Genomic DNA, 57,671 nt, shown 5'->3' on the forward strand with positions numbered 1-57,671 from the left:
CACTTGGCTAAAAAAACGTTGCATCCGTCGATAGCGAGAGGCAATTTCTGTATCGCTGTCTATATGCACGGCCAACAAGCTCAGATTCATTTGACGCGCATTCAGCAGCGCCAGCAGCATTGATACAAAACAATCCAGACGGGGCTTGCCCCAACCTAAATAGGCTTTTAAACTGTCTCTCAGTCCATCGCTCAGATCCATTTCGCTCTCCTGTGTGGTAACTAGAGAGTAAAACATAGGGGCGATGGACTTTCATCTTTATAGGTAGTCAACTCACTAAATCAATGGGTTAAATGTTTTGTCGTGTACAGAGTTTTGCGGTTTCATGTAATGCGGCTTTAACGCCAGATATCAGCTCTTTCACGCTCAGTGCGGGTGGCTCTCAGACGGTGAAGATCAATGGTGCTGCAGGTGACACCACCAATTGTACCATCACTGAGACTATCGTACCCAACTTCACACCCAGTTGGACCAGCGACGACCGGAGCGGCTCTAGTGGTAATGGTAATGTTGTCACGCTGGAGCGTGCAAGTTTTAGCAATTTAGGCGACCCTGATGATATTGTTAATGTGGGTTTCACCAACACTTATGACAGCGCTACGTTCAATGTCAAACTCGGGCTGATTGCCAGTACGCCTGTTCCTGCTGCTCTAGCTGATTTTCCAGTCAAAGTAGTTTGCCAAAGCGGTACCGGCTTAACGACTACCACGGTCACTCGCTCGACAGGCGGGATAGTAGACGTAGGCAGCTTTAACTACACCGGCGGCAGCAGCATGGATTGTGAAGTTATTCCAGAGCTGACCGCTGCCCAACAAGCCGTGTTTATTGTGAAAAAAGGCGATACAACCAACCTCGATAATGGGCGGATGGTCGGCAATGTCGCGGCGACTCAGACCCAAGACAATGGCGCACAATTACTCGGAACTGATCTTAGCCCTAGAACCTTCTATGTGTTGCTAGAGTATGTACCTACAGGAGTCAATACCTTTAATGTCACTAAACTCGTACCAATACGAGCAGGGGCAGATACCGATGCAGCGCCTTTTGCACTCAGTGTCACCTGTGCTAACGGTAGTATCTATGCATTTGAGTTAAGTCATGGTCAAGTCGGTCAATTCCAGTATCCAAAAAATACTGCAATCGACTGTGCTATCTCTGAAACCTTAGTAGGTACCCAAGTCGGCCTGTATACCATCAAAAAAGGCGATACCTTCGGCCCGAATAATGGACGCATGCTGGATGGAAACTCCAATCTAGCAGCGATCAGTAGCGGTAGCGCCTGTGGTGAAGCCTTCGCCGCTGCGACCTTCTGTGTGAAAAATGTTCCCGGTGTTGATAGTGATGGGGACGGCCTTAGCGATACGGAAGAAGCAGCCTTAGGTACCAATCCGAATAATCCAGATACTGATGGTGATGGCGTCTCCGATAGTGAAGATCCCGATCCTTTGAATGCTCAAGTGGTCCCTGTGTTTGGTCCTTTAGGCTTATTAGCGGTGATTCTTGGTCTATTTTTGTTCGGCAAGCGTCGGAAGATACCTGCCTAAGACTTAAATTTGACCCATAGCTAGGGTTGCCCAAAGCTAGGAAGGCAGTTTACAAAGTATTTTGACTAGAGTACGATTCTGCCCCTACTGGAGAGGTGTCCGAGTGGTTGAAGGAGCACGCCTGGAAAGTGTGTATAGGTTAATAGCTTATCGCGGGTTCGAATCCCGCTCTCTCCGCCAAATTCAACACAAAAACCCCGCCCTTGCGGGGTTTTTTGTTTAGTATTGAGTGAGTTTAACTATAGAAAAACGCTTAATAGCAGAGTTAAACTGTGTAGTACTTATTTTGAATAGTTCCCACTCACTTTTGAAGCCCACGAATAACAGATTATGACTGACACGCCGCGAAAAACCTTAACCCTAAAGCGTAAGCTTCCCCCTGAATCGGTTACCGAATCAGCACCTAGCTCGTTAACCACTACGGGTGTTGAACCTATGACACGTGAAACACGGATCTTAGGTAAACGCATTATCATTCGCCACGAAGAAGTAAAATCGAATAAGCCTTCCTTCAATCACCAAGGTAAATTGGGTTCTACCAAACATAAAACTTCTCAGCCAAAAGATGCCCGACCTAAAGCGAATAAACCAGTAGAACCTAGTCCTTCTGAAACTCAAGCTAAAGCGATGGATCGTTTCTTAGCAGAGCGCTTTGAGGTATGGCTCAGTTATAAACCTTTAGCCTTAGGGGTTGAAGCTGATCTTTATCAGCTGATGGATCAAAACCAACCACCGGCCTCTAAGCGCGTTGTACAACGCTTATTACGCATGCACTGTAATCATGGTAAATATTTACAAGCGGTGATTGATGGTCAGCAGCGCTATACCTTAGTCGGTGAAACCTTAGGCGAAGTGAGTCAGACAGAGCGCGAGCATGCAAATCGCACGCTCAAGGAACATGAAGAGAAAAAAGCCCAACGTTAATGTTAATAGCGGTTGATGAGTTTAGTTTGCTGAGCTGACTAAGCTTCTCTTCAAGCTAAAAAGAATTAAAATAAAAAAGGCCGCATTAAATAATGCAGCCTTTTAAATAAGTGGCTCCCCGAACTGGGCTCGAACCAGTGACCTAATGATTAACAGTCATGTGCTCTACCAACTGAGCTATCGGGGAACAGCCGAGGCGCGTATTCTCACAAAAAACGGGGTTGGGCGTCAAGCACTTTTTTTGCAGCTTGTTTAAAGATTTGTGCATCAGCGTTGGGCTGATGCATCTGCTCACTTAGATAGCGCCGCCATTGCCTTGCTCCTGGTAAACCTTGAAATAAACCTAAAATAGGCCGCCCCATATAACTTACACGTACACCTTGTGCCTCTTGCTGTTCAATATAAATCAAAAAATCCTCTAGCACGGCATAACGATCCACAGCGGTAGGTATACTGCCATAAATTGCTTGGTCTACTTCTGCTAATAGCCACGGATTGTGATAGGCTTCACGCCCCACCATAACGCCATCCACTTGCTGGAGATGCGTTTGGCAAGCACTTAAGGAAGTAATGCCCCCATTGATAATAATTTCCAAATCAGGAAAGGCCTGCTTCATTTGATACACCAACTCATAGCGCAGCGGTGGAAGTTCACGATTCTCTTTTGGGCTTAAGCCTTTCAACCAAGCTTTGCGGGCATGGACAATAAAAGTTTTACAACCCGCTGCGGCCACGGTGCTAATAAAATCATACAAACCACCATAATCGTCTTGATCATCAATCCCAATCCGATGTTTAACGGTGATTGGAATAGCGACCTTGGCCTGCATAGTTGCGACACAATCCGCGATTAATAGCGGTTCAGCCATCAGACAAGCACCAAAAGCGCCTTTTTGGACTCGTTCACTCGGGCAACCCACATTGATATTGACTTCATCGTAGCCAAAATCAGCCGCCATTGTTGCACACGCGGCTAGCTCCTGCGGCTCACTCCCCCCGAGCTGCAAAGCCAAGGGATGCTCTTCTCGATTAAAGCTTAAGTAACGCTGCGCTTGCCCATGCAAAATTGCCCCCGTGGTAATCATTTCGGTATATAAAACAGCCTGCTTAGTCAGCAAACGGTGAAAATAGCGACAATGGCGATCCGTCCAATCCAGCATGGGGGCTACACAAAATAATCTTTTCATTTAAAAACAGTAATTTATAAAAAATAAAACAAAGTCTTAATTCTAACTAACGTCTCACAAACCGCACAACCTGATCAAATAAGACGACGATTTAAAACTCAGATACCACCGTCAAATAGCAGTAAATCGGCGGTTCAGGCTAGTCGCGTTATCTTTATCTGTAATCAGTAATAAAAAAATAAAGGGGCTTCTTATGTGGGATCTGGCGATTAATTTTGTTATTGGGCTAGTCGTTATTGGTATTCCAAGTTATGTGTTTTATCGCGTCGGGATTGATGCTGGCATTGAGCGTGGTGTACGTCGTCAATTATTACGTGAACTGACCCTCAGCGGTATTGTTGAGATGGCAGACACCAAATCACCTCACCGCCAACCGCATTCTCCAGCTTAAACGCTGACCGGCTGACAATAGGGGCAATACCAAGTTGAGCGTTGCCCCTGACGAATTTGCTGGATCAAACTAGCACAGGCAGTACAAACTTGTTGAGTTCGTCCATAAACCTGTAACTCAATTTGAAAATACCCTGTCTGCCCATCCTCACGCACAAAATCGCGTAAAGTTGTTCCGCCTTGCACAATCGCCCGCTCGAGCACGGTTTTGATCGCCACAACCAGCCGTTGTAATTCCGGCAAACTGAGTTGCCCTGCCGCCCGGCGCGGATTAATCCTAGCCATAAATAAGGCTTCATTGGCATAGATATTACCCACACCAACAACGATATGCGCATTCATAATGAATTCTTTGATACTGACTTGTCGTCTTGCGGCACGCGCTAATAAATACTCAGCGGTGAATTCATCCGTCAGAGGTTCAAGCCCTAAATTGGCTAGTAGCGGATGTAACTCACCACAACCGGCCCATAAGACTACCCCAAAGCGCCGTGGATCACGCAAACGCAAGGCTTTAGCATTGGTGAGGACTAAATCAAAATGATCATGTTTGTCGGCCACTAAATCGGCGGCACAAATCCGCAGGCTGCCCGACATCCCTAAATGCAATAAGGCTGTCCCCTGTACAGTTTCTAACAACAAATACTTTCCACGGCGCTGAACAGCTTCAATGACAGCGCCTTGGAGTCGATGAATTTCACTAGATACCGGCCAGCGCAATTTAGGCTGGCGCACAATCAATTGTTGGATACGCTGCCCAAGTAAATGGGGCGCGATTCCTCGGCGGGTAGTTTCAACCTCGGGTAATTCAGGCATCTAAAAATGAAACTTAAGCTTTAAAATCAATGGGTGACTCAGCACGTGTTTGGGCGGCACGAGCCTCCTGTTCAAGCTTTAAGCGTTTTTCACAAGGTTTCTTACAACCACACTGTTTGCCATCTTCACCCATTAAATTAGCAATACCGCCGCAGCTGCCTTTCAAGGTTTCTTTATTAAAAAACCAACTAATCGCTAGGGCTGCAAAGGCCAATAGAAAGACTGCAAAAGCAATTAGAAATACCATCATGCTTAGCCTCCAAAATCATCGAACATAATATTTTCTGGTTCGACACCCAAATTGATCAATAGGTTAGTGACCGAAGAATTCATCATTGGTGGTCCACAGAGGTAATACTCACAATCTTCGGGCGCAGGATGATTTTTCAAGTAGTTTTCATATAAAACATTGTGAATAAAGCCGGTATAGCCCGTCCAATTATCCTCAGGGAGCGGATCAGACAAGCCCATAAACCAAGTAAAATTCGGATTCTCTGCCGCTAGTTGATCAAACTCTTCAACATAAAAAGCTTCACGCAAACTACGCGCCCCATACCAAAAGGTCATTTTGCGTTGGCTTTTGAGACGGCGCAATTGATCATAAATATGTGAGCGCATCGGCGCCATACCCGCACCACCACCGATAAAGACCATTTCTTTGTCCGTGTCTCTAGCAAAGAACTCGCCAAAAGGTCCTGATACGGTGACTTGATCACCCGGCTTCAGATTAAAAATATACGAAGACATTTTTCCTGCTGGCACATTTTTCCCCGGAGGGGGGGAAGCAATCCGCACATTCAGCATAATGATCTCATCTTCCTCAGGATAACTGGCCATCGAATAAGCCCGCATCACTGGCTCAGTCACCTTAGACCGAATATCCCACATCTGATATTTGTCCCAGTCACCTCGGTATTCTTCTGGAATATCAAATTCAGAATACTGAAGCTCATAAGGAGGGCATTCAATTTGAATATACCCACCCGCTTTAAAATGAATACTCTCACCCGGAGGTAGATCTAAAATCAGCTCTTTAATAAAGGTGGCACAATTTTCATTTGAGCGTACTGTACACAGCCATTTTTTAACGCCGAATACCTCATCCGATACTTCGACTTTCATATTCTGTTTAACTGCAACTTGACAAGCTAGACGCTCACAGGCTGCTGCTTCACGGCGGTTAATATGCCCTTCCTCAGTTGGCAATAAAGTACCACCACCTTCAAAAACCTTGACCCGACATTGACCACAAGTCCCACCACCACCACAAGCAGAGGATATAAATAAGCCTTTATCAGCCAGTGCACCTAAAAGCTTACCGCCCGGACTGACTACTAAATCTTTTTCCCCATTGACTAAAATATGCACATCACCTTGCGCCACGAGGCGTTGACGTGCCATTAAAATCACATACACCAAGCCTAGGATCATTAAAATAAACAGGGCTACGCCTAATAAAATAGTAGTCATGCTTATGCTCCTATAATTGGATGCCAGAGAAAGACATAAAGCCGAGCGACATTAGTCCCACCGTGATGAAGATAATACCCAAGCCCTGTAGCCCTTGCGGTACATCACTGTATTTTAAGCGCTCACGGACACCTGCGAGGACAGTGATCGCTAACATCCAACTGAAGCCGCTACCAAAACCGTACACGACACTTTCTGTGAACGTATAATCGCGTTCGACCATAAATAAAGTACCGCCTAAAATTGCACAGTTCACCGTAATCAGGGGCAGGAAAATCCCTAAAGCCTGATGCAAAGCAGGTGCAAATTTATCCATTGCCATTTCCAAGACTTGCACAATCGCCGCAATAATCGCGATATAACTAATTAGCCCCAGAAAACGCAGATCAACTCCTTCAATCAGAGCGTTTTCCTTTAAAAACACATTGAGAATGATATTGTTCACGGGCAGCGTAATGGCTTGCACAATCACCACCGCAATACCCAAGCCGATGGCTGTTTCTATCTTTTTGGAAATCGCAATAAACGTACACATGCCCAAAAAGAAGGTGAGTGCCATGTTTTCAATGAAAACTGATTTAACAAATAAACTCAGTAAACCTTCCATGATTAGTGATACCCCCCTTTGGCAGGCTCATGAATCCTAAACTCAGCGGCTTCCTTTTGTTCTGGTTTTTTAGTTCGTAACACCCAAATTAAAATCCCAATCAGGAAAAATGCACTCGGCGGTAACAACAATAAACCATTAGGCACATACCAGCCCCCATCTTTTAATAGCGGAATCAGCGGATAACCAAATAACGAACCTGCTCCAAACAATTCACGCACAAAGGCCACTGACATCAGAATTAAGCTATAACCTAAGCCATTCCCAATCCCATCAAGGAAGCTAATCCCCGGAGGATTCTGCATAGCAAAAGCTTCCGCCCGCCCCATCACGATGCAGTTAGTAATAATTAAACCCACAAATACCGACAAGCGTTTAGAGGTATCAAAGGCATAAGCACGTAAAATTTGATCTACGACAATGACTAAAGACGCAATAATCGTCATCTGCACAATAATCCGAATACTGCTTGGAGTATGGTTACGCACCGTACTGATGAACATATTTGAGAAGGCCGTCACTAGCGTTAAACTGAGTGACATCAACAAAGCGGTATTCATGGAACTGGTCACAGCTAACGCTGAACAAATGCCTAGAATTTGTAAAGTGATTGGATTATTGTCAAATAAAGGTCCTAGCAGAACCTTACGAGTTTCAGTATTCATGCTCCACCTCCTTGACGTATTTTTTGTAGATAGGGGCCAAAGCCATCAGGACCTACCCAAAAGTGTACTAAGTTATTCACACCATTACTGGTTAAAGTAGCGCCGGATAAGGCATCAATATCATAAACAGCACGGGGATCACTCTCAGCAACCGGGCTTTTGGTTACACGAATCGCGATCTCACCTTGTTCATCAAAAATCTTTTTGCCCACCCATTGTGCTTTCCAATTGGGGTTATCAACTTCCCCACCTAAGCCCGGAGTTTCTGCATGCTCATAAAAGCCTAAACCGACCACTGTATTGGCATCACCTTGTAAGGCTAAAAAACCATACAGAGTCGACCACAAGCCATAGCCAGAAATCGGCAGAATAATTTTTTCTAACTGACCTTGTGCATCTTTCACTAAATACACAGTGGCATACTTAGCACGCCGCCTGATCGAAGCAATATCTTGCTCTTTAGTCAGCACCACATTTTGCTTCGGGTCAACAGCTGCTGCCCGTGCGTCATAGGTCTTAGGGTCAATATCATCAACATACTCACCCGTTTGCAAATCGACAACCTTCGCTTCAACTTGCTGAAAGGCCTCATCGACAGACATACCATCTTTCGCCAAATCCGCAATGGCGACTATATTCCGCTGTTTATCCAGTTGCTTATTTTTGTCTTGGACTGGCTTAAGCAAGACAGCCGCTGACGATACTGCAATTGAACAGATCAAGCATAAAACGAAAGCCACAATAAAGGTTTTTTTCCGACTATCATTCGGTAGGGCTAAAACTTCGCTGATTGCACTCATGCCTTCACCTCCGCAGATCCTAGTTGACGCTTCAGACGGCGCTTAATATTCACTTTCATCACCGCATAATCAATCAACGGAGCAAACATATTGCCAAACAAAATGGCTAACATCATACCTTCAGGGAAGGCTGGATTGACCACACGAATCAGAATCACCATAAAGCCGATCAAGACCCCAAACCACCAACGCCCTGCATTCGTATGCGCGGCTGTGACTGGATCAGTCGCCATAAACATCATCCCGAATGCAAAGCCACCCAACACCAAATGCCACCACCAAGGCATTGCAAACATAGGATTGGTATCGCTGCCAATCGTATTCAGCAAAATCGTGGTCATAATCATGCCGAATAACACACCCGAGACAATTCGCCAGTTCGCAATCCCCGTATACAGTAGAAAAGCACCACCGATGAAAATGGCCAAAGCGGAAGTTTCACCAATCGAACCCGGCTCTAAACCAATGAAGGCATCCCACCAAGTTAAACCACTGTCATAGATCCCTGCCATCCCGCTTGCAGCACCTACTGATAAAGCCGTTGCTCCAGAATAACCATCAACCGCGACCCAAACCAAATCACCGGACATATACGCAGGATAGGCAAAGAATAAAAAAGCACGACCCGCTAGTGCTGGATTGATAAAATTCTTCCCCGTACCCCCGAATACTTCTTTACCGATGATAACCCCGAACAAAATCCCCGCGCCCACCATCCATAACGGAGTGGCCGGTGGCAAGGTCAAGGTATAAAGAATCGAAGTAACAAAAAAGCCCTCATTCACTTCATGCCCACGCACCAAAGCGAAGATCACTTCAGCAATCCCACCTACAATAAAAGTGGTCATATAAATGGGTAAAAAATACAAAAGACCGTGAAAGAAATTGTCAAAGAAGCTATTCGGATCAAAACCAAATAAGCTTTGAATAGAACCGCGCCAACCTTCGGCTTGTTCTAAACCCATCGACTGCAAGGCCAAATTCGCTTGCAAACCGGTGTTATAACAGGCCATAAACATAACCGGAAAAGTCGCCAGCCACACATAACCCATCACCCGCTTTAAATCTAAAGCATCCCGCACATGCGGTGAGCTCGTTGTTCGATTCGGTGGGCTATACAGCAAAGTATCAACCATTTCATAGAGGCTAAAATACTTCTCGTATTTCCCGCCGGGCATAAAATCCGGTTCACGTTGATCCAGCCACCTACGCAAATTTTTTATCATCGCTTATTCCCCTCTTTCCAACATGCGTAAGCAATCGCGTAACGCAGAACCATATTCATACTTGCTATGACAGACAAAAGTGCAAAGGGCTAGATCCTCTTCATCTAACTCTAAAGCACCTAGCTGTTGAGCCATGACGGTATCGCGCACTAATAAAGAACGCAGTAATTGAGTAGCCAAAATATCTAAAGGCATCACGGCTTCGTAATTACCTAAGGGTACCATCGCACGATGACTACCATTTTGCGTGCTGGTCATGGAGAATTGCTGTTTATCTAAACCCGGCTTTAAAAATACTTTCAACATTGAGTATTGAGCTAGCCACGGATTCAACCAATGTAAGAATACCCGCTCTTGCTCCTCAGAAATGGCTGACACTTGTAGGTCATAACGCCCTAAATACGCCTCAGCTTCTTTAGCCGTATGCCCACCAAGCACTGAGCCAGAGATCACACGATACTTGCCTGCGACTAACTCACCACTCACCAAACCATCGGTATTCGCGCCTAAACGAGTCCGAATCAGACGCGGCTTTTTTACCGCCGGCCCCGCCAAAGCAATCACACGCTCAACAAACAAGTGCCCTGTAGTGAATAACTTACCGATCGCAATTACATCTTGGTAATTGATATGCCAAACCGAACGCTGCTCATTGACTGCCTCTAAAAAGTGGATATGTGTACCTGGTAAGCCTGCTGGATGCACACCCGCAAAATCTTTATATATCACATTCGCACTCGTGATTTTTGGGGGGGTATAGCCTGATTCATGGCAGACATAAACAATAGGACTTAAGCGGGCAAGGATCGTTAAGCCCTGCTGAAAAGCTTCTGCATATTCAGCCAAAATAAGTTTAGGATCAGCGGCCAAAGGACGAGTGTCCATCGCCGTGACAAAAATAGCTGCCGGTTTAGCATTAGCTTCTGGTACATAACTATAAGGCCGCGTGCGAAAGCTGATCCATTGCCCAGAATCTTGCAATTTTTGGCGGATGGTAGCTTCATCTAGCTCAGCTAATTTGTCCGGGCTATGTGCACCAAAATCGACAAACGCTTCTTCCGTTGCGACTTGTAAGACGACTGAAATCAAGACACGCTTGTCACCACGATTAATGGCTTTCACAATGCCTGCGCAAGGGGCTGTAAAATTGACACCCTCATGTTTACGGTGTGAAAACAGAATTTGCCCTGCTTTAACTACATCGCCTTCTTTGACTTGCAGTGCAGGTTTTAATTCATGGAAATCACGCCCTAATACGGCGAGAGTAGTCGGCTTTGGATGATCATAGATTTTTTGTTCTGGTTGCCCAGAAATAGGTATATCTAGACCTTTGGTGATTTTCATGTTGACTACCTTATTATTTGCAGTGGTGGTATATAGAGCAGCTTGGATCAGTTTGAGCCAATTTTCAAATCAACAAGCCGCCTACTCAAAGCTTGTCTAACTTCGAGGGTAAACTGCAATTGCTTAGCTAAAACCCTAGATACACCATAGATGCACAGGGTGGGTTGAAAACAGCTGTAAATATTACGTTGTATTCAGGTCACTTACAACGTGAACAACCGCTATTTTGGCGCAGTCTCTAAGCCTGTTTTTGCAGGAAACAACTGAGCCGCTTGCGAGATTGGCAAAACATAAGCGACTTGCTTAGTCACATCCCCAAGCACCAATTCATCCTTTAAATTAAGAATCAGCAGCTCTTTGCGCTCAGTTACACCCTGCTGGGTTGTACTGCTAAGAATCACTTTCTGCAGATCAGGGGTAATAGCTTGAGGATCTAAGGCATCTAAACGGATAGCCTGCGCTGTCTTCCAAGCTGACACCAGCTGTGGCGACTCAGCAAAACCTGCCGGTAATTGTACCGCTGTTAATTGGAAGGTGGCGGGTACTAATTGGAGAGAAATAAAATTAACCCAAGCCTCAGTTAATAAACTATAAATCGTCTCATTGACTAACTGAATCTGCTCACCATTCAGAATATAACGGTAATTAGAGACTGGATTCGTGTCACCCAAGACTAATTCATTGCCATTAAAACTAATCATTCGTTGACGTGGCTCTAGGCCATAACGGGTCAAATCTTTATTTGCGCGGGGATAGCTCGCTTCGACTTTTTCATCCAATAAAGTCACTAACTGGCGCAGCTTAATTGGATTAGCCTCTGCAAGCACAGGCTGAACCAAAGACCATTGCTCACCATCCCGTTTCAACACTAACTGACTCACGCCCCCCTCGTCTTGGCGCTCCACCACAATCGAATTGAGGTCTGCTAACGTCAATGGCAACAACCGAGTCGATTGCGTTTGTTGCGCACGCTGTTGTAATTGCCACCCGACTAAACCAGCCAAGCCCAGAACGATGACCAGCAAAACCAAATTTAAGCCAAAACGGCGCATGGCTACACTTAAACTTGCCATCCGTTATCTGCTCCGCCGTCTAAACCAAATCAACGCCCCCAAACTGATTAAACTCAAAGGCAATACGATCAGGAAGAAACTCGCTAAGATAAAACTACTGGTCTCACTCAGCGTAAATTGGGTATCGGGTGCACGATTGGTTTGAATCGCTAGCAGCTTATCGTCGGCACTGAGCCAGTTAAAAATATGCGTGGCTAACTCTAGATTTACACCTTGACCAATAAAACTATTGATTAAGAAATCACTATCGCCGATGACAACCACTCGCTGTTGCCGTTCCTGTTTGGCGTTAGCAAGTTCAGTGGTCGGTGACTCTTCAGGCTGTTCCAATAAGCGAGTAAGCGTGAATCCAATAGAAATAGGCCCCAACACATCGCCTTTATCCTCCTCATAAGTCACTGCACCATCAATGGTGCCAGATTCTAGCCAACTATTAGGCAGAGTCGTCAATAATTCCTCAGTCTGCCAAACTAAAGACTGCTGATTTTCAACCGGACTTTGCTCTATCATGGTTGAGAATGGAAATAAGCTTTGTGAGCCTGTCAGCTTCTCAGCAATCGGTGAGCGCCCATAATCAACCACGGGTACAACCGCAGGATGACTAACCCCTAATACTGCATGGAGCTGTTCATTAGCATCGAGCACTGTACCTTCACTTACTTTTAAACCCAGCAAATCAGCCAGCGGTTTTAACCCCTTTAAGCCACCGGGGTCTTGTAGCCATAACAGATTCCCACCTTGCTCAAGGTAGTTTTTAATCACCTCCACTTCACCCGTCAATAACTCTTTTTGCGGTGAAGCAATGACTAGAAAGCGGGCATTATCTGGAATTGACTGAGTACGTACCAAATTATGTGGCTGCACCTTAAAACCACTGCGCTCTAGACTTGTTATGAACTGCGACAAGCCATTCGAGGTCTCCGCTAAGGGATCACGCTCACCATGCCCTTCCAAAAACACCACTAACCGTTCTGCACCTCGGCTCATCCGTTGAATGGCATTCGCAATGACTGATTCAGTGGTTTGCTCGATGACTTCACTGCGTTCCCCTAAATGAATCACCATTTGCCCCGCATACTGGATACCATCTTGTTTGGCACGTACTGGCTCAAGATCAGGGTTGACGAACTCCAACTTAATATCGGGCTTAACCCGCTGATACTTAGCGACTAACTTCCGCAATTGCTCCTGCAGCATGGCATCCTCAGGGATATAAGCTACAAAGTTAAGGGGTTGATCGGTCTGCTCTAACAGTCTGCGTGTAGCTTCTGTCAGACTATTACGATTCCCATAGGTCCAATCTGCTTGAAAATGAAACTCACGACTTAAAAAGCCAAGTAAGCCCAAGATAATTAAGAATAAAAGATAAAAAATCGCATTCTGTACACCCAAGATGCGATGCACAGTTTTAGTCATTTTCATGGAGTTACCTTTGCAAACGTTCGTTATCTAATTTACGGATCGTCAGCAGTAAAAAACTGATGATAAACAACAGGTAATACATTAAATCACTGCTATCAAATAAGCCTTCTAAAAAGGATAGAAAATGCCCAAAGTGAGATAAATAAATAAATAACTCACTGCCTGCCCCTTGAGAATTACCCGAAATATAAAGCACCATCAAAAACAATAACAAGCCAAAGGTACTTACAGCGGCAATAATGGGTTGACGAGTTAACGACGAGAGAAATAAACCTGCGGCTGCAAAGGAAGCCAGCAATAAAAATAAACCTAATATCGCTGCTGCTAACTTACCCCAATCTAAATCTGTCCCTAGGGACAAAGACAGCGGCATCAGTGTCAACATAGCGATCATAGTCATGATCAGCAGTAGCAAGCCGACATATTTACCCAACACAATTTGACTGATCGAAATCGGTGCGGTCGTGAGCAAAGCTAAAGTCTGATTCATTCGTTCCTCAGCCAATAAGCGCATGGTCAGCACAGGCATGACCGCCAACATAATCACACCAGCCCACAGATAGAGAGCCGATACGACTAAATCACTTAAACCCGGTGCATTCTCACGCCCCACCATCGCGGGTTGGATTTGCGTCACATACTCATTCAAACCCAATAAAAAGACCCAAGCCAAGATAAATTGCACCACCGCCAAGACACTCCAAGCTAACGGCGAAATGAAGAGGCGACGAAACTCGGTAGAGGCGATAATCCAAATCATCTTCATGCATCACCCCCCTCATCTGCAAAGGCTGGATCATCTTGATACACTAAATCAAAGAACACCTGCTCTAAAGAGGTGATACCCTTGAGTGAATCATTAAACACAGTGCGCCCCCGATTCAAAATTTGCACTCGATCACAGACTGCCTGTACTTCAGGTAAAATATGGGTAGACAGAATGACACTATGCTCTTGACCCAATTCACGAATCAACTTGCGAATCTCACGCATTTGTAAAGGATCTAATCCAACCGTTGGCTCATCTAAAATAACCACAGCGGGGCTGTGTAAAATAGCTTGCGCAATTCCGACTCGCTGCTTGTAGCCTTTGGATAAATGAGCGATCAGGCGATTTTGCACCTCATTTAAACTGCAACGTTCACGGGCTAAACTGATCGCCTGAGTCCGTACTGCACCACCTAGACCATGCAGTTTGGCGCAATACTCCAAATACTCATTCACCGTCAGATCTCGATAAACAGGCGGCTGCTCCGGTAAATACCCCAAATGTCGTTTGGCTTGACGTGGCTCTTCCAATAAATCAATTCCATTAATGTGAATCGAGCCAGTGGTGGGCGCAAGATTACCCGTCAGCATCTGCATCGTCGTCGATTTACCTGCACCATTAGGTCCTAACAAACCTAACACCTCTCCTTTTTGTAATTGTAAATTAAGGTTTTCCACGGCAGGTTGATGATTGTAATCACGTGACAGCCCTTCGGCTGCTAGCAAAATGCTTGATTCCATTAGGCTTAATACTCCTATTTGATGACTCATTCTCGTTAGATACTGACACAAGCCCGTGGCTTATTGGCTACCTAAACCTCAGTTCAAGCCTAGGCCGCATTTGTAAACTAATTACAAAAAAAAGCAATTGACGGGAACAACTGAGAGCCTTAACCTAAAAATAATTAATCTTCTGGTAACTTTTGATCATGCCGCTCACCCAAACCATTGAACGTCAGTGGTATTTACTAACGAGTAAACCCTTTAAAGATGAACTGGCAGAAATTGAACTGAGTAAACAAGGTTACGAAGTTTATCGTCCCTTGGCTCAGCGCCTGCGCAAGCAGCGAGGCAAACTCGTTAAAAAAACCGAATCCTTATTTCCCCGCTATCTGTTTATTGCCTTGAGTGAATTAGCGGATAATTGGGCACCTATTCGCTCCACAAAGGGTGTCAGTCAGTTTGTACGCTTTGGCCTACAGACGGCAATTGTGCCGACCGAACTGGTTCTTAATCTAAAACAGCATGAGCAGGCGCTCAGCGAGCGGGCGATTGATTTAGATCGCTTCCATCAAGGTGATGTAGTCATTCTGACAGAAGGTCCCTTCCGTGGCCTGAATGGAGTTTTCATGAGCTACGATGGGGAAGAGCGAGCCATTATCCTGTTGGAAATCCTCCACAAGCAAACTAAGCTCGCTATTTCTCCAGCCAAGCTGTTGGCAGCTTAGCAAGGTTTCTGTGGTTAAATAGCTACAAAAGTTGATCTTTAATATCCCCATAACCTATACTCTAACTACCTAAAATAAATATTGATGCCCGAAAACTTACAATGACATCCAGAAAATTTCTTTTCTTACAGGGTGTCGCGACTCCTTTTTTTCGAAAATTAGGGGAAGCGATTCAAGAAAATGGATACGAAGTATTTCGGGTCAATTTTTGTGGGGGTGATCGTTGGTTTAGTCCGAGCAAAAACACTTGGCGTTTTAGTGCCACTTTAGAACAACTCCCCGCATGGTTAGAAGAAAAACACCAACAGCATCGTTTTACCGATGTCATATTGTTTGGTGATACTCGTCCTATACATCTACAGGCTCTACCTCTGTTCAAACGCTTAGGCTTAAGCATCCATGTTTACGAAGAAGGCTATTTCCGCCCAGACTGGATCACCTTAGAGCAAAATGGCGTCAATGGTCATTCACGATTGCTCTGTAAAGATCCCGCGTTTTGGCAACAGCAGCCCGTTGAAAAACTAAAAACTGCGCATCCTATTGGCAAAAACTTCCTGCCTAGAGCTTGGCATGATGCCTGCTATCGACTCGCTAATGCCAGTTTCAGCCCTGCCTATCCCCATTATCAAACTCACCGCCCGTTTAAAGCTTATCGTGAATATCTCGGCTGGGCTCAGCGGATGCCGACCAATAAGCTATGGCGTGAGCATTGGGAAAAAACCAAGATTCAGCGGCTGATTGCCTCAAACCGAGCTTATTATTTACTGCCCTTGCAATTAGATTCAGATGCACAAATTCGGGTGCATTCCCCTTTTGTGAGTGTTCAGCAGATGATCGTGACTGTGATGGCATCATTTGCTAAGTTTGCCCCGGCAGATAGTGTACTGGTTATTAAAAATCATCCTTTGGATACTGGGCTGCTCAAACACAGCAAGAAGGTGCGGCAAGTCGCTAAAACCTTAAACATCAGTGAGCGGGTCTTATTTTTAGAAACTGGGCATCTACCCACTTTACTACAACACACCAAAGGCACCGTGCTCGTGAATAGCACAACAGGTACTTCAGCCTTGCATCATGGATCACCGACTATTGCTTTAGGTACTGCACTATTTGATATTCCGGGCTTAACGTTTCAAGAGGGTTTAGATCGGTTTTGGCAAGAAGGCCGTCCTGCCGATCAAGCGCTCTTTAGCCAATTCCGCCAACGTGTCATTCAAGAAACCCAAATTAATGGCGACTTTTATTCGTACAAAGGGATTCAGTTAGCCATTGCAGGTAGTCTAGCGGCCATGCAAATCACCCCACAAACACCTAAAACCGCACCGATACTGACACCGATACCAACCCCTATTGTTGCACCTGCCAAGCTGATTTATGGCGGCAAACTCCCTGAAACCAGTTATCTTTATAAAGAGCGCTAATTCGCTATGACTCGCACCATTCTCATTACAGGCGCTAGTAATGGCTTAGGCGCAGCTCTCGCACGCCATTATGCCGCTCCTGAAACTTATTTAGCTCTGATCGGGCGCGATCAAGCCCGTTTAGCCGAAGTCAGCCAAGCCTGTCAAGCTCAAGGGGCTAAAGTGTATATAGCGAGTATCAGTGTGACCGATAAGCAGGCGCTTAAACAATGGCTGGAGGATTTTGATACTCAATACCCGATTGATCTCGCCATTGCTAATGCGGGGATAACCCATATGTTAAGTCCGCAAGGCGCTGGTGAAAGTATCGACGCGATTGAACAGGTACTTGATACCAATCTTTATGGGCTGATTTATACCCTACACCCCTTAATTGAACGCATGCGTGCACGCCGACGTGGGCAACTAGCAATCGTTAGCTCGTTAGCCGCTTGGCGTGGAATGCCAATCACACCGGCTTATTGTGCGAGTAAAGCAGCGGTAAAAGCGTGGGGAGAAGCCCTGCGTGGCTGGCTAGCAGCGGAAGGCGTTCAGGTGAATGTGATCTGCCCCGGTTTTGTCAAAACGGATTTGAGTGATCAATTTCCTGGTAAACGACCGACGATGATTTCTGCTGAGCAAGCAGCCACTCGGATTGCAAACGGCTTAAAACGTAACCAAGCGGTGATTGCTTTTCCCTTTCCACTCACTTGGGGAATGTGGTTGGTTGCTGTGCTGCCTTTTCCGCTGGCTTCTTATTGCTTGGGGTTATTTGGCTATAATCGGCCACGTACTCCCAAACCAGTTCGCTAATTCACAAGCCATGCTCAGCCTCCTGTTCGCTTATGGACTCACAGGCTTCCTCATACAACAAGCTCAGACTTATGGCCTTGCCACCGAATTAGCACCTGCTAACAGAACACCTACCGTTTGGTTGATTCAAGCGGCCTTAGTGACCCTGATCTTCAGTTTGGTCTTAGTTGTCAGCTATCGCCCCTACTTTGCAGGTCTGATTAGCTTGGCGCTTGCTGCTATTATTTTAGTCGTGAATCAAGCTAAATATAAGGCCTTAGCAGAACCCTTAGTTTTTTCTGATATTTATCTTTATTTACAGGTTTTTACTCATCCAAGATTATTCTTACCTTTTTTAAACTTACCTCTAGTGATTGCAGCTACCGTGATCGGCTTAACACTGTTGGCTACTGCCCTGATTTTAGAGCCTAGCCTCGGCCTGCCCCGCTTTAGTTTTAGTTTGTTCTTAGTCGGCTTAATCCTCGGCTCACTGGCTGTTATCACTCAACAAGCTGCCTTGATTAAGCTAAGCTTTGATCCGCACACTGACATCAAAAACCTCGGGTTATTTAATAGCCTAATCATTTACTACCTACAGGCTAGACAACAGCAGCATTTAAGTCAGCTCAAACAAATCATTCAGACTGAATCACCCTATACAAGAACAACTCAAGAGTCGCTGACTCAACCTAATCTGATTATTATTCAGAGTGAATCTTTTTTTGATCCTCGCCCCCTAAGTACTGCCATTAAGCCTAACTTATTACAATACTTCGATGCTCTTAAACTAAGCGCTTTACAACACGGTAAATTAACTGTACCAGCTTGGGGCGCGAATACTTTACGTACTGAATATGCCTTCTTAAGTGGTATCAATAACCAAAAGCTCCAGTACTATCGCTTTAATCCCTATCAATTTCTACAAACTGACCCCTCACCTAGCCTTGTTAGCTATTTAAAAAACCAAGGTTATCGCTGTGTATGCATACATCCAAATCACTCACTTTTTTTCAAGCGTAACCGCGTATTTCCTTTACTAGGCTTTGATGAATTTATTGATATTCAGGCATTTGATCTTAAGCAAACTGCAGGGCCTTATATCAGTGATCAAGCCGTTGCTATTAAAATCCAAGCTTTATTAAATGCAAAAGATGACTCTCGACCGCTATTTATCTTTGCGATTACAATGGAAAATCACGGCCCTCTACACTTAGAGTCTTATGCAGAACCGGATTTAGCCGAGCTTTATTGCACCCCCCCTCCAAAACAACATCATGATCTAACCGTTTATTTGAAACATTTAAAAAATGCTGATCGTATGTTGGCGGATTTAACGACTTATTTGACCACTCAAGCCAAGGCTTCTGTCTTGTGCTGGTATGGAGATCATGTACCGAGCCTACCAGCGGTCTATCAAGCGCTAAACTATCAGGATGGGCGTAGTCATTATTTAGTGTGGAGCAATCAAGATAATCAAGCCGTTAACACTCTAGTTCAGCAGCACGATTTAAGCATTGAACAATTAGGTACTGAGCTATTAACCTTAGCAGGTGTATGGCCACCATTAAACCCTTAAGTACTCAGCTGAGCTTTAGCAGGTTTAAGTGATTAGGTATAACGAATGAATGCTAGATATTCGCGCCAACGAAAATAACGACGTTGCTGACGAAATTGTTTAGTCGCCAACGGATTAGGCCATGAATCATATCCACCTACCGACGTTTGCGCACGGCCTGCTGTTTCCGCTGTCAACTGTTGAATTTGCCTCACTGCACTCATCGCCCCTAGCTTGAACAATTTTAAATTTAAGCTAAATAATGTATCTCGTGGACGAATACTCAATTTGCTTTGCTCTAAAATTGCTCCATGATCAAATTGCTCGTCTTGTTTATGTACGGTGACACCAGTTTCTCGAACTTGCTTAAGCAAAGCATAAAAAGCCGGATCAACGCCTTTAAAAGCAGGAAGCAAAGAGGGATGAATATTCAAACACCCGTATTGAGGTAGGGCTAAAACCTCCAACTTAAGCAATTGATTAAAATGAGCAGATAAGAGTAAATCAGGTTGCAAAGCCTTTAAAAACTCGATACTCGCAGTCGAATTAATATCCGTGGTTTCAAGCAGCGGTATCTGCTGAGCCATTAATTGCTGCTTGAATCGAGGCTTACCAAATACCCAAGCTAACCCACGATAAAGATACGTAATTGCAAATAAATAGGCAGCATAGCGCAAACCCGATAGTTGAATTTGCCGCAGACTCGCCCGCCACTGACTATCAGATTTATTTAAGATGCGCGTCGAGCTAACCACCCCCACTAAGTCCAGATCTTCAGCTTTCAGTAGCTCTTTAAGTACTAGATCCGAATAAGCACTGGGATAGGTGCAAAAAATAACTCGCCGCGCAGGAGACACTATTGTTTAGCCGCCATGACTTCAGCAAGAGTTTCCACTGTGTATTTAATCTGCTCAGCGGTATGACTGGTGCTAATGAAGAAGCGTAACCGCGCCATGCCTTCTTCTACTGCAGGATAGAAAATCGGTTGTACATTAATCCCACGATCGAACATTCGATTAGCCACTAAACCTGCCCGCGCAGAACTCCCTAAAATAGCGGGAACGACCGCTAAACCCGCGCTATAACCAGTATCAATGTGATGCTTTTGACACAGCTCTAAAAATAAGCGCCCATTAGCTTGTAGCTGCTGCACACGCTCAGGCTCAGCTAGCATCAGCTTCAATGAAGCAGTAGAGGCTGCCGCTAAAGGTGGCGACATGCCCACACTATACAGAAAACCGGGAGCAGATATTCTTAGGTGATGCACTAAGGCTTTTTCCCCAGCAATATAACCACCACAGCCCGATAAGGTCTTGCTGAGGGTTCCCATCCAAATATCTACATCTTTACCCGCGACACCGAAATGCTCGCGAATACCACGCCCCGTCGCGCCCATAATACCCAGAGAATGTGCCTCATCCACCATCAAGAAAGCTTTATGTCGCCGTTTCAGTTCAATAAAGCGCGGTAAATCAGGAAAATCCCCGTCCATGCTATAGATACCTTCCACCACAATCAGCACGCGCTCAAAATCTTTACGCTGTTGGGTCAGAATCTCATCGACGGCTTGCCAATCGTTATGAGGGAAAGGAATACGTTTCGCCCCCGAGAGTTGCGCACCTTGTACCGCACTATTATGAATCAAGGCATCATGCAGAATTAGATCACGTGGGCCAAATAAATAGCCAATGGTCGTCACATTAGTGGCATGCCCACTGACAAAGGCAACACAATCATCCACTTCATACACAGCCGCTAAAGCTTGTTCTAATTCTTGTTGCACCGCCCGCTCACCTGAAACCATCCGACTGGCTGAGGCTGACGTGCCATAGCACTGAATCGCAGCCACCGCCGCTTGATTCACTACCGGATGACCACAGAGGTCTAAATAATTATAGCTGGCAAAATTGATATACTCTTTACCCTCAATGAAGGTCGTCGAGCCGGCAACTTGATCATGGGTTTTGAAGAAAGGGCTATCAATCCCTAATTGCTTACCACCTTGCTCAATCACCCGAATTTGTTGATAACCGGGCATTTGATCAAAACGATAAAAAGCTTCTGGAATTTCATCACGGCGGAATAATTTTTTCTTATTGGGATAGCCTTCTTGAGCGATTTTATCGAGTTTTTTCCGATGTCGCTCTAGCATTTCATTGGCTAGCCGTTCTTTAATCTGATCGCTCAGACCAAATAGATTCCGACCTGTCATGGCTTAACTCCTCGCCTCTTCTGCCGATAATTGGGCAGCTAATTGTGCTAACTCAGCCTCAGTCATCGCTGAGCCATGTTTTTTTACTACTGCTGCTATCGTTTGTTGTTTCAATTCCTGCTCAGTCGGTGCAGCAACCGATGCCTGTGGATCTAACTGTGCGACAATTTTTTCGGCAATTCGACTCACCGTTGCGCCTTCAGTGAGTGCCATCACTGGCAAGCGTACTTTAAAACGCTCCTCAATCGCGAGTACTAATTCCATCCCCATTAAAGAATCCATGCCTAAATCAAATACTGATTTATCCGCTGAGAGTTTATCCGCTGGTAACCGCAAAATATGCCCTACCTCAGCTAATAACAGCTCAGTAATCAGAGCCTGCGTCGCTTCAGGGCTTAAACCTGCAATCATTTCATGAATATCTTTGGCTTGATCCGCATCATCCCCACTGGCGACCGCACGCTGCAATTCACTGAACTTTGCTGAACGAGCATTCGGCATGACTCGCTGTAATACAGCCCAGTCCCAATTTACAACAGCGACCCCAGTTTGTTCGGTCTGCAACAACTGTTCTAACACCGCTAAAGCCTGTTGGGTCGTCAGCGCCGCCCCACCTAAACGAGTTTGAAGAGCATCTTTAACGGCTTCATTACGAGTGAGATAACCCGCATCGGCTATCGGCCCCCAAGCAGCATAAACTGCTGGTAGTCCTTGCTCACGCCGATAGTGTGCTAATGACTCTAAAAACAGATTAGCCGCTACATAATTCGCCTGACCGGGGTTACCTAAATAAGTCGTAACGGATGAATACAACACCAAGAAATCTAAATCCAGTCCTGCAGTTAGCTGATGTAAATTCCATGCACCTAGCATTTTTGGGGCTAAGACTTTACGGAAGCTAGCAGCACTCATATTCCGCACAATCACATCATCCAAAACCATCGCAGCATGAATCACGCCCGCTAAGGGAGGTAACTTAGCTTGAACTTCAGTCAGGACTTTAGCCAAAGCTACTTGATCCGCCACATCACAAGCATAGCTCACACAACGGATACCTTGGGCTTGTAAAGCTAGCAAAGCCGCTTGATCCTCCGCTGGAGCTTGACCACTACGACTCAATAAAATTAAGGTTTTTGCCCCTTTCTCGGCTAACCAAGCCGCTGTCTTTAAGCCAAAACCACTTAAACCACCGGTCACTAAATAGCTCGCTTCTGCTTTTAGTGTTAAGCGAGCGACTATTTGGCTTGGGAAAGTCGGTTTTAATGACTCACTTTCAAAAGATACGATTACTTTACCGATTTGCCGTGACTGCTGCATATACCGGAAAGCGTCTTGAATCCGCTGCGCAGGAAAAACTCGATGGGGTAAAGGACGCAACACACCGGATTGGAACAAGTCCATCATTTCTTGGAACAAACGCCCTGCTAACCGAGGGCGCTCTATCAGTAATTGATCAGCATCAATCCCAAAATAGGCAATATTATTACGGAAAGGGCGCAAGCCAATTTTGCTATTCTCATAAAAATCGCGTTTACCCAACTCGAGAAAACGCCCAAAAGGACGCAAAATGCTAAGATTGCGATTGATGGCCTCACCCGAAATAGAGTTCAGCACAACATCAACCCCTTGCCCTTGACTAAGGCGCAGTACCTCTTCAGCAAATTTTAGGCTGCGTGAATCTAAGACATGATCTGCGCCCATCAAGCGCACAAAATCACGTTTCTCATCCGTACCTGCCGTGGCAAAAACCTCTGCACCGCGATAGCGTGCGTATTGAATCGCTGCCAAACCCACCCCACCTGAAGCGCCATGAATTAAAATGCGCTCACCGGGTTCAAGTTGGGCTAAATGTTGCAGCGCATAATAAACCGTAAAGAAAGTCGTGGGGATGGTCGCTGCTTCCTCATCCGTCCAAATGCTAGGCTTATGCGCTACGGCAGTCGTGCGCGTAATAACACGAGTACTAAAACAGGCTGGAGCAAAACCAATCACTGCATCACCGACTTTAAAATCAGTCACTGCAGACCCTACTCGCGTCACAACCCCAGCTAACTCCATCCCCAAAGAAGCGCCCGCGAATCCATTTTCTACCGCCTCATCCGAGAGTAAGCCCATCGCATACATGACATCACGAAAATTCAAACCTGCTGCTTTAGGCAGGATCTCAATTTCATCCACTGCTAACTGTTGTGCAGGTAATTCACGCCAATATAGATGTTTTAATAACCCAGGTGAGGTGAAATCGAGCGCCAAGGCAGGTAGCGTCGTCTGAGTGGCTGCCTTAAGACTTAAATGAGTTTTATGTAAACGCAGTACTTGGCGCTGAGCAGCAGAGACTAAAACTTCATCCTCGCTCTCAGCATATAAATATTCGTGTAATAAGAGTTTAGCGGCCTCCGTGGGAGAAGGCAGCTGTTGCAAGTCGATCAGTTTAATATTTAAGTCAGGATGTTCATTCATCAACACCCGCCCCAAACCCCATAAAGGTGCTTGGGCTGGCTGAGTTACTTCCATCGCCCCAGCTGTCACTAACCATAACTGCGAGAGGGTAACCGCTGCTTGATCTAACGCTTGTACCAAACTTAAGGTACTCACACAACGCTGCTCTTGCAGAGCCATTAAATCCGCTGCTGTGCTAAAATCTAGCCCCTGTAGCTGAACAATATGATCAACTGCTTGATCTAGATCTAAGGCTACTTCGGTTTGTAGGTCTACCTGTTGACCATAGCCTAATAAACTATCTTGGAGGGCATGAGCTAAATCTGCTGAATAGCCTGATTCATCGGCTAAAATTAACCACTGCTGGTTAGCGACTTTAGGCTTATGCGGCACAGCCTCATGACTAAACTGGGCTGCCACGATGAAACTACCCGCTGCCTGCTCCTGATCCTGAGGCTCGAAATGAATTTGAATCTGCTTAAAGGGTTGCTGGCTCAGTAGTGCTTGCCATTCCTGCACCGTATGCAGACGTGGCACAAAAGCTTGGCCACCGAACTCATCAACAGGCAGCCACCAATCAGGCTGCAAACCTTGCGTTAAATCTAAGAAGCGACTGGTTTGCGCTTGAGCTAATAGCAATAAAGCCTGAGGTTTGGCCAATAATTGTAGACGCGGTAGCCATTGCTCAAGATCGCCCCAATCTGCTAACGCTTGCGCACTGAGAATGAGATCAAACTGACCTTGCTCTACTAAAGCCTGAGCTTGCTCACTGGTGAACTCAGCCGCAATAACTCGTGCTGAGAACTCATTAAAGCCCGCAAACTCATCCTGCGCTTGAGCTACCTTGCCAGCATCTGCATCACAAAAGACATAATCAACCTGCGCACTCGACAAAACGGGTAATAGTAACTCGGTTAAAGCACCACGATCACCCGCTAACTCTAAAATACGCAAACGCTGATGAGCAGGCCAAGTCCGTGCTAACTGCTTAACCATCGCTGCCAGCGCTAAATTACTGGCACGGAAACTCGGCGAACTGGCCAACCAATGCTCATAACTACTACTTTTAGCGGGCTGTAATAGTTCGCTTGGCTCTAACTTACCCTGCAATAGCTCGACTAAATGCTCACCACAACGACCTAATAAGACTAACTCGGGAACATGAGCAGGTGAATCACCCAAAATTGCTAACCAAATATCCTGAGCAGCGGGCAAGTCTGCCTGATCCACTAATTGCCAGTACCCCTGCTCTTGTTCAGCTAGACCATCTTCTTCAAGGATAGCCAATAAACGGCGTAATAAAGGTAGTTGTGCCTCCACGATCCTCTGCGAGGTTTGTAAGTCTTGGATGGAAAGTGGCTCAACCGAATCAGCAAACAGCTTGACCATAGTCTCCCAAGCAAAAGCCGTTGCTAACACTTCAAATAAAGGCGCTATTTGCGTGAAATGCTTTTGGCGCTGCAGATTAGCTTCTTGGCTCGCTAAAGCCTGCTGAGCTACTTGGACTACAGCTTGCAACTCAACCTGAGGTGCTAACTCAAGGCCTGTAACTAAAGGTTGTGGAACTTTGATAAACTCATACAGCTCCGGCTCGGCTTTTTGATGACGCGCAAACTGCACGGCACGGAAGCGGCAATTGATTAGCTCAGCCACTACCGCACCTTGTTCATCCCATAAAATAAAATCAGCCAACACCGAGCGGGGGCTTTGTTTTTTGAGCTTAATCTGTAAATGAGTGATGCGCGCTGCCGACTCAAATAAATTGAGCTTAGCGATTTGAATTGGAATCAGTGCAGCAAACTGCCCTTGTTGAATATCCTGTTGGAAAATATCCACTAAAACTTGGAAGCCAGCATCAAGCAAAGCGGGGTGCAATAAATGCTTAGCAAAACCAGCTTCAATTTTTGCTGGAATCTTTAGCTCAGCAAGAGCGGCTTGACCCTTGACCCAAACTTGCTTAACCCCTTGAAACGCCTCTAAATAGCTTAAACCCACCGCTTCAGCTAATTGATAATGCACTTCAGCACTAATCGCCGCTTGAGTGTTGGGCGGTTGAGCGAGCTGAGCGACCTCAAGCGCATCTTTTAAGACCGATCCGGTCAAACGCCCCACCACATTCACCGTCCAAGGCGTATCACTTAAACGATCACGACTACTGATTGTGAAACTACCATCGGCGGTTTGTAGCCTTAGGCGCACCATCTTGCTAGCACCCTCGTCCAACATAATCGGTGCATGAATCTCAAAATTTTCTAAACTATGGGTGGCTTGCTGTTGCTGCCATTGGGCTGAGGCGGCTAAGGCCATTTCCACATACGCAGCCGCTGGTATAATCACCGCACCATCCACTCGATGATCCGCTAAATAAGGGAGCTTGGCTGTATCGAGCTGATTTTCCCAAGTCGCATCTGCATCTTTGAGGCGATAACCTAATAAAGGATGGCTAAGTTGGCGATTGACAAGATTAGGGCCTTCATTCGTCAAGGGATACCAATAACGCTCACGTTGCCACGGATAAGATAGCAAGGGAATGAAACGACCACCGTCTGGCAATAATTGAGTTAACTCAAGCGGACAACCCGCTAACCATGCCCGATAAGCCGCTTGCTTGGCAGTAACCGCCGTTTCAGCCTGCCGTTGATCACTCGCTAAAATACTACCCTCCACCGATTTAGCGCTCATGCATTCATTGATATAACTACGCAGAATCGGGTGGGGGCCTATTTCTAGGAAAAGTTTGACACCGCTATCTAATAATAGATTCATGCCTGCTTCAAAGGCGACAGGCTGGCGAATATTCTGCCACCAATAGTCGGCTTTTAATTCAGAACCAGCCATGACACGCCCATAAACCGTAGAGACAAATTGAATGCCGGTATCTGCATTCAGTGGCTGCAAACCCTCTAAAGCGCTTAGCAAGTCAGCTTGTGTACTGTCCATCCAATGACTATGGAAGGCATAATCTAAGTCGAGAATACGGAAGAATACCTTATCTTGCTCAAAAACCGCTTTGAGCGTTTCAAGATCAGCGAGACTTGCGGATAAGGTCACTGCATGAGGACTATTCACTCCGGCAATTTCCACGCGAGCCTCCAAGCCTAAAGCCTTTAATTTGGCTTGCATCTTCTCCAAACCGAGACTCGCAGCAGCCATTCTGCCCTGACCACGTGTCTTAGCCTGAGCTTGGCTACGCTCATAAATAACCCGCACCGCTTGTTCTAGGGATAAAGCCCCTGCCGCCCAAGCCGCCGCTACCTCACCAACGCTATGACCCAACGTGGCATGAATCTTGATCCCTTGCGCTTGCAAAACCCGAACTAAGCCAACTTGCAAAGCAAATAATAATGGCTGTGCAATTTCAGTCAGCGATAAGCGTGATTGTTCTGGACTCGCTTGTAACTCGGCAATTAAAGAATAATCGGCATAAGGTTTTAAAAGTTGGTCCAGCTCTTCAATAGCTGCACGGAAAATAGGATCCTGCTCAAATAAGACAGCCCCCATACCCTGCCACTGCGAGCCATTCCCAGAAAAGACTAAAGCTAACGGCGTATTTTTTTCTAATAACCGTCCTTCAGTTAAATGCGCTAAATTCTTTTTCCCCTCAGCATACTGCTGCAGCGTACTGATCGCCTCTGCTCGAGTTTGGGCGGCTAAAACTAGGCCTTGTGGTAAATGCGCACGATGCTTGGCTAAGCTCCACGCGAGATCTTGATACTGAATGCGGTCATCAGACAGCCAAGTCGCATATTGACCCGCCATCGCTTGTAAAGCAGCGGGGCTACGTGCTGAGAGTATTAAAGGGGCTAACGCTGACGAGGTGTTCACACTTACAGCAGGCTTTAATACCGGACGATAGGACTCAATCAAGACATGCGCATTCGCACCCCCAAACCCAAATGAGTTTATCCCAACCAGTTGGCGACCCTCAGTGGGTTTTAAGGGCGTCAACTGAGTGACTACTTTTAAGTTCAAGCCTTCAAAGTCAATTTTAGGATTAAACGTTTCGATATGAATGGAAGGCGGCAAGGCTTGCTTCTCAAGCGTCAACACTGCTTTTAATAAGCCCGCCATCCCTGAAGCCGTTTCTAAATGACCTAGATTACTTTTAGCTGAGCCAATCAATAAGGGATGATCAGGACGACGTGCTTGACCTAAAACCTCACCAATCGCTCGAGTTTCAATCGGATCACCGACCGAAGTCCCTGTACCATGTGCCTCTAGATAAACCAGATCATTAACATCAATATCAGCGGCACTATAAACCTTACGCAGTAACTTACCTTGCTGATTATAGCTAGGTACGGTAATGCCATTAGTTTTCCCATCGGCATTAATACCCGAACTTAAAATCACTGCATGGATTGGGTCACCGTCCGCTTCGGCTTGCGCCAAGGGTTTTAAAAATAAAACCGCAGCCCCTTCAGCACGGACATAGCCATCACCACTCGCATCAAAGGTACGACAGCGTCCTCGTGCTGACAACATCGAGGCCTGCGAAAATCCCACAAATGCAAACGGATGCAACAGCATGTTGACACCACCTGCAATCGCCATACTCGCCTCGCCGCTGCGAATTGCTTGGCAAGCCTGATGAACAGCCACCAACGACGAGGAACAAGCAGTATCAACGGAGACACTCGGACCATGTAAATCAAAAATATAAGAAATACGATTGGATGCAATACTAGCGGTGTTACCCGTCATCGTGTATGCGTCCATCGAGGCAGGATCGTCGACCCGTCGATTCAGATAATCGGTACTGGCAATCCCCACATAAACCGCACAATCCGAACCAGCTAAGTGCTCGGGAATTTGCCCACCATTTTCTAAGGCTTCCCAAGCAAGCTCTAGCAACAAACGTTGCTGAGGATCCATTTGTTCGGCTTCACGCGGTGAAATCCCAAAAAAGGCCGCATCAAAATGCTCAATATCGTCTAAAATACCCGCAGAAAAAGTAACCGTTTTACCCGCTGCTTTGCGGTTAGGGTGCTGAAAAAATTCAGTACCAAAACGTTCATGGCTAATTTCTGTGACAACATCTTGCCCTTGACTTAAAACCTGCCAATAATCATCTAGAGATGCAATGCCACCCGGTAAGCGGCAAGCTACACCTACAATCGCTATTTTTTCATGCATGCAGGTTTGAGAACTCGTCTTTTTATTACTCACAATCGTCACAGTCTAAAAAATCAGGAGGATAAGCCAAGGGCGCATTCTACAGGGTTAATACCTGAACTTGAAAACCCCGTTATAAACATGCACCACTTTCCGTGCTTGGCGGTAGAACCAATTAACTTTATTTTTCTGTTTGCCGCCCTGCTCCTGCAATTGGCGGTGCAATAGTTCAACAGCATACTCAGGCGTGGTGAAAGCCCCTGTTTGCCAATTGAGATAGCGTGGATACAAAATTAAGGTTGCAGCGACTAATTCGTCCAAACTCAACCGTCGATTGCGCCTAGATAACACATGTCGATCCATCGTTAAACCCCACCCCGCATAAAATGGCAAACCATAACAGGCAACTTGCTTACCGCGTAGTAACCCCTCAAACCCGACCAACGAAGTCATGGTATGCACCTCATCGACTGCATCTAAACAATCAGGAATACTTGCATCTTCAAGTACTAAGTCACTGTATTGCTTCAGAAGCGAAGCTTCAACCTTACCTTTACGATTACCACTGACTACATCAGGATGTGGTTTATAAATCACATAAGCATCCGGTCGAGCTACACGCACCGCTTTTAACAAAGCAGCATTATCTGCAATGTCTAAGCAGCCTTTACGAATCGAAACATCATCCTCAACTTGACCTGGCACTAAGATAATCAGCTGACCTTGGTTTGCCTTAATTGCATCCGCTACCGACTCTATGCCCAGATTGTACTTACTGAGTCGATTTTGCAACAGTCTGTTGCGCAAAACGGACGCACGTTTGAGCAATTTAGGTGAAAAATCACTGTTTTGTAGGTAATACTCTAAATCACTCGGCTGCTGAGGATCATAATAGATACCGCGCTGATCGACCACTAAGGATAAAGGCGGATTATAATCAGACCCTAAACCCACTGAACGAATAAAGCCATCCTCTACTCGCCAAATCGGCACTTGTGTCGCTGCTGCGAGGCTAGTGACCTCAGTCGCTGCCCTTTCCCCCCAAACTGCTAAACGTGATGCCTGATTAAACCCTCGCTGGAGAGCGGCTTGTTTTTTCCAAACAAAATAAAATGCTGTATTAGGTGCATATAAAAAACGCCGAAGGTAATTTTGCTTCCAAACCGAAAAGCCAAAGCAATACCAAGCCCCTGCATTAAGCGCGGCATAATAGTTCTGTAAGGCAATATACTCAACTACCCGTTCTAATTCACAGCGAATCCCAGTCTCAGGATCAAGATAACGGGAGTACAGTAAATAAGCAGCCGCAAACACCTCCGTGACTGAGCGCTGGCGACTACGCCGCTGAAACACCATTAAACTAGGCTCAGCCCGATCATCCGTTAAGCCCCAGCCCGCATAGAAAGGTATCCCAAAACAAGTCACCTGTTTCCCCATCAATAAAGCCTCGAAACCCAATTGCGAAGTCAGTACATAGACCTGCTCGACCTCTGCTAACAAACTTAACGGGTTAATCGCCTGACTCACCCAATGAACTTTGGGGTGTTGCAATTGCTTAGGGAAGCAACCTTGCTTTTTACCGACGATCACATCGGGATGGGTTTTTAGCAAAATATGAGCATCGGGGTGTTCCGCTAGAGCCGCCGCGAGCATCTGCTCAGCCAGCTGTTCCGCACTATGCGGTGATATTAAGCCGTATTTGAGCGACATGTCCCCTGCCGTTTGATCAACGACTAACACTTTTTTACCTGCGGGCAAATTTAAGGGGTGAGTCGCTAAGGGTGCATTATTATATTTAGAAACTTTATGCTGAGTGATGAGCTGCATCAGTTGAGCCGCACGCTCTAATAAACTCGGCTCTTTGAGTCGCCCCTGTGCATCCTCTGCTAGCAGTACTTCCAAATCAGAGGCTTGAGTCGCATCATAATAAATACCTCGCTGATCACTCACCAAAGAAAAAGCATGCGCACCTAACACCCCTTGCCCGAGGGAATGGATAAAACCATCCTCTAAATACAGGACGGGTAAAGCTAATTGGGCTGCTAAGAGTTCAGCTTTTTGTGCACTCGGTTTACGTCCCCAAGCTAAAACCGCTTGAGCTTTGACCTGCTCGGCCTGCTTGGTATACAGAATAGGCGCGCCCAGCAATTGCTCTAGCCCCACATGACGGCTCAGCTTGGCTGAGCAACTGATAAACGGCTCTATCCCCACAAACTCACCACCCGAACTCGCATAAACCTACCTTTAAAGATAAGACCTTCATTGATCAATGGCTGCAAGGTATACTGCAGCCGCTATTCAATCTGGCAAACATCGACATGGCAACTTTGCGCCCAATTATTTACAACTTACATCGACTGATAGATCGTTGCACCAGCCCTAGTCCTACGGGAGTGGATCGTGTCGATCTCCATTATGCTCAGTTTATTCTACAAAAAGCGCAGGAACGCCCGATCTACTTCCTTCGTCAGCGCCAGAATGTGAGCTATTTAGTCCCCTTTAAACAAGCAGCCAGCCTAATCAATACCTTAGAAAAACGTTGGCTACAAGGCCTTAAGCTGCCACAAGCGCCAATAATCAATACCTCCTATGATTATCTTCGCCACTGGCCAGCCACCCGCTTTCGCCAACAACGTCAGTTGTTGATTGACCCAGCACTCCGACACCACTTAAGTCACTCCACTAAGCCGCCCATTTATCTACATAGTGGGCATGGCACACTACATCATATTGATTTACATGAGCAAATCAAAACTCAACTCCAGGCCGATATGCTCTATTATTTACACGATTTGATTCCGATAGAGTTTCCTGAATACACCAACCATCCTAATGCCTTGGCTATGCACCAGCGCCGTCTCAAAACGATGGCCACTACTGGGCGGTTAATTTTGGCTAATTCCGAAGATTCTCGCCAAAAACTTTTAGCTTACTGTCAGCAGCATCAACTCCCACAACCTGAAGTTCAGGTATTATTCATTGGTGTCGAGGAGCTATTTATCAAAGCAGCTCAGCAAGCTAAACAGCCTATTCCTTCACGTTTTGCAACACTCGCTCAATCACCTTATTTCCTCACGATTGGTACGGTCGAGGCTCGCAAAAATCATTTATTGCTATTGCATCTTTGGCGGCAACTGTTTGCGGAATTAGGCGAGCATTGTCCTAAATTAGTCATTTTAGGTAAACGTGGCTGGAAAGCCGAACACATTTTTCACTTATTAGATAGCTCACCTGCTTTGCAACAAACCGTGATTGAAATTCAAGATGCCAATGATCAAGAAATGCTAAGCTTAATTCAAAATACTCAAGCTTTATTATTTCCAAGTTTTGCCGAAGGTTGGGGCATGCCATTGGCGGAAGCCTTGACATTAAACACCAAAGCTATTTGCTCTGATCTACCTGCATTAAGAGAATGTGGTAGAACACAGAGTCTTTATTTAAATCCTCTCGATGGCTTAGCTTGGAAAGCTGCGATTTTGAACGCTTTATCTGAGCCACCTCAACTCAAACAAGCTTATCTACCAGATCGCTGGGAAGACCACTTACAAAAATTAGATGAGTTATTAATTTCATTAGAAGCTAAATCTTAATTAAGCGCTCATAAAGTCTTAACTAAATGCTCATCAAAATCTAATTTTGACAAAGATGAAGAGGTAAACCTAAGCCAAACCCCTCTCCAGTCACAGTCAGATTAGGATTATAACAAGGGTCTTGATACATTAAGCTTTGCCAAGTTCGATGCATATAGGCTGTTTCAGCAAGATAACGGCGGCGCTGTGCCTTGCTTTTATCTCGACCACGACTCACTGACTCATGATGATAAAGCTCTGCATACGGTGTCCAGAGATTTCTATAGCCTAATTGTTTAATCTTCAAACACAAATCAATATCACTCCAAGCAATCGGCAAATCTATTTCATTTAATCCACCCACCGCTTCGTAAAGCTGCTTGCGTACTATTAAACAAGCCCCAGTCACTGCGGTAAAATTTTGCACTAACTTTAAGCGTCCCTGATAACCCTCAGCCTCTCTAGGATAATAACGATGGGCATGACCACTGCCCCCACCACTGCCTAAAATCACACCGGCATGTTGAATACGACCATCAGGATAATATAATTTTGCCCCAACACAACCTATTTCAGCTCGGCAAGCCTGACTGATCATTTCAGTTAGCCATTCGGGATTAATCACCTCAATATCATTATTGATTAACCCGATAATACTGCCTTGCGCTTTTTTGACAGCAAAATTATTAATAGCTGAATAGTTAAATGCTTGGCTATAGACCAAGACTTTTATTTTATAGCTTTGTTTTTGAATGCTTTCTAGCCATGATAAAGTTTCAGGTTCTTGACTATTATTATTAACGATCAAAATTTCATAGTGCGGATATTGAGTTTTTTCTAAAATACTTTGGATACAGGCTTTTAACAAGGGTAACTGGTCTTTGGTCGGAATAATCAAAGAAACCTGCGGTAAAGCCTTAGGTAACGGAAATAGCCAACGCCTACTCTGCTCGATCAGACCGGCTTGAACCTTTGCACCAGCTAATTGCAGCATTGACAAGTCAAGCTTTGGGCTAGCTAAATTAGCTTGGCAGCGATGATAACCAATCATTGGAAGATGAACAATTTGCTGAGGCTGAAGACTCGGCAGAACTTGCCAGAGGAAGGCCTCGATTTCAAGCTCAGCAGGCAAATTCAAACTTAAATACCAAGCTCGTCGAACAAAGACCGAACTACCTAAATAATTAAACGAATAAAATAAATCAGGATTCCAATCCGGTTTAAAACAAGGACGGCTGCGAACCCCTGCAGAATCTAATGCATCATGATCCGTATAAATTAATAAGACCTGTGGCTGTAGATGAAAGGTTTTAGCAATTAAGGCTTGGCATTCAGGATTTAATTGATCACCTTTACCCAACAAGCTTATGAAGTCCTGTGTATCCATAGAGTCACTGAATACTGACTGCGGTTGGCAAGCTAACCATAACTGGTAATCTGCCTGATCAATACCTTGCTGTTGAGTTATCTTATAAAAAGCAGCGACTAACTGCTGTGGAGTTAGCTGAGTCAGGTTAGCTACTTTTAATAGCCAGCGTTTTAAATAAAAAAATCTACACTGCGCCGTTTCACAATTTTTTCTGAAGCTTAACTCTTTAGTCAGGCGCTTAAACTGTTTCCTATAAATTAAAAACTGACTCAGGCTAGCCAATAACAAGTGATCATTCCGGTTAGTGTTAGTTTAGGGTTGGTAGCAATTGATTCGTTTCACTCACTCGACACTCAATATGGTCATGAGTGGATAAATTTTTTACCGAAAACTCAAAACCAACATAAGCTTGACGATTAACATTCCATTCGCGCAACATATGTCGATAATCATTAGCCAAAGCTTGCCCCTGCTCTTTACCATTTACCCACAGAGTCACTTCAACTGGCTCTTCACTACTGGGATTAAAAACCCAGCCTGTCAGACGGTTATTACTCAGGACATTAGCCACGCCATGCATATAGGGCTGACCTTTAGTAAATAATTCATAACGCTGTTTAAATAATGCATTTAATTTTTTATATAACATTAAATCTTGTTCATTATTTTTTTCTAACAGCGCAAGTAACTCACTATCCGGTTGATACTTAACTGCAGGACGCTGCTCGTTGATATTAAGAAAGGATTCTTGAACTTGCAAACCCAGTTGTGACCTAAGCAATTGCAAAGACTCTCGATAAAATTCTTGTAGACCTATAAAACCGATCAAACTAAACGGCATACGCCCTATATTTCTAGTTTGTAAATTCATGTGCGCTGGCTTGGAACAAAACGACTCTAAAGACTCTGTAGCCCCCTCTACTCTACGGATATGCTCGTATTGTGAGATTGTTCTTTGTATGGGGTCACGCACAAACATAATAATATGTTTGCTATAAAAAAATGGACCGTACTTTTTAATCGGATAATGTCCAGATAAACAAATTAACTGCTTTTGCTCTGCTAAAAAAGCGCCAAACTCAGGGTAGGCCTTTCTTTTATGAATATATTCTATAACTGCAGGACTGGTGGTGGCTTCATCAAGGCCATAATCACAATAGAGACCCTCTCCAAAAATCCTTTCTAAAGAATCACGGAAACTAGTCCCTGCGGTTTTGGGAATATGGACAAATAAATAAGCATTTTCGAGCGGAAGGCGAGCCACTAAGTCGAACTCCAAAGCAAAAACATTACGGTTAAATTAGAAAACTTCACGTAAAGAAAAATCTTCACGTAGTCTAGACAAATTGGGATTATAACAAGGATCAGCTTCAAGCTCTTTCGACCAAGTGGTACGCATATAAGCCACCTCTTTGTCAAAACGCGCCTTCTTTTCAGGGGTATCATCCTCACCACGACTCACCGACTCGTGATGATACAACTCTGCATGGGGTGTCCACAAATTCCGATACCCTAAGGCACGCACCCGCAGACAAAAATCAACATCATTATACGCGACTGGCAAATCATGCTCATTCAAGCCACCGACTTGCTCATACAGTGCACGCCGAACCAACAAGCAAGCCCCAGTGACCGCCGAGTAGTTTTGTACCAATTGCAGACGCTGATAATAACCTGCTGAATCATGCCCTGCAAAACGATGTGCATGCCCAGCGACATGCCCCAAACCTAAAATCACTCCAGCGTGTTGAATCTGCCCATTTGAATAATAGAGCTTAGCTCCCACACAACCTATCTCTTCACGACAGGCATGCGCGACCATTTCACTTAACCACGCACCAGCAATAACCTCAACATCATTATTAATCAAGCCAATAATGCTACCTCGGGCTTGTTGAACACCAAAATTATTAATCGCTGAATAATTAAAAGGATGATTATACGCTAACACTCTGACTCGAGGATTAGCTTGAATCTCAGTAAACCATGCTAAAATATCCTGATCCGAACTTTGATTATCTAAAATGAGAATTTCATAATTTTCATAACTGGTTTTTTCTAAAATACTCATGACACAAGGCTTAAGAATAGTGAGTTTATTTCTCGTAGGAATAATTAAACTCACTAAAGGCTTAGGTTCAGGAATTTTAAAATCAAACACTAAGCCTGCTTGATTAGCCTTGACTGCTTCCAAACCCAAGATTCTCGATTTTAATAGGTGCGCTCGCTCCAAAGCATAGTTTACATCGAAACCAGCGTGATTTGCAGCTGAACTCAATTGATGGACTAAAACCAAAGGCAGATGTAGAATTTGTTGGGCAGTCATGCTTGGTAATAAGATGGCTAAGGCTTGCTGCGTGCCTAAATTTGTAAATAAAGCCTGATGTTCTGCATACCAAGCTGCTTTGCAGACAAAACCACTAGAAATATAATCCTGACTTAAAAATAAATCATAATTCCATGCGGTTTTAAACCAAGGTTTAGAACGATTTCCATAATCATCAATTAGATCCTGATCAGGATAAACCAAAACGGCCTCAGGATGCTGATTTAGAAATTTCATTAGCAGAGTTTTGGAACTTGGATAGAGGGTGCAGTCAGATGCTAGCAGACACTGGTAATCTGTTTCTACATAAGTACTATCATTAGTTTGACTAAGACATTCAAATTTTTTGATTAAGTCTAATTCAAGTTCTTCAATCCAATAATGATAGTCCGCCTCAGTCGTTTGGCAAAATAATTTATTATACGCTGCAAATATCACTTGATTCAGTTCAACATGCTTGAGTGCAGCTCTTTGCTTGAGCTTGCTCAGCAAACTTGCCTGATTCGCCAAAGGATCAGCTAATAAACGCTGCAACATACGGTCTTGTGCAAAGCTGGCTTTAATTGGCACTAAACGCAGCTGAGTTAATCGCCCTTCACCATACACTTTAAAATCCAGCTCTAACTGCCCAGCAGGATTGGCTAAGTAGATGATTCTTTTCATCAGTTTGTTAGCACGAATAGGAAAAGGCAAGCCTTGCTTATTCTCAAAACGAAATTCAAGCTGAGCCAGCTCAAAACAACCATTAGCTTGTAATTCAAGCATATACCAACCGGCCTTAAAAGCATGAACGAGGCTTAAAACTTGAGTTGAATAATAATCACCCCGCTCTCCCTGTCGTTTAGTCATGCTTCGAGCTAGATTAGGGTAAAGATAGGGCTTAGCTGCTTTATAAATTAATTTAATCATTTTAAGTAATGGACTTTAGCAGTTTGGATTAGTAGCACCTGGACAAGGTTTGCCTGGTAAAGAACCATCATCATTGCCATTGTCGTTACCGCCTGGTGGACTTTCAGCTAAAGAACTGAAGTTTAACTCTGGTTGTTTAACACCAAAATACACTGTTCTTTTAATCGAACCTAAAGCCTCATGCTCTAGTGCTAACTGAAAATAAGCAGGCCAAGCATGACTTGTGCTCGTCGCTGCTGGATCTAAAGCCGTAAACTCGACACTAGCAACTTGCTTTAAAAGCACCACGGCTTCATCGGCTGGCTCAGTGCTAGGTTTATTATTTTTCCAAACCTCGCGGAGGAGGGTTTTGCCCTTAAGACTGTAACGAATCTCTTTGATAGCTTGGTTGGGCGCAGCTTGTGAACTAGGGACTAATTTTAAGCTTAACTGCGTGTTATCAGCGCTGAGATTAATCGACTCTGTTTCTGTAGTCGCGACCACAGGGACAACTTTTTGCCTTAGATCGCGCTCAAGGCTTTGGATCGCTCGCTGCAGACTCGCTAACGCAGTCATTTCCGCCTCAATCGCATCCCCTGCTTTCACCATCGTATTGATCGAGGTATAGGCAAATCCCGATATTAAAGAAAACACAAACAAAGCAACCAATAGCTCCACTAAAGTAAAACCTTGGGTTTTGCCTCGTCGGTGTTTGCTATTCAACTTGCTATGCATCTTGCTATCCTCAATCGCTAAACTCATCTATCCTTGGCTAGCCGCAGCAACCCTAGGCAGGTTAGGATGCAGCATCTTATCGAACTTAGCCATTATTCGCAGGAATTTTTAATGTTAGCTTTCCTTGGTATCGGCGCACAAAAAGCAGGCACTACTTGGCTACATACGATGCTCAGCCAACACCCACTGCTTAAATTGCCCCAAGCTAAAGAGTTACATTATTGGGACAAACAGTTTCCACAGTCACCTGTACAAAACTACCTCAACTTCTTTCAGCAAGCGGATCGTCTCGAAGGCGAAATCACCCCTTCTTATGCCAGCTTGCCCGTCACTACGATTCAAGTCATTCATCAGCATCTGCCCCAGTTAAAACTGATTTATAGCTTGCGTAATCCGATTGATCGCGCTTGGTCAGCCGCTTGTATGTTTCTAACCCGCGCCCAGATGGAGTTAGATGAAGCCAGTGATCAGTGGTTTCTGGATCATTTTTACTCGAAAAACTCTCGCTTGCGTGGCGACTATGAAACCTGTATCCGCCATTGGACTGCTATCTATCCTAAAGAAAATTTGCTGCTGCTCGATTACGATCAGATTAAATCTGAACCCGTAACCGTCCTACAACGCTGTTGTGCACATCTTGAGCTGCCTGATTTTACTGAAAACCAGCTACAGTCCATGCTATTAACCGCTAAAGTTTTTGAAGGTCGAGGTTATGAGCTTAGACCTGCATTGAAGCAGGCGCTGATTCACATCTATACTCCACAGATTCACTCACTCAGCCGGTATCTTAAGCAAGATCTCAGCCATTGGACTCAAGACTAAACTCTATGCAAATTGCTCAGCCCAAGCCCTGTATTTTAATTCTAGGCATGCACCGCAGTGGTACTAGCTGTTTGGCGGGTAGCCTCCAGCAGCAAGGCGTTCATCTCGGTGAAGTGCATGAATGGAATCCCCATAACCGCAAAGGTAATCGTGAAAACCCCAAGATCATGGAGCTTAACGAAAGCCTATTTGCCAGCAATCAAGGCAGTTGGGATCACCCCCCTAAGCAACCTCTGCAATGGTCAGTACAACAACAAACCCAGCGTGACCAGCTGATTCAAGCCCTGAGTGAAGCAGCAGCACAGGCATGGGGCTTCAAAGATCCACGTACTTTGATTAATTTAAGCTTTTGGCTAGACGGCTTACGCGGAAAGTTTGTAGTGCGCTATATAGGGAGTTTCCGCCATCCTTTAGCCGTTGCCCTATCCTTGCAGAAACGCAATGGCACGCCTTTAGAGGAGGGTCTGGCCTTATGGTATCACTATAACCAGCGTCTACTGACTTGCTGGGAGCAACAACCCTTTCCACTCTTATCGTTTGATGTCGAACCGGAAGTGTATAGCCACAACTTCAAACAGGCTTGTGCCGCTAGTCAGCTCAGTTTTAGCCCAGTTGACCCGCCTTTTTTTGAAAATCAGTTGCGCTCGACCAACAATATCGACCACTTGCAAGACTACCCCCTCACTGAGCAAAACTACCTAGACTGCTATGCTCGCTTACAAAACATTTATCTTAATTGGGCATCATGAGCTTAATGCGCCTATTTCAACCACGCCCGCGATTGTCGGTGATCGTCAATTTCTACAATATGCAACGGGAAGCTGAGCGTACTTTATATTCACTTTCAACCGCCTATCAGCAAGCAATTCAAGCGAGCGACTATGAAGTATTAGTGATTGACAATGGTTCTTCACAGCCCTTAAACCCTCGTCAATTAAGCCAATTTGGCAGCCATTTTCATTATCATTATTTACCAACACAGTCAGCCTCACCCTGCAAAGCGCTCAATCAAGCCGCCCGCTTAGCTAGAGGTGAACTCATCATGTGTTGCATTGATGGAGCACGCATTTTATCACCGCAGATTTTAAGTTTGAGCTTGCAGGCTGCCAAGCTGCATGCCCACCCATTTATTTATACAATGAGTATGCACCTTGGTAACAAGCCACAAAACCTCAGCATTGAAGAAGGTTATAACCAACAAGTGGAAGATGCCTTATTAGCCTCTGTTGATTGGCAACATCATGGCTATCAACTGTTTACGATTGCTAGCACCGCCCTCTCGAGCGGCAATGGCTTTTTTTCTCAGTTTGCAGAGAGCAATTGCTTTTGCTTAAAGAAAAGTGATTATTTACAAATAGGCGGCTTCGATGAGGCTTTCACCAGTCGAGGCGGAGGTCTAGCCAACTTAGATTTCTTTAATCGAATTCACGAAAATGAGCGTTTTTATCCCATTTTATTACTCGGTGAAGCGACTTTTCATCAATTTCATGGTGGGGTAGCAACCAATGTCAGCTTTGCAGAGCACCCTTGGGAGCAAATGGCCGCTGAATATGCGCAAATTCGCCAGCAAAGTTTTAAAACCAGCTTCACTCCCCCCACCTATTTGGGTAATTTTCCGCCGGAAGCACGTGCTTTTCTTTGATTAGCAGATGGCCTATGATGTGACTTCAATTCACTAAGTCTCTGCACATCCTCTAAGTATGAACAATTTAAAATTTTGGCTTGCTGCCACTTTAGCCACTACCCCTCTTCAGGTCTTTGCAGCCGATAGTGATACGCTTGCTAATGATGGCAGTCTCCCTGAACCCGCAGTGGTCAGTGGCAATTTAATTGATAATGGCTATGTGGGTACGGGCAATACCGCCTCCTTACCAGCATTAGGGGTTGATACTAAGGCGCTCACAGCAGCCGAGCTACCAACCATTGCACGCCTAGCTCCCGCCGTACCGAATGCAGCAGTTAACTCCACACCACGCGCCGTGTTAGGTCTAGATACTAGAGTTCAACTAAAGCCTGCGGTTTATCCTTATCGAGCTATTACCCTCATTACCCTAGGTAGTGCTCGTTGTACTGGTTGGATGGTAGGTGCAGATACAGTCATCACCGCAGGGCATTGTGTGCATCGAGGGAGCACAGGCTCATGGTATAATCTGAGCGATTATACTATCTACCCCGGCCATGATGGGATTAATACTGCTTATGGCAGTTGTACCGCTAAACGCTTATACACAACCGAAGGCTGGGCTTTAAGCAGTAAAACTGAATATGATTACGGTGCAATTAAACTTAATTGCCAAGTCGGTCAAGCCACCGGTTGGTTAGGCTTTGCCGCCGCTGCAACGACCAAAAATCTCCCAGCCATCCTAGATGGTTATCCGGGCGACAAACCGCTAGGGCAATGGGTTAGTTTTGATAGCATCAAAAAAGAAAATTCTAACTGGGTTTATTATAAAAATGACACTTATTCAGGTATGAGTGGTGCTCCTGTTTGGTATGATGCTGGTAAACGTATGTTAGCTTTTGCGATCCACACCTATGGGGGACCGAACTTTAATCGTGGCAAACGCATCAATGCTGAAGTTTTTAAAAATATAAAAACGTGGAAAAACGCACAATAAATTATGAATAAAATCTGCTATTGGGCTAGCTCAAAGCGATGGGCTTGGGCTTGTTCTCTATTCACCCTGTTTAGCCTATCGAATGCCTCGGCTGCGGCACTGAATGCCAAGCCAGTTGTTGATGCGGGTATTAATCAAACTGTTTATGCTGGGGATTTAGTCACTTTAACCGCAAATGCACTCGATCCAGAAGGTGAAGCACTCCGCTACCAGTGGAAGTATAAGGCTAGAAATCTGGCTAGTTTTACTATCACCAACCCAACAAGTTTAACGGCTAGTTTTATCGCCCCCGCGACGAATAAAGCCGTCAAAATAATGCTCATTTTTTCAGCGGTCGATCCCAAAAATGCCAAAGCTGCTGACCATACATTCATCACGATCAAACCCAAGCCCATCACTCCACCACCTTCGGTTGAGAGCCTAACTAAAATCAATGACACTGGAGTTACGCTGTGTGGCGACTATGCGAGAGGTTACAGCGGTGTCAGTCATAATAATGTCGTTTGCCAACTCCTCACCGACAGTAATGGCGACCCTGTACCCAGTGGGCAAGATGGCAACTATGGCCGTGATTTGAGTGCAGCCGATGATAGCGATGGCAGCAAAGGCTTTAGTTTTATCAAGCTAGATGCATCAGGAGCAGCCCTCGCCCACTCTGCTAGCCAATGGACTTGCGTCAAAGATCAGATCACAGGCTTAGTTTGGGAATTAAAAACTGACGATGGCGGCCTGCATGATAAAGATGATAGCTTTGTCTGGTATGAATCGGATCCACGCTTAGGCAATGGCGGTTTACCCGGCTATGAAAAAGCGACTGACTATGATCCGACACGCTCTGATCAGACCTGCTCAGGGTTTACAAATGGCAATAACACCAGTTATTGCAACACGAAAGCGTTTGTTACTCGAGTCAATCAAACCGGCTATTGCGGGGCCAATAACTGGCGTTTACCTACTCGTGAAGAATTAAACTCGATCGTCGACTATCAGAACTCACCTCGGATTGATACCGCTTATTTCCCCCTGATACAGACTAATTATTACTGGACTTCTGTCCCCTATGCTTATTTAAATAAGCAGGTTTGGACGATTAACTTTCAATATGGTGGCGGCAGCCCTTGGGAAAAACATTATAACTATCCTGTTCGCTTAGTACATCATTAATGGCAATTTAAGAATGAATAAACTCGCTTGGGTATTAACGCTAATACTGACCCCTATTTATGCTTTAGCAAACTATCAACCCTGCAAAATCGGTTTAATCACCGAAACCACACCTAGCTCTCAGTTTACTGATAATCAGGATGGAACGGTTACTGACCTCAAAACTAAACTGATTTGGAAAAAATGCGCTGAAGGGCAACGCTGGGAAGCCAGTAGCAATAGCTGTCTTGTTGGTGATGGGACAGTTATTCAATACAATTGGCGCGAAGCACTTGAACTTGCCAATACGACCAATAGCAGTGGTGGGTTTGCTGGCTCAGTTAATTGGCGCTTACCTAATATTAAAGAGCTGTCTTCGATTATTGAAAATGCTTGTTATGGGCCCGCTATTAATCTGAGTGTATTTCCTAGCACGCCCGCAGGTATTTTTTGGTCAGCAACACCCTATATTGGTGGAAATGAATATGCTTGGAGTGTGCGCTTTAACTATGGGCAAAATAGTATGAATTATAAGTACGATTATTATTTTGCACGGTTAGTACGCGATCCTAATTAATTTAAATACTCTTAAATACTCATTAACTGCTCTTCTGTATAAAAATGCCAAAAAGCTCCTTCAGTTTTACTCAGGAGCTTATCTAAGAAAGTTTGCTTTAAGGCAGCATTATATAAACTATTATTATTTTTTGAGTATAAAGTTTCTGTTAGCTGATTAGCCAATGGATTAATCACTGCCAACGACCTACCTGCTGTATTAATCGTAGCTTCGTAAAATAAAATTTGTTTAGCTGGCAAATAAGTAAGATATTGTTGAAAGAACCAATCTAATAACAAAACTTGCCGATCATAGACACCTTCAATTTGCTCTAAACTGAGTTTCAATTCCGGTGCAAAGGCTTCAGCCGCCGGCACTCTACCTCGTGAAACGGGCATTTCAACGCTATTCCAAGATAATAAAACCGCTAAAGGATTGCGAATCAGTGCAAAACAACGCAGTGAGTCTGTTGTGACTAAATCCTTTAAAATAGCGGTAAAAAAAGCAGGCTGCTTAATAGCCAAGCAAAAATCTGGCTCTAACGGCTTATTAATCTCTACCAAACGCCCGTCTAATACTCGAATCCGTTTGCCTGTAATCGGATCAAAACCTGCCATTGGATTATCCGGCACTTGCCCACCAAAACTTTTACTGACTGCTGTACCGGTTTGTAAAATTTGCCGACGTTGCGCAGAAAAATACTCCAGAATAAACTCGACTAACTGCGCACGCTCATAACCCGCTAAATCTAAAGGTATTAATGGCTCGTGTAAGGCCACAGAATTCGGCAGTTTATTCAGTAAATGGCAAGTGAGCGTAGTGCCTGAGCGTGGCAATCCGGTGAGAATAACTTGTTGTTGTGCTGAAATAAGCTGCATACCACTACCAAAGCTTGGAAATATCTCGCATTATAGCAAGAAATTGCTCTGCTTCGTGTTCTAAGCTATGCAACGCAACTTGTTGTTTGGCCCTAGTCAATAAAGTATTTCTGGATAGCTCATCTAAAGATTTGGCCTGCTGAAATGCTGCTAAAATAGCAGGTAGCTCATAAACGGGTCGCAAACAAGTGTATTGATCTATGCAAAAGGAGCGATTCCCCCTGCAATCAGGGCAAATAACCAGTGCTCCCAAAGCCATTGCTTCTAAGGCAGGTAAATAAAAGCCTTCAGCCAAATGGGGCAAACAAATCACCGTTTTAGCGCGATTGAGCAATTTGAGGAATTCTGGGCGAGGTATTAGCTGGTGAATCGTATGAATTTTATTAGTTTGATCCGCTAAAGTTTGCGCTAAAGCCAAACCTAAGTCTGGTTTTTTAATCGCGACGATCAATAAATCTAAATCTTTTTTATCTTTTGCCAGCGGTTTAGGTAAGCTAGCAAGATCAATTCCATTGGGAATGGTAAATATCGGCCCATTCACTTGACCTGTGGCTTGAATAGCTTCGCTGACTTGCTCACTGACACAAATACGAATCGCACGCTCACGCAAAAATGCATATTTACGATCTTTAGGCTCAGCATGACTCAAACCCTGAATCAAATTAATCACCGGAATGTTTGCTCTGTGCTGCAAAAACTCAGGGTGCTGCAAGACAGCCTGCCAATCTAAACCCGCTAGAAATAAAATATCTGCATCTGCTGGTCGCCAAGTGGCTAAAGACTGAGATCCTTGCCAAGGATTATCCGGGTCTTGAATAGATTGCTCGGTAAAATAAATGTGTGGTAGGTAAGAAGCAGAACTTTGCAGATGTTGAAAATAATGAAAAACTTTTAAATGCCCGCCCTGAAAACGAAGATAATCCCTGTGGAAGAATACAGTTTGTTTGGGCTGATCTTTTTTTCTTAGTAGCTTACTTAAAAATTGTAAGTGCATATTAATCAGAAGAAAGGGAGTAAAACTCCCTTTCTTTGAACAGAATTAATATTCTAAGTGATTACCAAAAACGATATTAGGCATAAAATACCAATCGTCATAGAACCATCCCCATTTCATATCAATAACTTGTTTATTTGGTGGAGCGCTCTCCAGTAAGCCTTCCTTGCTAACTTGTTGATTAACACTTACCTCTATATTAGCAGTTAAAGCTGCTAAGTTACCTTGAATATCAATTTTAGACTCATCCACAACAGCTTTAGAGAAACTGAGTTTGCCTTGCTGAGCTAACCACTCTGTCTTTTCAAATCTTTCACGATAGACAGGCTCCATATAGTCCCAAGTTTCTTCCCACTTACGTTCCTCACGTAAAGCCCAGAATTTATTAGCCCTCTCAATCAACCGCTCTTTTAACTCATCTTGGCTAGGCATAGTCAAACTTATATCAGGCAAGATAAACTGCCCATCACTACCTTTAGCAAATTCTTGATAAACTCTAGTGCCATTAGGGTTTTTGCCATCTAGTTTAACCATAAAATAGGTTAACCATAATTTATCTTGACCTAAAAATAGCTTTGGATCTTTAGCTACTAATAGGCCGGGAGTTGTCACTGGTTTTGGTACAGATAACCACGATTTGCCATTATCCTTACTAATATTCATATATAGAGTAGGTACTATATTACGATAATCCTCCCACACTACATATAAACCAGTAGCACCTGCATCCACAATGGATAAATAACTTGATTTAGTTAATTCATGCCCTTTATCTGCATCTAGATTTTTACTTTCCCCTAACCATTCATGTGTTTTAGTGGAAAGTACAGCTACTTCGGCATGCATCTTACCAATATTCTCTATGGGACTAGCAATAAAACCTAAGGCTAAATTATCTCCTGAGATAGCACCTTTAATCCAACTAATATTATAAACCTTAGGATTTAAGTTTAGTGGACGACTACTAATTTCAGACCATTGGTTGGCATCTAGGTTTGTATTATAAAAACCTGTTAAACCTTTGACTCCATCCGTAAGCATACCAAAAACATACATCGTTGTTGCATTATTAAATGCTACCATTTCTATGGGTTGCATATTAGGTGCAGCAAATATAGTAGATTCCGCTTGCCACGATTTTCCATTATCAATAGATGCTTTAGATACGAGGCGCAACATAGACTGCCCCATTTCTGTCATATCCATCTGCTGCCAAACAGCGACTAATTTATCACCTAAGTAAGCTAATTTAGATGAATTAGCAAAGGTTGCGGGTTCAGTATTATTCTCAGCCTTCATAGCCGCAGTAATCACTGGCGTATCCAAGCGTTGATCCTGAGCTGCCCACGTTTTTCCACTATCCGTAGAATAATTGATATAGACTCCGTAGCCTGGCTTACGCTCATCAGTATAAGCAACAGCAACTGCTCCTTTTCCATTTGAAGCAACTGATGCCTCTGCTAATACCCCATTGCCCGTATTGATAGTCACAACAGGTGTAAAAGACCCCCCCCCATCACTGGAGGTTCTAAGTTTTAAGCTCTTTGCTTTTTGATCATCAACTGCCCACCAAATGGCATAGAGAGTTTTTCCATCATAATGCAACCATTGCTTACTAGAAGCATCTTCAGCGAGGATTTGCTCTTTACCTACCTCATAAAATACAACACCTCGCTTCTCCCCATTTAATAAAAATAATTTATCATTAATGACTATAGAAGCAGGATTGACAGAAAAACCTGCCTGATTGAGTAAAAGCTGTGCTTTTTCAACTAAGGGCTGCTCATTGGTCTTTTCTTGGCAAGCACTGAGTAAAAAACTAAAAAATACCACTAAAAGTAAAATTACTTTTTTCATAAACCTATCTCTGTCGATACTTAATTCTCTTATAAAAGCAAAAAGGCGGGAAAACCCACCTTTTTGTCAATTACCCTACTAAGTAGTAGAAATTAGTAAGGACGATTTGGATGTGATTCTGGAGTAGTACTTAAGTGACCACTTGTCTCAACTTGGAATGAAACTACACCATAATTATTGATAGCTGATGGTGCCGCAACATCAAACGGAGTACCATCGCTAACAGTACGCTCAATTAAACCATTGATGGTTGTAGAAGCATCACCTGTTTCTGTATTCACACCAAAAACACCTGAAGCAAAACTAGTCGCATTAGTAGTAGACAGAATTTCTGCTTGAACTGGTGGTGAACTGAAGTTAATTAACTCTGCTTTATAAGTAATAGCACCACTAGCTACTTGAGTAGTATTAACAGAAGCTGGAACACCATTGTTTGTTACAGTACGAGTTGCACTATTCTGAATGCTCATCCGCTTCCAACCACCCGCTACGGTGTCAGCTAATTGCAAAGGATTTAACAGTGTTGAACGTCCATAAGTACCCATACAGGTTACACGGAAATTTTTAGCACCACTTGTTACGGTCTCATCACTGTTATAAGCACCAGAAACGCCAGCTGGCAACTGTGGAGAAATACTACCTGATAAGGTATCTTGAGAGATATAGACAGTAGCATCGTAAGAACCACCACCACTTTCTGGCTTTAACATATCATCGCCAGTGACGACTGTTAACCATTCGGTAGTAGCAATATTCACAGGCATCCATGAGTAATCAATAGACTTTTTAGCGATAAAGCCTGCGCTAAAGTCACCTTCTACTTTTGAACGGTGATTATTCAATAATTTATAATCTAAGACAAAGCTATTGCCTGCATCAACGACATAACCAAAACCAGACATATCGCCTTCGTTAGCCAAATCTTTTACAGCTGGGTTTTTATTGACATTAGCGACATCAGTGATAACTACGAAACCTACGAAGTCTCCATTAGTATAACCGTTTGGTGTACTTTTATCAGCTGCATCTAAGTTTAAATGACCTGCAACAACAGTAGAAGAGCTACCGACAGTACCAGAATCATTATCAACTGCACGTTGATTGATCATATCCCAAGGCGACACTTTGCCATTATTATTAGAAATGGTGCAAGCCTTACTCAGGTCATATAACTCATCAACTGTGGTGCCTTTTTGAAACCACACATAATGCAGATTTGAATTCGCATTATACCCAGTAGTACCGCCTAAATTAGCTGTACCTGCACCACGTACTTTAATAGAGAAATAAGTTTGTGCACCATTAGTGACACCAATAACCAACGGCGCTAACAAAGAGTCAGCACTCGCCATACCAGAAATCATCAGCGAACCAGCAACTGCCGTTGCGACTGCGCTTTTCTTCAACAGATTTTTCATTGCAACCTCACTTAATCAGTTAAGTTTATCTAAGTTTATCACAAGCTGGAACACCAACCCCCTGACCGGTGGCAAGCATTAAACCATCTTACAGCACTCAAGCATAGCGCAAATAAATTTAGTTTACCAAGCATTGTTTACTTTTTACTTATCACCAGCCCTAGTGGAGAACCAGCCGAGGCCAACTACTTTGGCTGACCATCCAATAAGTACAGCGAGATTGTATAGCTGCTGTCGTAAGTTTGCAATGCCTAGTGTCGTAAATCTACCACTCGCTTTGATTAGCTTGTCTACCCCCACTCGACTCAAACCTCTCGATGGCAGGCAAATCAGACAATCCTAGTTTACAAGGTTACCCTTTGGCTGAATATAGCTCATGACTGAGTGGTAAATATTTACTATACATAAGAATAAGAACTGAAAAAATCAACTAGCCTGTTTGCGAGGGCCTAAAAACGATGAGTTTGTTCAATAAACAACTATTAAAATTTTTGATTCTGATTGGTTTTACTAGCCATTTATCAGCAGCCCCTAATAAACCACCCGAGTGTGTTGGCATCCCGCTACAAGCCGAGTTTGCCTCCGGGGTTGGCTGGTCAATGTGCCTGTCTTTAGATGATGAAGAAGGCTTGAGTATTCATCAGCTCAAACATAGGAGTAGCGGCCAAGAGCGGCGTGTGCTAGGGAAAGCGAGCCTATCGCAGTTAGAAATTGTGTTTGACGATAATACCCAGCCACCCAGCTTTGCCGTCACTCGCGGAGGCTTGGGCGGAGATAAACTGCTTAAGCTAAGCCCCAAAGACTGTGCAGGTGGCCAGCTTTATCCTGAGGCGAGCGATCGGCGGCATAATTTATTGTGTGCGCGGACTCAAGACGCGGGCTTGCTGTATAGGTATGGCTATCAGGCGCAGCGGCAGGGGGCATTTTTTGAAGTCTTCAGTATTAGCCAAGCCACTGCTTCGCAAACTTATACCCAACGCTGGCGCTTTTATGAAACTGGCGTGATCGAACCAGCGATTGGCTTCAGTGGCAAAATGCCGCGTTTTGCACCGGCTCATTTAGGTTTTGGCCGCGCCATTGCCGACGCTGACGAATGGGCTTTAGGCTTCAGTGCTTATTTAGGTTGGCGGCTGGATTTTGATTTAGGTCAGGATGCGAATAATGACATTGCTGAAGAAATCAACAGTCGACCCAGTGCCAGTCGTCGGCACAAAAGCTTAAGCACAGAAGTTTTAAGCGCTGAAACCTCTCGTAGCCTCAATCCTGAGCTAAAAACCAGTTGGCGGATTAAAGACGCGGATGAGCGCAATGAATTTGGCCAAGCCATTTCTTATGAGCTAGTGCCTTCTCAATATCACCAAAGTAATGGCGATGTACGCGGTCGACCTTGGCTAAAATATGATGTGTATTTCACCCGTTATCGGGAATGTGAACAGCACGCTTCTGACAATCCACGACAGGCAGGCTGTGCTAGAAATGTATTGCAGGCTAGTCAAGATCAAGAACCATTGGAGAGAACCGATTTAGTGCTTTGGTATAAACAAAACTATCACTATCTCCCTCGGAGTGATGATAGCGATTATCTCAGTACCGATTGGATGAGCTTTCAGTTAGTGCCTAGAGATTGGACAGCAGGTAATCCTTTATGAGCCAGATCAACCCTCACCTTCAGTCCCAATCACTCATAACTCCGACTAAGCAATTACTACTTGGTATGTCCAGCTTAATCCTGAGCCTTTATGCTGATACGGCGGTCTTAGCTGAAGAAAGTTGTAGTGCTGATTATACTATCAATGCTGCCTTGCCAAATGGTGCAATTTGGAATTTGTGTTGGGAGCAAACCCTGCAAAATGGAATTAGCTTGCATCACATTGCCTATCAACCCAAAGCAGGCACTCAGCAAGCTATTCTGTATCGAGCTGAATTAGCCCAAGTTCATGTGCCTTATGACGATAATGGTGCGCGTTATCATGATATTAGTGACTATGGCTTTGGAGAAAAAAACCTACAAGCCCTTGATGAGAAACTCTGCCCAAATGGTTCTTTGATTAAATACTATGGCAAGCCAATACTCTGCCAACAAATCCTGCCACGTGGTGAAGAGCTGCGCTACCAAAACCAAGCCGTGCAAGGTTATAAATTGAGCCTGTTCAGTATTTCACAAATCGGTTCTTATAATTATGTGCCACGCTGGGAATTTTTTGACAATGGCACGATGGAATTTGCCGTGGGTGCAACTGGCGCTTTACAACGTTTTACCACCGGCAGCCAAAGCGATTTAGGTTGGCCGATTAGCCCTGAAAAAATAGGGGTTTCTCATCTGCATAATTTTTTCTGGCGCTTAGATTTTGACTTAGCCGGGAATGGCGCGAATGATTATATTGAAGAAATAAACTTTGTGCGTGAAGATCAAGGCCTCAAGGCCAAGCATGAAATCCTCAGTCTAGAAACCGGTCGAGATGTGAACCCCGCCACGCTGCGCACTTGGATAGTGGTAGACTCAGCCTTAAAAAATCAAGCTAACTCGCCGATTGCGTATGAGATTCAGCTGTATCAATCGGGGCAGCGCGATGTGGGGCCGGAGGAAGAGGCCTTCACTAAGTATGATATTTATTTTACCAAAGCAAAAGAATGTGAACGTTTTGCCTCACGTAATGCCAATGCCGATGTCTGTGCCAAAGATTTATCCACTTATGTGAATGGTGAATCTTTACAGGAAGATTTAATTGTCTGGCCTAGTACGAGCTTTTATCATATACCTCGTGCTGAAGACTCACCCAATATGAATATTCACTGGAGTGGTATTCGCCTCAAGCCGTTTGACTGGCATAACAGTAACCCCTTAGCGAGTTCAATCCGATGACAGCTAAACTTCAACGCAGCCCCCTCAATAAGTTCCGCTTCAGTCTGCTGACCAGTATTTTGATCAGTATTCTGCCGAGCACCGCTAGCTACGCTGGCAATCAAGACCCCTTGAGCCTGAATGAGCAAGCTCAAGTCAGTGCCTTGGTCGAGTCAGCGTTGCCTAGTTTAAGAGTGAAATCTGAAGCTGATGCGAATCAACTCAACCAGCATGAATTGCTCCTGATTGAACGCGACCGCTCAGAAGACAAAAAATCAGGCGTTCGCCGTGCCAATGCCTTTGTTTATGACTATCAAACGGACGAAACCATCATTTATCGGATTGATGCTGCTACGCATAAAATTCTGTCCTCCGTGCGCAAAAAAAATATGCAACTGCCTTTGACTGAGGCTGAAATTAAGCGCACGGTTGATCTGATTTTTTCTGATAAAGAAACCTTGGCACTGATTGCGAATGAATATCAGCGGATCACCCATAAAGCCTTGAATGCTCCAAACGACTTACAGGCTAAAGCCTTCGTATTTACTGCAGATACCTTACCTGAACAATTAAATCCAGCCTCGCAGCAATGCGGCTTACATCGCTGCGCGCAGATTTTACTCTATACGCATGATTCAGTGGTATTTGAAGTCAGCCCGATTGTGAACTTATCAGCCAAACTCATTACTCAAATTGTTGGATTTTAAATTGTTTTTTAAATACCTGTCGCTCACTCAACTTGGATTTATCATCGGCTTACTGTGCTCACCAATAGCAAATGCCGCCCCTGAGCCTAGCCATCGTTGTGCAGCCGCAAATACTATTAGCAAAACCTTTCCTTCAGGAGCCACCTGGCAGCTCTGTGCTGAAATGCGTCCAGAGGAAGGCCTTACCCTCTCACAAGTGTATTATGCTGCGCCTAAAAAACCAGCCCGACGTGTCTTAGGTGAGGCGAGCTTATCGCAACTCGAAACCGTATTTGATACCGAAACCGTACCGCGTTATCTGGTCACCCAACACGGTTTAGGTCGGAATTTGCAGCCTTTAACTGCAACTGACTGCCCCAATGGTAGTATAAAAACCATGCTACAGACAAAGGCTCTGTGTCGAAATACCCAAGAGTATGGCTACCAATATAAGTACCAAACCCAACGCCAAGGCAGTTTTTTCGAGTTAATCACTCATTATAATCTAGCACCGCAAATCTACAGTGTACGTTGGCGTTTTTACGAAAATGGTATCATTGAGCCTGCTATCGGCGTGAGTGGGCAATTAAGCAAAGCGGCCAGCAATCGCTTAGAAAACTTTACCTTGCATGCAGGTTGGCGTTTGGATTTTGATCTGGGTGCGACAGGGAGTAATGATCAGATTCTTGAAGTCACCAGTACCCCAACCGAGGATCGCCTACGTAAGCGGGTGAGTATTGCCACTATGGGTCGAGAACATGCACGCCTTGAAGACCCCGAGTTAAAGCGTTTGTGGATGATCCGCGACGGCACAACACCGTATGAAGGCATCAGTGTTCCTGCTTACGATCTAGTGCCGAATCAATACACTGACAGTCGGCTGAATCCCTTCAGCGAGCCTTGGCTCAAATGGGATATTTATTTCAGCAAATACAATCCCTGTGAACGTTATGCAGCGGACAACCGACTGAATGATTGTCCGGCTAAAAATACCCATGCCGTTCGATATATTAGCAACAAAGAAAGTATTGATGGTGCAGATAGTGTCGTTTGGTATAAGCAAACCTATCACCATATTGTTCGCAGTGATGATGCCTTAAGACTAGGTACTGTCTGGAGTAGTTTCCAACTAGTCCCCAGAGATTGGCATAGTCAAAACCAATTTTAAACTTGAATTTTATGTATAGACTCCTTCGTTTTTATCTAAGCCTTGGGCTAGTGCTGATTAGCTGGATGTTCAGCTGTCTGCTTTCCCCTCCACTGCAAGCGGCGGAATACTGCGATGATGCTTATTACATCCAAGTAACCCTGCCCAATCAAGCCAGCTGGGATCTGTGTTGGGAACATCGGGGTTTAAGTGGAATTTCCCTGCATCATATATTCTATACACCAGCGCGGGGTTCACGCTTAATGGTGCTCTATCGTGCTGAGCTGGCCCAAGTTCACGTCCCTTATGATGATAATGGCATCCGTTATCATGACATCACTGATTATGGGTTTGGGCGTTCTGCCCTGCTCGCGCTGGCGAGTGAAGATTGTCCAAATGGCAAAATTTTAAATTATTACGATAAACCCGCCATTTGCCAAACCACCCAAGCTCGAGGTGCCGCTTATCGCTCAGGGACTGAAGCTAAACAAGGGCATCGTTTAAACTTATTCAGCGTTTCGCTGATTGGTTCTTATAGTTATATTCCCAACTGGAGTTTCGCTGATGATGGCAGTATGGAGTTTGCTGTTGGAGCGACCGGCGCTTTACAGCGGATTGTAGCTGATGATCAAGCCGAACGACCTGGTTGGAATATTGGCTATGACAAAGTAGGTATTTCGCATTTACATAATTTTTTCTGGCGCTTAGATTTCGATTTAGGCGGACAGGGTAATAAAGATTATCTAGAACAAGTGGATTTTGTTACCCAAGATGCCAAACTGACTCGCCAAAGCATCGTCTTTACCAAAGAAACGGCTAGCTCAGTCGCACCAGCATTAGCCCGTACCTGGATTGTTGCCTCAACCAGTTTAAAAAACGCCAAACAACAGCCCATGGGTTATGAAATTCAATTGCATCAATCCGGCCAGCGAGATGAAGGCCCCGATCTTGAGCCATTCACTCAGCATGATATTTATGTCACTAAAGAAAAAAGTTGTGAGCTGTATGCTTCACACAACTTAAGCACATTGGATGAAGGTGAAACCTGTGCGGATAATTTAGCTGAATTTATCGATGATGAATCGCTTGAAAACGCAGATATTGTCGTTTGGCCGACGGTCTCTTTCTATCACCTGCCTCGAGCTGAGGATATGCCCAATATGGATGCACATTGGAGCAGCATTCGCCTCACGCCCATGAATTGGCATAATCGCCATCCACTGTCGCCTTAAGTGAGTTCTTTAAGCATCTAATGCCAAATAGCCTTTTAAGCGTGCCGCATTTAAGGCCATTTGCTTCGTCAGCTCATCCGCACTGAGGCCCTGCAACTCGGCATATAAGCGATCTTGCTTATTCAAGGCAGTCAGTGTTTTTAGATAAGCGGTTGGTCCGGCTAAGAGCAGATAGCCAAACTGCTGATAGAAAAAATTCGCCTCAATCCGACTTCGCTCAAAGGTTTCTTGCTCTGTATAGTCATGCGAATGATAGACGACAGCATGAAGCGCATAGGCCTTTTTATAGCCCGCCTTAATAATAAGATCTGCCCAAACCTGATCCTCACCATACTCAATCACTGGATAAGGAATTTGCTGCCATACTGACCGCCGTAAGCAAGAATTATTATCAGAATAAAAATGCAGTAACTGCCGCCAGCCAGCCTCACCCGTCTCAAAGCGCTCAGGGTCAGTGTCTTTATCCAAATAAAGTGGATACTGAGCCAAATTCTTGAAATGCGCCTCTAAATCGCGCTGTACAAAAGCAGAGGCTTCAGGATAAGCCAGATGCCGACCAAACGCACCCGCTGCTCTAGGTTCATGCTCGAGCATAGAAATCAAATGCAATAGCCAAAACTGATCAACGGGCAAAGCATCTTGAGTCAAAAAGGCGATATATTCACCGGTTGTCAGCTCTACCCCTAAATTGCGTGTTCCACCATGACTAAACTCAGATTTGGGAATAGAGTGAATCCGCAGATTTCTCTTGCTGAGTGCTTCGATAGAGCCATCCGTCGAGCCACTATCAATAATTAATAATTCAAAAGGCCAAGGCGCTTGTTGCTCTAACACTCGATCAACGACCTTCAATAGCAAATCGCCCCCATTCAGGGTCGGAATCACAATCGAGGCTTTGATCGTTTGGTTAACAACTCGGGCTTGATAACCTAGCTCCATTAAACGCTGTTGCACGGCTTGATTAACTGCCTGTGCGGTCACTTGCCAATCAAATTGCCGCGCCCATTCGCCCCCCAAGCGCGCTGTCTTGAGGCGTAACTCTTGGTCTAACAGCAATTGTTGTAGACGCTCTGCAATTGAACGGGGATGAGGTTTGGCTAAGACCACAGTTCCCTCTGGAAAGACAGTTCGTGTATTATCTCCGTCTAATTCAAGCACCGCTAAATCGCAAGCCATCATTTCTTGCGGCACCAACGAATAGTTGGTGGCAGAAAACACCATGCCTAGATCACAAGAGCGATATAAATACCCTAACTCTGCAGCCGACAAAACCGCATGATCAGTGTACTTAAAACTGACTTGCTGCAACCATGAGGTATTATTGTCACCCCCATAAACCTCAACATGAAAGTCTAAGCCCAAATCAGCCAAATAATTGAGAGCTAATACTCCCAACTCGACCGCCCGTCGTGAAGTTGAAGTCCGTGCATAAAAAGCGATGCGTGGAATAAGATTCAACGGTTGATGGCTGGCTGGATAATAAACTTGCTGATCAGCGGCCAACCAAAAATGCGTCGCCCAACGCCCATAACGTTCACGCATTAACTTTTCTAGCCAAGGTCCTGCACAAATACAGTCTAAATCTTCAGAGTAGGTCAGCTCTGCAGCCAGACTATGGCTACCGACTGCAAAAAATGAAGGCTCATGGTCTTGCACAAAATAAAAACGGCGCTTAAAAGCAGACGCCGCTAAAACCGGCCAAACAGACTCCCAATCTGTCGCAATAATCAAATCACCGCTGGCTTGACTAAAAGTTTCGTCCACAAAATGAAGCTGCGCACTCGTTTGCTGATAGTGGCGAATTAAATCCTCATAAGCCTCAGCAGAGGTTGCATGGACCACTTGATTATGCAACCAAATATGCTGCTGGTGTCCGAATAGCTCAAACAAGCGAATAAAGCGGAAAATGGTCATATTGCCACCACCACCTTGTCGAGCAAAATCACAAGTCACCCAATGGATCACCAGCTGATCTTTAACAAAATCAGCACTCGCAGGACGTAGCGGCTGCGTTTCAAAACTTAAGATCCGCTCGAGGGCTTGATTCACTCGTGCGACTGGCTTTAGCTGCTTGTTTTCAGTATCCGGCAAGGCTAATTCAATCCCTGCTTTTCTAAACTTAATTTGATGTTGGCGAATGAAGACCTCTTGATCAGCTTTCGGATGGGGTCGGCGACCATCTTGATGTCCATGCGTTAGATAATGTATCAATGGATGCACGCCCGCTGCTTGGACATCCTGATATGCGCTCAGATACCAGTCCCCATCAAAACCAGCACTGGGTGCTAGCCGCCAATGATACTGATTCGTTAAATAATCTTCTAAAGCAGAGATACCCTCTGGTAGTTCAGCCCCAATTTGCCGCAAATAATAACGACTGTCGAATAAAGGATGCGGATCTAAATGCCATTCATGACCGTATTGAAGGTAATAGACCAGAGGATTTAAGCCAGACTGCTTGATCTCTGGATATTCCCCGAGATAATAAGCCGCCAAAAAGAGAGGATTAGGATTTCTCAGCTCCACCCCACCATACTGTAAATAATGCCAAAGCGGATTAATTTTTTGTTGTTCGACATCCGTAGCTACATCAGAATATTGCTCAAGATACCATTGGACATCAAACAGTGGATGGGTTTGCCGATGAATCTTCACCCCTTTAGTCAAATAATGCACTAAAGGATTTTCAGCGGAAGCCTGCAACTCTAAATTTTGCTTGCGATACCAAGTCGAATTAAACAATGGATTCGGCTGATAATCCTGCTGTGCACCAGTCAAATAATAATGCTCGATTAATGACTGCTTAAGTTGAGCCGTTTCTGGATAACTGGCTGCATAAAAAGCTTGATCGAATAAGCCACTGTTCTGAATCAATTTTAAAATAGGCTTAAGTCGTTTACTCTCTGAACTCAGGCGCTGAAATTTAAAAAAGTCTTGAGCCTCTTGAGTACCAACCGGATTAGCTAAGCGCCCACTCGACTCCGTTAAAGCCAACAACTTCACCCGAAGAGCCGCGCTATCGTTAACCAGCAAGCTACGCTCAGCCTCTAATAATTGATTAGTCAGCTCCAGCTGATGCGCTTGTTTAGCATGCGCCACCAGCTGACTCTGTTTAAGCTCGAGTTGCTGCTGATAATGCGCTTCAAGCTGCTGGACTAGCTTGCTGTGGTGTTCAGTCCGCAGTCTTAATAATTGCTCTTTAGCCTGAATAGTGGAATCAGCCTGATGCAGAGCCGACTCATATTCAAGTTTTTTAGTATGTAGTTCCTGCGCATGTACACGCTGCAGATGCTCAAGATAGTCCTTATGCTGAGTCTGTAGTTGGTTACACTGCTGAACATTCAACTGCTCTTCTGCCAATAATACTTTGGCATAGCTAGCAGAATCCTGATTA

45 protein-coding genes, 2 tRNA genes and 1 pseudogene (1 of these 48 running past the window's edge) are annotated in these 57,671 nt (G+C 44.7%); 20 read left to right on the forward strand and 28 right to left on the reverse strand.

The annotated features are described in order from the left end of the window. A pseudogene (locus B5D50_RS12045) lies at positions 1 to 201 on the reverse strand (hypothetical protein); the annotation flags it as partial. Between the two features lie 92 nt (positions 202 to 293). Between B5D50_RS12045 and B5D50_RS12050 the strand changes: the two are divergent. From B5D50_RS12050 to B5D50_RS12060, 3 genes are all read left to right on the forward strand, one after another. Beyond that, positions 294 to 1,544, forward strand: a complete 1,251-nt coding sequence (locus B5D50_RS12050; RefSeq protein ID WP_078922895.1) for a DUF5979 domain-containing protein — start codon at positions 294 to 296, stop codon at positions 1,542 to 1,544. An 89-nt stretch (positions 1,545 to 1,633) separates the two neighbouring features. Further along, positions 1,634 to 1,724: transfer RNA gene (locus B5D50_RS12055), tRNA-Ser, on the forward strand. A 150-nt stretch (positions 1,725 to 1,874) separates the two neighbouring features. Continuing rightward, on the forward strand, positions 1,875 to 2,468 hold the full coding sequence (locus B5D50_RS12060; protein ID WP_078922896.1) for a ProQ/FINO family protein: 594 nt from the start codon (positions 1,875 to 1,877) through the stop codon (positions 2,466 to 2,468). A gap of 111 nt (positions 2,469 to 2,579) precedes the next feature. On the opposite strand, the gene B5D50_RS12065 is transcribed toward B5D50_RS12060, so the two are convergent. Beyond that, positions 2,580 to 2,655 (reverse strand) — tRNA-Asn (locus B5D50_RS12065). 19 nt (positions 2,656 to 2,674) lie between these two features. Continuing rightward, positions 2,675 to 3,655, reverse strand: a complete 981-nt coding sequence (dusA, locus tag B5D50_RS12070) for a tRNA dihydrouridine(20/20a) synthase DusA (protein ID WP_078922897.1) — start codon at positions 3,653 to 3,655, stop codon at positions 2,675 to 2,677. 193 nt (positions 3,656 to 3,848) lie between these two features. Here dusA and B5D50_RS12075 point away from each other — a divergent pair, with 193 nt between their 5' ends. Further along, on the forward strand, positions 3,849 to 4,046 hold the full coding sequence (locus tag B5D50_RS12075) for a hypothetical protein (RefSeq protein ID WP_078922898.1): 198 nt from the start codon (positions 3,849 to 3,851) through the stop codon (positions 4,044 to 4,046). Here B5D50_RS12075 and mutM read toward each other — a convergent pair. The 12 genes from mutM to B5D50_RS12135 all read right to left on the reverse strand — a co-directional run bounded on the left by mutM (position 4,043) and on the right by B5D50_RS12135 (position 14,977). Next, positions 4,043 to 4,861 carry a bifunctional DNA-formamidopyrimidine glycosylase/DNA-(apurinic or apyrimidinic site) lyase gene (gene mutM / locus B5D50_RS12080; RefSeq protein WP_078922899.1) on the reverse strand — a complete coding sequence of 273 codons (819 nt, stop codon included), beginning with the start codon at positions 4,859 to 4,861 and terminating at the stop codon, positions 4,043 to 4,045. The two genes, B5D50_RS12075 and mutM, sit on opposite strands and share 4 nt — an antisense overlap. Positions 4,862 to 4,874: 13 nt before the next feature. Next, on the reverse strand, positions 4,875 to 5,111 hold the full coding sequence (nqrM, locus tag B5D50_RS12085) for a (Na+)-NQR maturation NqrM (protein WP_078922900.1): 237 nt from the start codon (positions 5,109 to 5,111) through the stop codon (positions 4,875 to 4,877). A gap of 2 nt (positions 5,112 to 5,113) precedes the next feature. Then, on the reverse strand, positions 5,114 to 6,331 hold the full coding sequence (nqrF, locus tag B5D50_RS12090) for an NADH:ubiquinone reductase (Na(+)-transporting) subunit F (protein ID WP_078922901.1): 1,218 nt from the start codon (positions 6,329 to 6,331) through the stop codon (positions 5,114 to 5,116). A gap of 10 nt (positions 6,332 to 6,341) precedes the next feature. Further along, the gene (nqrE, locus tag B5D50_RS12095; protein ID WP_078922902.1) at positions 6,342 to 6,938 is read right to left on the reverse strand and encodes an NADH:ubiquinone reductase (Na(+)-transporting) subunit E; all 597 of its coding nucleotides are present in this window, start codon (positions 6,936 to 6,938) and stop codon (positions 6,342 to 6,344) included. Between the two features lie 2 nt (positions 6,939 to 6,940). Beyond that, positions 6,941 to 7,603, reverse strand: coding sequence for an NADH:ubiquinone reductase (Na(+)-transporting) subunit D (locus B5D50_RS12100; protein ID WP_078922903.1), 663 nt, complete (start codon positions 7,601 to 7,603; stop codon positions 6,941 to 6,943). Then, positions 7,600 to 8,403, reverse strand: a complete 804-nt coding sequence (locus B5D50_RS12105) for a Na(+)-translocating NADH-quinone reductase subunit C (protein WP_078922904.1) — start codon at positions 8,401 to 8,403, stop codon at positions 7,600 to 7,602. The genes B5D50_RS12100 and B5D50_RS12105 overlap by 4 nt, the downstream gene beginning before the upstream one ends. Continuing rightward, positions 8,400 to 9,626 carry an NADH:ubiquinone reductase (Na(+)-transporting) subunit B gene (locus tag B5D50_RS12110; RefSeq protein WP_234975871.1) on the reverse strand — a complete coding sequence of 409 codons (1,227 nt, stop codon included), beginning with the start codon at positions 9,624 to 9,626 and terminating at the stop codon, positions 8,400 to 8,402. Before B5D50_RS12110 ends, B5D50_RS12105 begins: the two co-directional genes overlap by 4 nt. 6 nt (positions 9,627 to 9,632) lie before the next feature. Next, positions 9,633 to 10,973 (reverse strand): Na(+)-translocating NADH-quinone reductase subunit A, encoded by a 1,341-nt coding sequence (locus B5D50_RS12115; protein WP_078922906.1) that lies wholly within the window; start codon positions 10,971 to 10,973, stop codon positions 9,633 to 9,635. 221 nt (positions 10,974 to 11,194) lie between these two features. Next, entirely contained in the window at positions 11,195 to 12,046 is an 852-nt protein-coding gene (locus B5D50_RS12120; RefSeq protein ID WP_078922907.1) for a DUF4340 domain-containing protein, read from the reverse strand. A 3-nt stretch (positions 12,047 to 12,049) separates the two neighbouring features. Continuing rightward, entirely contained in the window at positions 12,050 to 13,468 is a 1,419-nt protein-coding gene (locus tag B5D50_RS12125) for a GldG family protein (RefSeq protein ID WP_078922908.1), read from the reverse strand. 4 nt (positions 13,469 to 13,472) lie between these two features. After that, a complete protein-coding gene (locus B5D50_RS12130; protein ID WP_078922909.1) occupies positions 13,473 to 14,234 on the reverse strand; it encodes an ABC transporter permease subunit in 762 nt (253 codons plus the stop codon). Continuing rightward, complete coding sequence (locus B5D50_RS12135; protein ID WP_143594349.1) at positions 14,231 to 14,977, reverse strand: ABC transporter ATP-binding protein; 747 nt, start codon at positions 14,975 to 14,977, stop codon at positions 14,231 to 14,233. The genes B5D50_RS12130 and B5D50_RS12135 overlap by 4 nt, the downstream gene beginning before the upstream one ends. A 188-nt stretch (positions 14,978 to 15,165) precedes the next feature. On the opposite strand from B5D50_RS12135, the gene rfaH reads away from it, so the two are divergent. From rfaH to B5D50_RS12155, 4 genes are all read left to right on the forward strand, one after another. Beyond that, positions 15,166 to 15,684: a transcription/translation regulatory transformer protein RfaH gene (gene rfaH / locus B5D50_RS12140; RefSeq protein WP_078922910.1), complete on the forward strand. Its 519-nt coding sequence runs from the start codon at positions 15,166 to 15,168 to the stop codon at positions 15,682 to 15,684. Positions 15,685 to 15,785: 101 nt separating this feature from the next. Next, a complete protein-coding gene (locus B5D50_RS12145; protein WP_078922911.1) occupies positions 15,786 to 17,105 on the forward strand; it encodes a capsule biosynthesis protein in 1,320 nt (439 codons plus the stop codon). A 6-nt stretch (positions 17,106 to 17,111) separates the two neighbouring features. Next, on the forward strand, positions 17,112 to 17,897 hold the full coding sequence (locus tag B5D50_RS12150; RefSeq protein ID WP_078922912.1) for an SDR family NAD(P)-dependent oxidoreductase: 786 nt from the start codon (positions 17,112 to 17,114) through the stop codon (positions 17,895 to 17,897). Between the two features lie 10 nt (positions 17,898 to 17,907). Further along, the gene (locus tag B5D50_RS12155) at positions 17,908 to 19,452 is read left to right on the forward strand and encodes an LTA synthase family protein (protein ID WP_078922913.1); all 1,545 of its coding nucleotides are present in this window, start codon (positions 17,908 to 17,910) and stop codon (positions 19,450 to 19,452) included. Positions 19,453 to 19,484: 32 nt separating this feature from the next. Here the strand turns inward: B5D50_RS12155 and B5D50_RS12160 are convergent, their stop codons facing one another. From B5D50_RS12160 to B5D50_RS12175, 4 genes are all read right to left on the reverse strand, one after another. Then, positions 19,485 to 20,288, reverse strand: coding sequence for a formyl transferase (locus B5D50_RS12160; RefSeq protein ID WP_078922914.1), 804 nt, complete (start codon positions 20,286 to 20,288; stop codon positions 19,485 to 19,487). Continuing rightward, a complete protein-coding gene (locus tag B5D50_RS12165; RefSeq protein ID WP_078922915.1) occupies positions 20,288 to 21,643 on the reverse strand; it encodes an aminotransferase class I/II-fold pyridoxal phosphate-dependent enzyme in 1,356 nt (451 codons plus the stop codon). The genes B5D50_RS12160 and B5D50_RS12165 overlap by 1 nt, the downstream gene beginning before the upstream one ends. A gap of 3 nt (positions 21,644 to 21,646) precedes the next feature. Continuing rightward, on the reverse strand, positions 21,647 to 29,218 hold the full coding sequence (locus tag B5D50_RS12170) for a type I polyketide synthase (RefSeq protein WP_078922916.1): 7,572 nt from the start codon (positions 29,216 to 29,218) through the stop codon (positions 21,647 to 21,649). A gap of 87 nt (positions 29,219 to 29,305) precedes the next feature. After that, on the reverse strand, positions 29,306 to 31,408 hold the full coding sequence (locus tag B5D50_RS12175) for a capsular polysaccharide biosynthesis protein (protein ID WP_078922917.1): 2,103 nt from the start codon (positions 31,406 to 31,408) through the stop codon (positions 29,306 to 29,308). Positions 31,409 to 31,515: 107 nt separating this feature from the next. Here B5D50_RS12175 and B5D50_RS12180 point away from each other — a divergent pair, with 107 nt between their 5' ends. Further along, on the forward strand, positions 31,516 to 32,787 hold the full coding sequence (locus B5D50_RS12180; protein WP_078922918.1) for a glycosyltransferase: 1,272 nt from the start codon (positions 31,516 to 31,518) through the stop codon (positions 32,785 to 32,787). Between the two features lie 40 nt (positions 32,788 to 32,827). Here B5D50_RS12180 and B5D50_RS12185 read toward each other — a convergent pair whose 3' ends face one another. From B5D50_RS12185 to B5D50_RS12200, 4 genes are all read right to left on the reverse strand, one after another. After that, positions 32,828 to 34,153: a glycosyltransferase family 2 protein gene (locus B5D50_RS12185; RefSeq protein WP_143594351.1), complete on the reverse strand. Its 1,326-nt coding sequence runs from the start codon at positions 34,151 to 34,153 to the stop codon at positions 32,828 to 32,830. Positions 34,154 to 34,442: 289 nt separating this feature from the next. Then, entirely contained in the window at positions 34,443 to 35,414 is a 972-nt protein-coding gene (locus tag B5D50_RS12190; protein WP_143594352.1) for a sulfotransferase family 2 domain-containing protein, read from the reverse strand. A gap of 21 nt (positions 35,415 to 35,435) precedes the next feature. Continuing rightward, a complete protein-coding gene (locus tag B5D50_RS12195; RefSeq protein ID WP_159448627.1) occupies positions 35,436 to 37,310 on the reverse strand; it encodes a glycosyltransferase family 2 protein in 1,875 nt (624 codons plus the stop codon). 75 nt (positions 37,311 to 37,385) lie between these two features. Further along, positions 37,386 to 38,084 (reverse strand): PulJ/GspJ family protein, encoded by a 699-nt coding sequence (locus B5D50_RS12200; RefSeq protein ID WP_159448633.1) that lies wholly within the window; start codon positions 38,082 to 38,084, stop codon positions 37,386 to 37,388. 111 nt (positions 38,085 to 38,195) lie between these two features. Here B5D50_RS12200 and B5D50_RS12205 point away from each other — a divergent pair, with 111 nt between their 5' ends. Genes B5D50_RS12205 through B5D50_RS12230 form a run of 6 tightly spaced genes read left to right on the forward strand, consistent with a single transcriptional unit; the run spans position 38,196 to position 43,244 of the window. Continuing rightward, a complete protein-coding gene (locus B5D50_RS12205; protein WP_159448628.1) occupies positions 38,196 to 38,906 on the forward strand; it encodes a sulfotransferase family protein in 711 nt (236 codons plus the stop codon). 5 nt (positions 38,907 to 38,911) lie between these two features. Next, positions 38,912 to 39,655 (forward strand): hypothetical protein, encoded by a 744-nt coding sequence (locus B5D50_RS12210; protein ID WP_078922924.1) that lies wholly within the window; start codon positions 38,912 to 38,914, stop codon positions 39,653 to 39,655. 5 nt (positions 39,656 to 39,660) lie between these two features. Beyond that, positions 39,661 to 40,548: a glycosyltransferase family A protein gene (locus tag B5D50_RS12215; RefSeq protein ID WP_159448629.1), complete on the forward strand. Its 888-nt coding sequence runs from the start codon at positions 39,661 to 39,663 to the stop codon at positions 40,546 to 40,548. Positions 40,549 to 40,606: 58 nt separating this feature from the next. Continuing rightward, a complete protein-coding gene (locus B5D50_RS12220) occupies positions 40,607 to 41,524 on the forward strand; it encodes a trypsin-like serine peptidase (protein WP_078922926.1) in 918 nt (305 codons plus the stop codon). A 3-nt stretch (positions 41,525 to 41,527) separates the two neighbouring features. Next, positions 41,528 to 42,688 (forward strand): Lcl C-terminal domain-containing protein, encoded by a 1,161-nt coding sequence (locus tag B5D50_RS12225; RefSeq protein WP_078922927.1) that lies wholly within the window; start codon positions 41,528 to 41,530, stop codon positions 42,686 to 42,688. A 13-nt stretch (positions 42,689 to 42,701) separates the two neighbouring features. Beyond that, positions 42,702 to 43,244 (forward strand): Lcl C-terminal domain-containing protein, encoded by a 543-nt coding sequence (locus B5D50_RS12230; protein WP_078922928.1) that lies wholly within the window; start codon positions 42,702 to 42,704, stop codon positions 43,242 to 43,244. Positions 43,245 to 43,255: 11 nt separating this feature from the next. Here B5D50_RS12230 and B5D50_RS12235 read toward each other — a convergent pair whose 3' ends face one another. The 4 genes from B5D50_RS12235 to B5D50_RS12250 all read right to left on the reverse strand — a co-directional run bounded on the left by B5D50_RS12235 (position 43,256) and on the right by B5D50_RS12250 (position 48,370). Then, entirely contained in the window at positions 43,256 to 44,101 is an 846-nt protein-coding gene (locus B5D50_RS12235; protein WP_078922929.1) for a sulfotransferase domain-containing protein, read from the reverse strand. Positions 44,102 to 44,105: 4 nt separating this feature from the next. Next, positions 44,106 to 45,095: a glycosyltransferase gene (locus B5D50_RS12240; protein WP_078922930.1), complete on the reverse strand. Its 990-nt coding sequence runs from the start codon at positions 45,093 to 45,095 to the stop codon at positions 44,106 to 44,108. 45 nt (positions 45,096 to 45,140) lie between these two features. Next, complete coding sequence (locus B5D50_RS12245) at positions 45,141 to 46,952, reverse strand: beta propeller repeat protein (RefSeq protein ID WP_078922931.1); 1,812 nt, start codon at positions 46,950 to 46,952, stop codon at positions 45,141 to 45,143. 92 nt (positions 46,953 to 47,044) lie between these two features. Further along, positions 47,045 to 48,370, reverse strand: a complete 1,326-nt coding sequence (locus tag B5D50_RS12250) for a hypothetical protein (RefSeq protein WP_078922932.1) — start codon at positions 48,368 to 48,370, stop codon at positions 47,045 to 47,047. Between the two features lie 458 nt (positions 48,371 to 48,828). On the opposite strand from B5D50_RS12250, the gene B5D50_RS12255 reads away from it, so the two are divergent. The 5 genes from B5D50_RS12255 to B5D50_RS12275 all read left to right on the forward strand — a co-directional run bounded on the left by B5D50_RS12255 (position 48,829) and on the right by B5D50_RS12275 (position 54,277). After that, positions 48,829 to 50,019, forward strand: a complete 1,191-nt coding sequence (locus tag B5D50_RS12255) for a copper amine oxidase (protein ID WP_078922933.1) — start codon at positions 48,829 to 48,831, stop codon at positions 50,017 to 50,019. Positions 50,020 to 50,084: 65 nt separating this feature from the next. Then, positions 50,085 to 51,233, forward strand: coding sequence for a copper amine oxidase (locus B5D50_RS12260; RefSeq protein WP_159448630.1), 1,149 nt, complete (start codon positions 50,085 to 50,087; stop codon positions 51,231 to 51,233). After that, positions 51,230 to 51,919, forward strand: coding sequence for a hypothetical protein (locus tag B5D50_RS12265; RefSeq protein ID WP_078922935.1), 690 nt, complete (start codon positions 51,230 to 51,232; stop codon positions 51,917 to 51,919). Before B5D50_RS12260 ends, B5D50_RS12265 begins: the two co-directional genes overlap by 4 nt. Position 51,920: 1 nt before the next feature. Further along, positions 51,921 to 53,066 (forward strand): copper amine oxidase, encoded by a 1,146-nt coding sequence (locus B5D50_RS12270; RefSeq protein ID WP_078922936.1) that lies wholly within the window; start codon positions 51,921 to 51,923, stop codon positions 53,064 to 53,066. A gap of 11 nt (positions 53,067 to 53,077) precedes the next feature. Then, positions 53,078 to 54,277 carry a copper amine oxidase gene (locus tag B5D50_RS12275; RefSeq protein WP_078922937.1) on the forward strand — a complete coding sequence of 400 codons (1,200 nt, stop codon included), beginning with the start codon at positions 53,078 to 53,080 and terminating at the stop codon, positions 54,275 to 54,277. A gap of 9 nt (positions 54,278 to 54,286) precedes the next feature. Here B5D50_RS12275 and B5D50_RS12280 read toward each other — a convergent pair whose 3' ends face one another. Further along, positions 54,287 to 57,671, reverse strand: the 3' portion of a protein-coding gene (locus B5D50_RS12280; protein ID WP_078922938.1) for a rhamnosyltransferase WsaF family glycosyltransferase. It continues 824 nt past the right edge of the window; only the last 3,385 of its 4,209 coding nucleotides appear in the window; its start codon lies off the right edge, out of view — the gene reads right to left on this strand; it ends in the stop codon at positions 54,287 to 54,289.

The organism is Thiothrix eikelboomii, assembly GCF_900167255.1.
Taxonomy (GTDB): Bacteria; Pseudomonadota; Gammaproteobacteria; order Thiotrichales; family Thiotrichaceae; genus Thiolinea; species Thiolinea eikelboomii.

What these genes read in the sequence shown, in the direction of transcription:
- B5D50_RS12050 (WP_078922895.1), top strand. Translation starts at nt 294, where the DNA reads ATGTTTTGTCGTGTACAGAGTTTTGCGGTTTCATGTAATGCGGCTTTA.
- B5D50_RS12060 (WP_078922896.1), top strand. Translation starts at nt 1,875, where the DNA reads ATGACTGACACGCCGCGAAAAACCTTAACCCTAAAGCGTAAGCTTCCC.
- dusA (WP_078922897.1), bottom strand. Translation starts at nt 3,655, where the DNA reads ATGAAAAGATTATTTTGTGTAGCCCCCATGCTGGATTGGACGGATCGC.
- B5D50_RS12075 (WP_078922898.1), top strand. Translation starts at nt 3,849, where the DNA reads ATGTGGGATCTGGCGATTAATTTTGTTATTGGGCTAGTCGTTATTGGT.
- mutM (WP_078922899.1), bottom strand. Translation starts at nt 4,861, where the DNA reads ATGCCTGAATTACCCGAGGTTGAAACTACCCGCCGAGGAATCGCGCCC.
- nqrM (WP_078922900.1), bottom strand. Translation starts at nt 5,111, where the DNA reads ATGATGGTATTTCTAATTGCTTTTGCAGTCTTTCTATTGGCCTTTGCA.
- nqrF (WP_078922901.1), bottom strand. Translation starts at nt 6,331, where the DNA reads ATGACTACTATTTTATTAGGCGTAGCCCTGTTTATTTTAATGATCCTA.
- nqrE (WP_078922902.1), bottom strand. Translation starts at nt 6,938, where the DNA reads ATGGAAGGTTTACTGAGTTTATTTGTTAAATCAGTTTTCATTGAAAAC.
- B5D50_RS12100 (WP_078922903.1), bottom strand. Translation starts at nt 7,603, where the DNA reads ATGAATACTGAAACTCGTAAGGTTCTGCTAGGACCTTTATTTGACAAT.
- B5D50_RS12105 (WP_078922904.1), bottom strand. Translation starts at nt 8,403, where the DNA reads ATGAGTGCAATCAGCGAAGTTTTAGCCCTACCGAATGATAGTCGGAAA.
- B5D50_RS12115 (WP_078922906.1), bottom strand. Translation starts at nt 10,973, where the DNA reads ATGAAAATCACCAAAGGTCTAGATATACCTATTTCTGGGCAACCAGAA.
- B5D50_RS12120 (WP_078922907.1), bottom strand. Translation starts at nt 12,046, where the DNA reads ATGGCAAGTTTAAGTGTAGCCATGCGCCGTTTTGGCTTAAATTTGGTT.
- B5D50_RS12125 (WP_078922908.1), bottom strand. Translation starts at nt 13,468, where the DNA reads ATGAAAATGACTAAAACTGTGCATCGCATCTTGGGTGTACAGAATGCG.
- B5D50_RS12130 (WP_078922909.1), bottom strand. Translation starts at nt 14,234, where the DNA reads ATGAAGATGATTTGGATTATCGCCTCTACCGAGTTTCGTCGCCTCTTC.
- B5D50_RS12135 (WP_143594349.1), bottom strand. Translation starts at nt 14,977, where the DNA reads ATGGAATCAAGCATTTTGCTAGCAGCCGAAGGGCTGTCACGTGATTAC.
- rfaH (WP_078922910.1), top strand. Translation starts at nt 15,166, where the DNA reads ATGCCGCTCACCCAAACCATTGAACGTCAGTGGTATTTACTAACGAGT.
- B5D50_RS12145 (WP_078922911.1), top strand. Translation starts at nt 15,786, where the DNA reads ATGACATCCAGAAAATTTCTTTTCTTACAGGGTGTCGCGACTCCTTTT.
- B5D50_RS12150 (WP_078922912.1), top strand. Translation starts at nt 17,112, where the DNA reads ATGACTCGCACCATTCTCATTACAGGCGCTAGTAATGGCTTAGGCGCA.
- B5D50_RS12155 (WP_078922913.1), top strand. Translation starts at nt 17,908, where the DNA reads ATGCTCAGCCTCCTGTTCGCTTATGGACTCACAGGCTTCCTCATACAA.
- B5D50_RS12165 (WP_078922915.1), bottom strand. Translation starts at nt 21,643, where the DNA reads ATGACAGGTCGGAATCTATTTGGTCTGAGCGATCAGATTAAAGAACGG.
- B5D50_RS12170 (WP_078922916.1), bottom strand. Translation starts at nt 29,218, where the DNA reads ATGCATGAAAAAATAGCGATTGTAGGTGTAGCTTGCCGCTTACCGGGT.
- B5D50_RS12180 (WP_078922918.1), top strand. Translation starts at nt 31,516, where the DNA reads ATGGCAACTTTGCGCCCAATTATTTACAACTTACATCGACTGATAGAT.
- B5D50_RS12185 (WP_143594351.1), bottom strand. Translation starts at nt 34,153, where the DNA reads ATGGATACACAGGACTTCATAAGCTTGTTGGGTAAAGGTGATCAATTA.
- B5D50_RS12195 (WP_159448627.1), bottom strand. Translation starts at nt 37,310, where the DNA reads ATGACTAAACGACAGGGAGAGCGGGGTGATTATTATTCAACTCAAGTT.
- B5D50_RS12200 (WP_159448633.1), bottom strand. Translation starts at nt 38,084, where the DNA reads ATGCATAGCAAGTTGAATAGCAAACACCGACGAGGCAAAACCCAAGGT.
- B5D50_RS12205 (WP_159448628.1), top strand. Translation starts at nt 38,196, where the DNA reads ATGTTAGCTTTCCTTGGTATCGGCGCACAAAAAGCAGGCACTACTTGG.
- B5D50_RS12210 (WP_078922924.1), top strand. Translation starts at nt 38,912, where the DNA reads ATGCAAATTGCTCAGCCCAAGCCCTGTATTTTAATTCTAGGCATGCAC.
- B5D50_RS12215 (WP_159448629.1), top strand. Translation starts at nt 39,661, where the DNA reads ATGCGCCTATTTCAACCACGCCCGCGATTGTCGGTGATCGTCAATTTC.
- B5D50_RS12220 (WP_078922926.1), top strand. Translation starts at nt 40,607, where the DNA reads ATGAACAATTTAAAATTTTGGCTTGCTGCCACTTTAGCCACTACCCCT.
- B5D50_RS12225 (WP_078922927.1), top strand. Translation starts at nt 41,528, where the DNA reads ATGAATAAAATCTGCTATTGGGCTAGCTCAAAGCGATGGGCTTGGGCT.
- B5D50_RS12230 (WP_078922928.1), top strand. Translation starts at nt 42,702, where the DNA reads ATGAATAAACTCGCTTGGGTATTAACGCTAATACTGACCCCTATTTAT.
- B5D50_RS12235 (WP_078922929.1), bottom strand. Translation starts at nt 44,101, where the DNA reads ATGCAGCTTATTTCAGCACAACAACAAGTTATTCTCACCGGATTGCCA.
- B5D50_RS12240 (WP_078922930.1), bottom strand. Translation starts at nt 45,095, where the DNA reads ATGCACTTACAATTTTTAAGTAAGCTACTAAGAAAAAAAGATCAGCCC.
- B5D50_RS12245 (WP_078922931.1), bottom strand. Translation starts at nt 46,952, where the DNA reads ATGAAAAAAGTAATTTTACTTTTAGTGGTATTTTTTAGTTTTTTACTC.
- B5D50_RS12250 (WP_078922932.1), bottom strand. Translation starts at nt 48,370, where the DNA reads ATGAAAAATCTGTTGAAGAAAAGCGCAGTCGCAACGGCAGTTGCTGGT.
- B5D50_RS12255 (WP_078922933.1), top strand. Translation starts at nt 48,829, where the DNA reads ATGAGTTTGTTCAATAAACAACTATTAAAATTTTTGATTCTGATTGGT.
- B5D50_RS12260 (WP_159448630.1), top strand. Translation starts at nt 50,085, where the DNA reads ATGTCCAGCTTAATCCTGAGCCTTTATGCTGATACGGCGGTCTTAGCT.
- B5D50_RS12265 (WP_078922935.1), top strand. Translation starts at nt 51,230, where the DNA reads ATGACAGCTAAACTTCAACGCAGCCCCCTCAATAAGTTCCGCTTCAGT.
- B5D50_RS12275 (WP_078922937.1), top strand. Translation starts at nt 53,078, where the DNA reads ATGTATAGACTCCTTCGTTTTTATCTAAGCCTTGGGCTAGTGCTGATT.